The 55,857-nt window shown below is 71.2% G+C and carries 58 protein-coding genes, 2 tRNA genes and 1 pseudogene (1 of these 61 only partly in view); 28 read left to right on the forward strand and 33 right to left on the reverse strand.

From position 1 onward, the window contains the following. Positions 1–44: 44 nt before the first annotated feature. The 4 genes from AMY39116_RS0304735 to AMY39116_RS0304750 all read right to left on the reverse strand — a co-directional run bounded on the left by AMY39116_RS0304735 (position 45) and on the right by AMY39116_RS0304750 (position 4,143). Positions 45–1,463, reverse strand: a complete 1,419-nt coding sequence (locus AMY39116_RS0304735; protein WP_020416554.1) for an amino acid permease — start codon at positions 1,461–1,463, stop codon at positions 45–47. A gap of 97 nt (positions 1,464–1,560) precedes the next feature. Next, positions 1,561–2,034: a carboxymuconolactone decarboxylase family protein gene (locus AMY39116_RS0304740; RefSeq protein ID WP_020416555.1), complete on the reverse strand. Its 474-nt coding sequence runs from the start codon at positions 2,032–2,034 to the stop codon at positions 1,561–1,563. A gap of 67 nt (positions 2,035–2,101) precedes the next feature. Next, entirely contained in the window at positions 2,102–3,073 is a 972-nt protein-coding gene (locus tag AMY39116_RS0304745) for an alpha/beta fold hydrolase (RefSeq protein ID WP_020416556.1), read from the reverse strand. 104 nt (positions 3,074–3,177) lie between these two features. Next, positions 3,178–4,143: a zinc-binding dehydrogenase gene (locus tag AMY39116_RS0304750; protein ID WP_020416557.1), complete on the reverse strand. Its 966-nt coding sequence runs from the start codon at positions 4,141–4,143 to the stop codon at positions 3,178–3,180. A gap of 44 nt (positions 4,144–4,187) precedes the next feature. Here AMY39116_RS0304750 and AMY39116_RS0304755 point away from each other — a divergent pair, with 44 nt between their 5' ends. Genes AMY39116_RS0304755 through AMY39116_RS0304765 form a run of 3 tightly spaced genes read left to right on the forward strand, consistent with a single transcriptional unit; the run spans position 4,188 to position 5,149 of the window. After that, entirely contained in the window at positions 4,188–4,388 is a 201-nt protein-coding gene (locus AMY39116_RS0304755) for a hypothetical protein (RefSeq protein ID WP_017981180.1), read from the forward strand. A 10-nt stretch (positions 4,389–4,398) separates the two neighbouring features. Beyond that, positions 4,399–4,782 carry a ribonuclease domain-containing protein gene (locus AMY39116_RS0304760; protein WP_027935639.1) on the forward strand — a complete coding sequence of 128 codons (384 nt, stop codon included), beginning with the start codon at positions 4,399–4,401 and terminating at the stop codon, positions 4,780–4,782. A gap of 10 nt (positions 4,783–4,792) precedes the next feature. Beyond that, on the forward strand, positions 4,793–5,149 hold the full coding sequence (locus AMY39116_RS0304765; protein WP_017981182.1) for a barstar family protein: 357 nt from the start codon (positions 4,793–4,795) through the stop codon (positions 5,147–5,149). Here the strand turns inward: AMY39116_RS0304765 and AMY39116_RS0304770 are convergent. Then, complete coding sequence (locus AMY39116_RS0304770; protein ID WP_027935640.1) at positions 5,146–5,919, reverse strand: enoyl-CoA hydratase-related protein; 774 nt, start codon at positions 5,917–5,919, stop codon at positions 5,146–5,148. The two genes, AMY39116_RS0304765 and AMY39116_RS0304770, sit on opposite strands and share 4 nt — an antisense overlap. A 124-nt stretch (positions 5,920–6,043) precedes the next feature. On the opposite strand from AMY39116_RS0304770, the gene AMY39116_RS0304775 reads away from it, so the two are divergent. Next, positions 6,044–6,490: a hypothetical protein gene (locus tag AMY39116_RS0304775; protein ID WP_020416560.1), complete on the forward strand. Its 447-nt coding sequence runs from the start codon at positions 6,044–6,046 to the stop codon at positions 6,488–6,490. Beyond that, positions 6,487–7,005, forward strand: coding sequence for a DUF3558 family protein (locus tag AMY39116_RS42215; RefSeq protein WP_039791210.1), 519 nt, complete (start codon positions 6,487–6,489; stop codon positions 7,003–7,005). Before AMY39116_RS0304775 ends, AMY39116_RS42215 begins: the two co-directional genes overlap by 4 nt. Before the next feature lie 3 nt (positions 7,006–7,008). On the opposite strand, the gene AMY39116_RS45960 is transcribed toward AMY39116_RS42215, so the two are convergent. Continuing rightward, positions 7,009–7,161 (reverse strand): hypothetical protein, encoded by a 153-nt coding sequence (locus tag AMY39116_RS45960; RefSeq protein ID WP_235716060.1) that lies wholly within the window; start codon positions 7,159–7,161, stop codon positions 7,009–7,011. Between the two features lie 132 nt (positions 7,162–7,293). On the opposite strand from AMY39116_RS45960, the gene AMY39116_RS0304790 reads away from it, so the two are divergent. After that, entirely contained in the window at positions 7,294–7,809 is a 516-nt protein-coding gene (locus AMY39116_RS0304790; RefSeq protein WP_020416563.1) for a DUF3558 family protein, read from the forward strand. Between the two features lie 3 nt (positions 7,810–7,812). On the opposite strand, the gene AMY39116_RS0304795 is transcribed toward AMY39116_RS0304790, so the two are convergent. The 11 genes from AMY39116_RS0304795 to AMY39116_RS48040 all read right to left on the reverse strand — a co-directional run bounded on the left by AMY39116_RS0304795 (position 7,813) and on the right by AMY39116_RS48040 (position 17,251). Then, complete coding sequence (locus AMY39116_RS0304795; RefSeq protein WP_020416564.1) at positions 7,813–8,691, reverse strand: TIGR03854 family LLM class F420-dependent oxidoreductase; 879 nt, start codon at positions 8,689–8,691, stop codon at positions 7,813–7,815. 17 nt (positions 8,692–8,708) lie between these two features. Then, complete coding sequence (locus AMY39116_RS0304800; protein ID WP_020416565.1) at positions 8,709–9,428, reverse strand: sirohydrochlorin chelatase; 720 nt, start codon at positions 9,426–9,428, stop codon at positions 8,709–8,711. Then, the gene (locus tag AMY39116_RS0304805; RefSeq protein WP_020416566.1) at positions 9,425–10,312 is read right to left on the reverse strand and encodes an ABC transporter permease; all 888 of its coding nucleotides are present in this window, start codon (positions 10,310–10,312) and stop codon (positions 9,425–9,427) included. The genes AMY39116_RS0304800 and AMY39116_RS0304805 overlap by 4 nt, the downstream gene beginning before the upstream one ends. Next, complete coding sequence (locus AMY39116_RS0304810) at positions 10,299–11,099, reverse strand: ABC transporter ATP-binding protein (protein WP_020416567.1); 801 nt, start codon at positions 11,097–11,099, stop codon at positions 10,299–10,301. The genes AMY39116_RS0304805 and AMY39116_RS0304810 overlap by 14 nt, the downstream gene beginning before the upstream one ends. Positions 11,100–11,109: 10 nt before the next feature. Further along, on the reverse strand, positions 11,110–12,114 hold the full coding sequence (locus AMY39116_RS0304815) for an ABC transporter substrate-binding protein (protein ID WP_020416568.1): 1,005 nt from the start codon (positions 12,112–12,114) through the stop codon (positions 11,110–11,112). 81 nt (positions 12,115–12,195) lie between these two features. Next, positions 12,196–13,497, reverse strand: coding sequence for a sulfate adenylyltransferase subunit 1 (locus AMY39116_RS0304820; RefSeq protein ID WP_020416569.1), 1,302 nt, complete (start codon positions 13,495–13,497; stop codon positions 12,196–12,198). Beyond that, complete coding sequence (cysD, locus tag AMY39116_RS0304825; RefSeq protein ID WP_020416570.1) at positions 13,497–14,411, reverse strand: sulfate adenylyltransferase subunit CysD; 915 nt, start codon at positions 14,409–14,411, stop codon at positions 13,497–13,499. The genes AMY39116_RS0304820 and cysD overlap by 1 nt, the downstream gene beginning before the upstream one ends. Positions 14,412–14,421: 10 nt before the next feature. Continuing rightward, positions 14,422–15,126 carry a phosphoadenylyl-sulfate reductase gene (locus AMY39116_RS0304830; RefSeq protein ID WP_020416571.1) on the reverse strand — a complete coding sequence of 235 codons (705 nt, stop codon included), beginning with the start codon at positions 15,124–15,126 and terminating at the stop codon, positions 14,422–14,424. Continuing rightward, positions 15,123–15,335, reverse strand: a complete 213-nt coding sequence (locus tag AMY39116_RS45225) for a hypothetical protein (RefSeq protein ID WP_084506014.1) — start codon at positions 15,333–15,335, stop codon at positions 15,123–15,125. Before AMY39116_RS45225 ends, AMY39116_RS0304830 begins: the two co-directional genes overlap by 4 nt. After that, positions 15,332–17,032, reverse strand: coding sequence for a nitrite/sulfite reductase (locus AMY39116_RS0304835; RefSeq protein ID WP_020416572.1), 1,701 nt, complete (start codon positions 17,030–17,032; stop codon positions 15,332–15,334). The genes AMY39116_RS45225 and AMY39116_RS0304835 overlap by 4 nt, the downstream gene beginning before the upstream one ends. Before the next feature lie 132 nt (positions 17,033–17,164). Beyond that, a complete protein-coding gene (locus AMY39116_RS48040) occupies positions 17,165–17,251 on the reverse strand; it encodes a putative leader peptide (protein WP_369794296.1) in 87 nt (28 codons plus the stop codon). Positions 17,252–17,394: 143 nt separating this feature from the next. Here AMY39116_RS48040 and hemW point away from each other — a divergent pair, with 143 nt between their 5' ends. Together hemW and AMY39116_RS0304845 are read left to right on the forward strand one after the other, a co-directional pair. Next, positions 17,395–18,579, forward strand: a complete 1,185-nt coding sequence (hemW, locus tag AMY39116_RS0304840) for a radical SAM family heme chaperone HemW (RefSeq protein ID WP_020416573.1) — start codon at positions 17,395–17,397, stop codon at positions 18,577–18,579. 135 nt (positions 18,580–18,714) lie between these two features. Then, positions 18,715–19,176, forward strand: a complete 462-nt coding sequence (locus AMY39116_RS0304845) for a GNAT family N-acetyltransferase (protein WP_027935644.1) — start codon at positions 18,715–18,717, stop codon at positions 19,174–19,176. Positions 19,177–19,227: 51 nt separating this feature from the next. Here AMY39116_RS0304845 and AMY39116_RS0304850 read toward each other — a convergent pair whose 3' ends face one another. Continuing rightward, positions 19,228–19,698, reverse strand: coding sequence for a MarR family winged helix-turn-helix transcriptional regulator (locus AMY39116_RS0304850; RefSeq protein ID WP_027935645.1), 471 nt, complete (start codon positions 19,696–19,698; stop codon positions 19,228–19,230). Between the two features lie 86 nt (positions 19,699–19,784). On the opposite strand from AMY39116_RS0304850, the gene AMY39116_RS0304855 reads away from it, so the two are divergent. From AMY39116_RS0304855 to AMY39116_RS42220, 3 genes are all read left to right on the forward strand, one after another. Next, positions 19,785–20,426, forward strand: coding sequence for an FMN-dependent NADH-azoreductase (locus tag AMY39116_RS0304855; protein WP_020416576.1), 642 nt, complete (start codon positions 19,785–19,787; stop codon positions 20,424–20,426). An 80-nt stretch (positions 20,427–20,506) separates the two neighbouring features. Next, positions 20,507–21,001, forward strand: a complete 495-nt coding sequence (locus tag AMY39116_RS0304860; protein ID WP_027935646.1) for a SigE family RNA polymerase sigma factor — start codon at positions 20,507–20,509, stop codon at positions 20,999–21,001. 2 nt (positions 21,002–21,003) lie between these two features. Then, on the forward strand, positions 21,004–21,900 hold the full coding sequence (locus AMY39116_RS42220) for a hypothetical protein (RefSeq protein WP_020416578.1): 897 nt from the start codon (positions 21,004–21,006) through the stop codon (positions 21,898–21,900). Between the two features lie 12 nt (positions 21,901–21,912). Here AMY39116_RS42220 and AMY39116_RS0304870 read toward each other — a convergent pair whose 3' ends face one another. Next, entirely contained in the window at positions 21,913–22,848 is a 936-nt protein-coding gene (locus AMY39116_RS0304870) for a LysR family transcriptional regulator (protein WP_020416579.1), read from the reverse strand. A 115-nt stretch (positions 22,849–22,963) separates the two neighbouring features. Here AMY39116_RS0304870 and AMY39116_RS0304875 point away from each other — a divergent pair, with 115 nt between their 5' ends. The 11 genes and pseudogenes from AMY39116_RS0304875 to AMY39116_RS0304920 all read left to right on the forward strand — a co-directional run bounded on the left by AMY39116_RS0304875 (position 22,964) and on the right by AMY39116_RS0304920 (position 32,917). Further along, positions 22,964–23,845, forward strand: coding sequence for a xanthine dehydrogenase family protein subunit M (locus tag AMY39116_RS0304875; RefSeq protein ID WP_027935647.1), 882 nt, complete (start codon positions 22,964–22,966; stop codon positions 23,843–23,845). 4 nt (positions 23,846–23,849) lie between these two features. Beyond that, positions 23,850–24,365 (forward strand): (2Fe-2S)-binding protein, encoded by a 516-nt coding sequence (locus AMY39116_RS0304880; protein ID WP_020416581.1) that lies wholly within the window; start codon positions 23,850–23,852, stop codon positions 24,363–24,365. Between the two features lie 23 nt (positions 24,366–24,388). Continuing rightward, a pseudogene (locus AMY39116_RS42225) lies at positions 24,389–26,744 on the forward strand (aerobic carbon-monoxide dehydrogenase large subunit). Next, entirely contained in the window at positions 26,744–27,625 is an 882-nt protein-coding gene (locus tag AMY39116_RS0304890; protein WP_027935648.1) for an XdhC family protein, read from the forward strand. The pseudogene AMY39116_RS42225 and the gene AMY39116_RS0304890 overlap by 1 nt, the downstream one beginning before the upstream one ends. Further along, the gene (locus AMY39116_RS0304895) at positions 27,615–28,484 is read left to right on the forward strand and encodes a MoxR family ATPase (protein ID WP_020416582.1); all 870 of its coding nucleotides are present in this window, start codon (positions 27,615–27,617) and stop codon (positions 28,482–28,484) included. Before AMY39116_RS0304890 ends, AMY39116_RS0304895 begins: the two co-directional genes overlap by 11 nt. Before the next feature lie 319 nt (positions 28,485–28,803). Then, a complete protein-coding gene (locus tag AMY39116_RS47785; RefSeq protein ID WP_255346832.1) occupies positions 28,804–29,433 on the forward strand; it encodes a VWA domain-containing protein in 630 nt (209 codons plus the stop codon). After that, a complete protein-coding gene (locus AMY39116_RS47340; RefSeq protein ID WP_255346833.1) occupies positions 29,400–29,828 on the forward strand; it encodes a VWA domain-containing protein in 429 nt (142 codons plus the stop codon). The genes AMY39116_RS47785 and AMY39116_RS47340 overlap by 34 nt, the downstream gene beginning before the upstream one ends. 43 nt (positions 29,829–29,871) lie before the next feature. After that, a complete protein-coding gene (locus tag AMY39116_RS0304905) occupies positions 29,872–30,687 on the forward strand; it encodes a siderophore-interacting protein (RefSeq protein WP_020416584.1) in 816 nt (271 codons plus the stop codon). A gap of 596 nt (positions 30,688–31,283) precedes the next feature. Then, positions 31,284–31,359: transfer RNA gene (locus AMY39116_RS0304910), tRNA-Gly, on the forward strand. A 1-nt stretch (position 31,360) separates the two neighbouring features. Next, a tRNA-Val gene (locus AMY39116_RS0304915) sits at positions 31,361–31,435 on the forward strand. Between the two features lie 291 nt (positions 31,436–31,726). Then, the gene (locus AMY39116_RS0304920) at positions 31,727–32,917 is read left to right on the forward strand and encodes a cytochrome P450 (RefSeq protein ID WP_020416585.1); all 1,191 of its coding nucleotides are present in this window, start codon (positions 31,727–31,729) and stop codon (positions 32,915–32,917) included. 145 nt (positions 32,918–33,062) lie between these two features. Here the strand turns inward: AMY39116_RS0304920 and AMY39116_RS0304925 are convergent, their stop codons facing one another. Further along, positions 33,063–34,631 carry a GMC oxidoreductase gene (locus tag AMY39116_RS0304925; RefSeq protein ID WP_020416586.1) on the reverse strand — a complete coding sequence of 523 codons (1,569 nt, stop codon included), beginning with the start codon at positions 34,629–34,631 and terminating at the stop codon, positions 33,063–33,065. Between the two features lie 128 nt (positions 34,632–34,759). Between AMY39116_RS0304925 and AMY39116_RS0304930 the strand changes: the two genes are divergently transcribed. Further along, the gene (locus tag AMY39116_RS0304930) at positions 34,760–35,320 is read left to right on the forward strand and encodes a TetR/AcrR family transcriptional regulator (RefSeq protein WP_020416587.1); all 561 of its coding nucleotides are present in this window, start codon (positions 34,760–34,762) and stop codon (positions 35,318–35,320) included. A 169-nt stretch (positions 35,321–35,489) separates the two neighbouring features. On the opposite strand, the gene AMY39116_RS0304935 is transcribed toward AMY39116_RS0304930, so the two are convergent. The 5 genes from AMY39116_RS0304935 to AMY39116_RS0304955 are packed head-to-tail and all read right to left on the reverse strand — an operon-like array spanning position 35,490 to position 41,057. Continuing rightward, complete coding sequence (locus tag AMY39116_RS0304935; RefSeq protein WP_020416588.1) at positions 35,490–37,031, reverse strand: FAD-dependent oxidoreductase; 1,542 nt, start codon at positions 37,029–37,031, stop codon at positions 35,490–35,492. Between the two features lie 11 nt (positions 37,032–37,042). After that, positions 37,043–37,864 carry a carbohydrate ABC transporter permease gene (locus tag AMY39116_RS0304940; protein ID WP_020416589.1) on the reverse strand — a complete coding sequence of 274 codons (822 nt, stop codon included), beginning with the start codon at positions 37,862–37,864 and terminating at the stop codon, positions 37,043–37,045. After that, positions 37,857–38,744 (reverse strand): carbohydrate ABC transporter permease, encoded by an 888-nt coding sequence (locus AMY39116_RS42235; RefSeq protein WP_020416590.1) that lies wholly within the window; start codon positions 38,742–38,744, stop codon positions 37,857–37,859. Before AMY39116_RS42235 ends, AMY39116_RS0304940 begins: the two co-directional genes overlap by 8 nt. A gap of 9 nt (positions 38,745–38,753) precedes the next feature. Then, entirely contained in the window at positions 38,754–40,037 is a 1,284-nt protein-coding gene (locus AMY39116_RS0304950; protein ID WP_063710134.1) for an ABC transporter substrate-binding protein, read from the reverse strand. A gap of 27 nt (positions 40,038–40,064) precedes the next feature. Next, positions 40,065–41,057 (reverse strand): LacI family DNA-binding transcriptional regulator, encoded by a 993-nt coding sequence (locus tag AMY39116_RS0304955; protein ID WP_027935650.1) that lies wholly within the window; start codon positions 41,055–41,057, stop codon positions 40,065–40,067. A 60-nt stretch (positions 41,058–41,117) separates the two neighbouring features. On the opposite strand from AMY39116_RS0304955, the gene AMY39116_RS0304960 reads away from it, so the two are divergent. Then, positions 41,118–42,350, forward strand: coding sequence for a serine hydrolase (locus AMY39116_RS0304960; protein ID WP_020416593.1), 1,233 nt, complete (start codon positions 41,118–41,120; stop codon positions 42,348–42,350). Here AMY39116_RS0304960 and AMY39116_RS0304965 read toward each other — a convergent pair. The 8 genes from AMY39116_RS0304965 to AMY39116_RS0305000 form a co-directional block, all read right to left on the reverse strand. Next, entirely contained in the window at positions 42,332–43,267 is a 936-nt protein-coding gene (locus tag AMY39116_RS0304965; RefSeq protein ID WP_020416594.1) for a helix-turn-helix domain-containing protein, read from the reverse strand. The two genes, AMY39116_RS0304960 and AMY39116_RS0304965, sit on opposite strands and share 19 nt — an antisense overlap. A 12-nt stretch (positions 43,268–43,279) precedes the next feature. Then, the gene (locus AMY39116_RS0304970) at positions 43,280–44,248 is read right to left on the reverse strand and encodes an alpha/beta hydrolase (protein ID WP_020416595.1); all 969 of its coding nucleotides are present in this window, start codon (positions 44,246–44,248) and stop codon (positions 43,280–43,282) included. Positions 44,249–44,338: 90 nt separating this feature from the next. After that, the gene (locus tag AMY39116_RS0304975) at positions 44,339–45,334 is read right to left on the reverse strand and encodes a TIGR03842 family LLM class F420-dependent oxidoreductase (protein ID WP_020416596.1); all 996 of its coding nucleotides are present in this window, start codon (positions 45,332–45,334) and stop codon (positions 44,339–44,341) included. A 9-nt stretch (positions 45,335–45,343) separates the two neighbouring features. After that, entirely contained in the window at positions 45,344–46,729 is a 1,386-nt protein-coding gene (gene hydA / locus AMY39116_RS0304980) for a dihydropyrimidinase (RefSeq protein WP_020416597.1), read from the reverse strand. A 10-nt stretch (positions 46,730–46,739) separates the two neighbouring features. After that, a complete protein-coding gene (locus AMY39116_RS0304985; protein WP_027935651.1) occupies positions 46,740–47,582 on the reverse strand; it encodes a nitrilase-related carbon-nitrogen hydrolase in 843 nt (280 codons plus the stop codon). Beyond that, a complete protein-coding gene (locus AMY39116_RS0304990; protein WP_020416599.1) occupies positions 47,533–49,098 on the reverse strand; it encodes an NCS1 family nucleobase:cation symporter-1 in 1,566 nt (521 codons plus the stop codon). The genes AMY39116_RS0304985 and AMY39116_RS0304990 overlap by 50 nt, the downstream gene beginning before the upstream one ends. A gap of 162 nt (positions 49,099–49,260) precedes the next feature. Further along, positions 49,261–49,629, reverse strand: a complete 369-nt coding sequence (locus tag AMY39116_RS0304995; protein WP_017981223.1) for an SSI family serine proteinase inhibitor — start codon at positions 49,627–49,629, stop codon at positions 49,261–49,263. Positions 49,630–49,664: 35 nt separating this feature from the next. Next, positions 49,665–51,281, reverse strand: a complete 1,617-nt coding sequence (locus AMY39116_RS0305000) for a PucR family transcriptional regulator ligand-binding domain-containing protein (protein WP_020416600.1) — start codon at positions 51,279–51,281, stop codon at positions 49,665–49,667. Positions 51,282–51,382: 101 nt separating this feature from the next. On the opposite strand from AMY39116_RS0305000, the gene AMY39116_RS0305005 reads away from it, so the two are divergent. From AMY39116_RS0305005 to dnaJ, 4 genes are all read left to right on the forward strand, one after another. Beyond that, entirely contained in the window at positions 51,383–52,681 is a 1,299-nt protein-coding gene (locus AMY39116_RS0305005) for an aspartate aminotransferase family protein (protein ID WP_020416601.1), read from the forward strand. Then, complete coding sequence (locus tag AMY39116_RS0305010; protein WP_020416602.1) at positions 52,678–54,168, forward strand: CoA-acylating methylmalonate-semialdehyde dehydrogenase; 1,491 nt, start codon at positions 52,678–52,680, stop codon at positions 54,166–54,168. Before AMY39116_RS0305005 ends, AMY39116_RS0305010 begins: the two co-directional genes overlap by 4 nt. A gap of 87 nt (positions 54,169–54,255) precedes the next feature. After that, positions 54,256–55,281: a heat-inducible transcriptional repressor HrcA gene (gene hrcA / locus AMY39116_RS0305015; RefSeq protein ID WP_017981227.1), complete on the forward strand. Its 1,026-nt coding sequence runs from the start codon at positions 54,256–54,258 to the stop codon at positions 55,279–55,281. A gap of 36 nt (positions 55,282–55,317) precedes the next feature. Beyond that, positions 55,318–55,857: the 5' end (the start) of a molecular chaperone DnaJ gene (gene dnaJ / locus AMY39116_RS0305020; protein WP_020416603.1), read on the forward strand. The gene runs 624 nt beyond the window's last position; only the first 540 of its 1,164 coding nucleotides appear in the window; it begins with the start codon at positions 55,318–55,320; its stop codon lies beyond the right edge, outside the window.

A 55,857-nucleotide genomic window follows, 5' to 3' on the forward strand; every position in this document is an offset into this window, starting at 1 on the left:
GGCGCAGGCGGCGCGGCCGGGATGCCCGGCGCGCCCGGGTACGCCTACTTCTGGTGGTGATCCGCCAGCTTCGAATGCCGCCTGCTGTAGGCGAAGTACACCACCAGGCCGATGGCGAACCAGACCGCGAACCGCAGCCACGTCTCCGGCTGCAGGAACGTGATCAGCCAGATCGAGAACGCCACCCCGATCGCAGGCACCACCGGCATTCCCGGGCAGCGGAACGTGCGCGGCAGGTCCGGGCGGCGGTACCGCAGCACCACGACCGCCACGCACACCACCACGAACGCCAGCAGGATCCCGATGTTCGTCAGCTCCGCGGCCTCGCCGATCGGCAGCAGCCCGGCGATCACCGCCGCCGCCACGCCGAGGATCCACGTCATCCGGCTCGGCACCTTCTTCACCGGGTGCGTGCCGGAGAACCACTTGGGCAGCAACCCGTCGCGGCTCATCGCGAACCCGACCCGGGTCGCGCCCAGCAGGAACGTGAACAGCACCGTGAGGATGCCGAGGATCGCGCCGACCGCGATCACGCCGCCGAGCCAGCGCAGCCCGACCGATTCGAAGGCGCTGGAGAACGCGGCTTCGGAGTCGATGTCGGTGAAGGGCACCATCCCGGTCAGCACCAGGCACGCCAGCACGTACAGCACCATCGAGATCCCCAGCGAGTACAGGATCGCCTTGGGCATGTGCTTCTGCGAGTCGCGCGACTCCTCGGCCGCGGTGGACATCGCGTCGTAGCCGAACACCGCGAAGAACACCGTCGCCGCTCCGGTGAACGCGCCGCTGACACCGAACGGGAAGAAGTCCGACCAGTTGCCGGTGTTGACGTGGAACGCGCCGACCACGATCACCAGCACCACGAGCGCGACCTTGAGGTACACCAGCAGCGTCTCGAACCGCGCCGCCGAGCGCATGCCCTGGTTCAGGACGAACGCGATCAGCAGGCACAGCAGCGCCGCGAACAGGTTCACCTTGTACGAACCCGATGCGACGCCCTCCGGTTCGGTGCCCGGCGCGCCGGACATCCACAGTGGCAGGTGGATGTCCAGGAAACCCAGCAGGTCGTTGAAGTAGCCGGAGATGCCGATCGCGACCACCGCGACGATCGCGGTGTACTCCAGCAGCAGGTCCCAGCCGATCAGCCAGCCGACGAGCTCGCCGAGGACCGCGTAACCGTAGGTGTAGGCCGATCCGGCGCGCGGGATCAGCCCGGCGAACTCGGCGTAGGAGAACGCCGCCGCCGCGCTCGCGATCCCGGCCACCAGGAACGAAATCAGCACGGCAGGCCCGGCGGTTTCGTTCGCCACCGCGCCCGCGAGCGAGAAGATGCCCGCGCCGATGATCCCGCCGACGCCGATCGCGGTCAGCTGCCACAGGCCCAGGGTCCGCTGGAGCCCGCCGCCTTCCACGGCCTCGATCTGCTCGACGGGTTTGCGCCGGAACAGCTCGCGTACGGCCACCGATCCTCCCAATCACTCGTCCGGGTGTGACCGGATCACGTTACTAGGGAGGGGCGCGCCCCGGGACCTACGAAGGTCCCGGGGCTTTTCCGGCGAGTCAGCCGAACTGGCCCGGCTGGTAGTCGCCGGCCGGGTTCCGGATGATGACGTTGATGCGGTTCCACGTGTTGATCAGCGCGATCGCGGCGACCAGCGCGGCGAGCTGCTCCTCGTCGTAGTGCTTGGCCGCGTTGGCCCACACCTCGTCGCTGACACCGCCCGCGGCGTCGGCGAGGCGGGTGCCCTCCTCGGTCACCTCCAGTGCGGCGCGCTCGGCCTCGGTGAACACGGTGGCTTCCCGCCACGCCGCGACCAGGTTGAGCCGCGTCGGCTCCTCGCCCGCCGCCACGGCGTCCTTGAAGTGCATGTCCGTGCAGTACCCGCAGCCGTTGATCTGACTGGCCCGCAGCTTCACCAGTTCCTGTGTACGGGCGGGCAACGTCGACTCGGCGAGCACCTTGCCTGCCCCGAAGAGGTGCTTGACGAACTTGCCCGCGGTGGGGCTGGTGAAGATGTTCAGACGAGCGTCCACGGTGAACTCCTGTTCCGTTCGGGGTTTCTGCCTCCTTGACGGAACAGCGCGCCGGAATGTGACAGCCTCAGCCCGCGGCGGCTTTCTGCGTGAGCGCGGCCGAGCGGCGGCGCGGCTTCTTGTGCAGCACACCGGCGCGGAAGTAGCTCAGCAGGTCGGCGATCGCGACCGGGTCGTCCAGCTGCGGGCAGTGGCCCCACTCCTCGCGCAGCATCAGCCTGCTGTGCGGCACCAGCGCGTGCAGGCGCCGTCCGGCGGCGGCGGTCACCAGGCGGTCCTTGCCGCACGCGACGACCAGCAGCGGGACCTCGATGCCGTCCAGTCCCTCGTACGCCTCGGCCAGCTCGGCGACCAGCTGGCGCGCCTGGTCCAGACGAGTGGTGGTCGAGCGGAAGTCCGGGAACAGCCCGGTGAACCGGGCGACGTGAGCGACGTCGGCGGCGGCGCGGTCGGCGTAGAGCAGCCGCGGCACCACGAACTCCGCGATGGTCCGCACCACGAACCCGGGCACCGGCAACGGCAGCGACGCGGCCAGCCGCAGTGGCAGCGGGTACTTCCCGACGGTCCGGACCAGCCAGGAGTCGACGAAACCGGGCGCGGCGATCGACACCACACCCGCGATCGGCAACTCCTCGCGGCAGGCCGCGCGCAGGCTCATGGTGCCGCCGAGCGAGTTGCCGCCGAGGACGACCTTGCCGCGGTCCGAATAGAACCGCACCACCTCGGCCACGAACGCGTCGAGCTGCGCCAGCATCGCGCCGGGGCGCAGGGGATCGGCCTCACCGAAACCGGGGAGGTCGACCGCGACCGCGGGGATCCCGGCGGCGGCGAGTTCCGCCAGCGCCGGGCGCCAGGTGTCAGCGCTGTCGCAGTAACCGTGCAGGAGGACGAGTCTTCCGGTGCCGCGCTTCGGTTTGGGACCGACTTCGAGCACCCTGGTGCGCACGCCGGCGAAGCTCCGGTGGCCGGCCCGGACGACTTCCGGGCCGGCGAGCCGTGAGCCCGGCGCCGCCTCGACTTCCCGCTGCACTGCGGTCATGTACCCAGATTAGCGAGTAAATCTCGGGTTCCGCTCAGTAGACGTGGGTCACAAACCGGTATCGGCACTATGTCAACAAGGCGTCTGCGCAGGTCAGGGCGTTATCAGCGGGTGAAAACGACCTTGCCCGCGGTCTCCCCCTCCTGCATCAGCCGGAACCCTTCGGCGGCTTCCGACAGCGGGAGCTCCTTGCCGATCTGCGGCTTGATGCCGGTCAGGTCCAGGTAGCGGAGCAGGTCCTCCAGCTCGTCCCGGGTGCCCATCGTGGACCCGACGACCCGCAGCTGCAGGAAGAACACCCGCTGCAGGTCCGCGCTCGGGTCCGGACCACTGGTCGAACCGGACACCACGACGATCCCGCCCGGCTTCAGCGACTTGAGCGAGTGGCCCCAGGTCGCCTTGCCGACGGTCTCGAACACGCCGTCCACCCGCTCCGGCAGCCGCGCGCCGGACTCGAACGTCTGGTGCGCGCCCAGCTGCTCGGCCAGGGCCCGCTTCTCCTCGGACCGGCCGGTCACCCACACCCGCAGGCCCGCGGCGCGGCCGAGCTGGATCAGCGCGGTCGAGACGCCACCGGAGGCGCCCTGCACGAGCATCGTCTGCCCGGGGCGCAGGCCCGACTTCACGAACAGCATCCGGTACGCGGTCAGCCACGCCGTGCCCATCGTGGCGGCCTCGGCGAAGGACAGCCCGGCCGGCTTCGGCACGGCGTTGCGGGCGGGCACGACCACGTAGTCGGCGAAGGTGCCCTGGTGCTTCTCGGTGAGCAGGGTGCGCTTCGGGTCGAGGGTGTCGTCACCCTGCCAGCCGGGGGCGTTGATCACCGAGTGCAGGACGACCTCCGTCCCGTCCTCCAGCACGCCCGCCCCGTCGCAGCCGAGGATCATCGGGAACTGGTCCGGCTTGATCCCGACCCCGCGCAGGGTCCAGATGTCGTGCATGTTGAGGCTGGCGGCCTTCACGGCGACCTTCACCCAGCCGGACGGCACCTCCGGCTCCGGTCGCTTGCCGACGGTGAGGGCGTCGAGCGGGTTTTCGGGGTTCGGTTCACTGGCGTAGACGGCGAACATGCCTGCAACGTACCTCGCCGGGCCCCCTGGCGTACCCTGGTCAGGTGTTCGACGGCCTGGCGACCTGGTGGGACAACGCCGAGCTGTGGCTTGCGCAGCTGTGGTTCCCGTTGCAGTTCCTGCTGGTCATCGCCGTGCTGGCGCCGCTGTGCGTCGGCGCCGCGTGGCTGATCGACCGGATCGTCGACCGGGTGGCCGCGTGGTTGCGGCCGGGCCGCGACGAGGACGTTTCGAGCCGGTCCTAAGGTGTCGCTGGTGTCAAGCAGGAGGCGGATCACCGTCGCGCTCGTCGGGCTCATCGTGCTCGTGTTCGGTGGCTGGATCGTGCGCGAAACCACCACGTCGACCGAGCCGGCGAGTGGGCTCACGGCGTTGTCCAGCCTGCCGGCCGAGGCGGGCCAGACGTGGCGTCTCATCCAGGCCGGCGGGCCGTTCCCGTACCGCAGCGACGGAACGGTGTTCGAGAACCGGGAAAAGCGGCTCCCCGTCAAGGAGAGCGGCTACTACCGGGAATACACGGTGCCCACGCCGGGCAGCGCGGACCGCGGGGCCCGGCGGCTGATCACCGGGGCGCAGACCGAGCTGTACTACACCGGTGATCACTACGCTTCCTTCGTCCAGGTCGACCCGTCGAAGTAGCGAGAACCCCATGTCCTCTTCCCAGACGATCGTCGAGCAGGCCCGCGCGCGCGGCGCCTACTCGCACATCATCGGCAGCAGGCCCGCGGACAAGATGTCCGCCCTCGACGCGATCGCGTCCGCTTTGTCCTTTCCGGACTGGTTCGGCCGCAACCTGGACGCGCTGTACGACTGCCTGACCGATTTGTCGTGGCTGCCCTACGGCGAGCACGTCCTGGTGTGGGCCGGATCGGACCTGCTCAAGGACGCCGACCCGAAGGCGTACCTGGCGATCCGCAGCGTCCTGTCGGACGCCGAGCGAGCCTTGGCGCCGGGTGGCGACCGCGCCGACAGCCGCCGGCTGACGGTCGCCCTCACCGACGACTAGTCCTGCGGGACCCAGTTCGGCTTGCGCTTCTCGCCGAACGCGCGGATGCCCTCCTGGCCCTCTTCGCTGGCGAAGAACTGCGCGGACAGCTTGAGCATGTCCGGGAAGCCGTCGGCCGGGGTGGCCGGGCGCGGGCTGGCGAGCAGTTCCTTGGTCGCGGCGAGCGCGGCCGGGCCGCCCAGTGTGAGGGAGCGGACGTAGGCGTCGGTCGCCTCGTCCAGCCGGTCGGCGTCGACGGCCTTGTTGATGAGGCCGATCTCGGCGGCGCGCTCGGCGTCGAACACGTCCCCGGTGAGGAACAGCTCCTGCGCGGCGCGCGGGTTGACGCGCGGCAGGACGGTGAGCGAGATGACGGCGGGCACGACGCCGATGCGGACCTCGGAGAAGGCGAAGGTGACCTCCTTGGCGGCGACCACGAGGTCCGCGGCCGCGACCATGCCCACGCCGCCGGCGCGCGCGAGACCGGACAGCTTGGCGACGACCGGCTTCGGGCTCGTCCAGATCTGCTCGAGGATGCGGGGGAACTCGTTGACGCCCTGGTCACCCGCCCCGGCGCCGCGGGCTTCCTTGAGGTCCATCCCGGCGCAGAACACCTTGCCGGTGTGGGTGAGAACGATCACCCGGACGGCGTCGTCGTCCTTCGCCTTGGCCAGCGAGGCGGACAACTCGCGGCGCAGCTGGGCCGACAGGGCGTTCCGGTTGTGCGGCGAGTCGAGGGTGATCGTCGCGACACCACTCGCCACTGAGTAATGCACCAGTTCATCAGTCACGGGCTCACTGTAGTTCGGGCGGCGCGGCGGGGGAGCGCGGTTGTGAGCGGCTGCGCATCGGGACGATCCGGTGACAGCGCGTCAGCGGGCACGCTACGGTGCAACGGAACGGGGAGGGACGGCAGTGGCTGAGAATGGTGCGACGACGGGGGCCGCACAGCTGGCAGGCGTGTTCGGCGGCGAGGAGAACCTGAACGCCATGCACGCCGACGCGAAGCGCATGCTGGCGGACGCGAAGGCAGGCAAGTGGGCGGTCGACGAGGAGACGGGGACGCATCTGCGGCGCGCGGTGACGCAGATGCAGGACCGGATGATGGACGTCAGTCGACGGCTCTATCTTCTGCAGCAGGCACCGAAGCTGGGAAACGACCAGTACGCCACGCAGGTCGCCAAGCACTTTCTCGCGGCGATGGACTCTGACGAGCGGTCGCTTGTCAGGGTGTTCCTCGCGGCGCAGGAAATGCTCGGTAGCCTCAGTCAGGCGATCGAGATCGCGATCAGCAAGTACGACGCCTCGGAAGAGGCTGCGACCGAAGCGCTCAACACGTTCAAGAACCAGGACGGCCAGTGACCCTCAACGCTCGTATCGCCCAGGCCCTTGCTGGTGTCGGGTGTCTCGCGGTGATCACGACCGGTTGCACCAGCACTGTGCCGGGAACGGCTTCGCCGGCGCCCACTGCCACCGAAGCGAATTCGGACATCTTCGCCGGCATGAACGCCTGTCAGGTTCTAGATCAGCTCAACGCAGGTCAGGGATACAATCCGGGCGAAAAAAAGACGCGGCGCAATGAGTGCAATGCGTCAAAGCCCGGGGTAGCCGGCAACAGCCTCGCGCTCGATCCCGTACAGGGGCTCAGCGAGTTCGCCCAGGCGAATGCAGGCGTGACGGATCTTTCCATCAACGGACGGCCTGCCATGCAGGCGGATATCCCGACCGGCGGGTGCGCTGTGGCGGTCGAGGTTGCGGAGCATGCACGCGCACTGGTTCTGGTTACGCTGATCAGCAGCCCGCGCGATCCGCAGGCTTGCGTGGACGCTCAAGCCCTCGCTGAGAAGCTCGAACCCCTGCTCCCCAAGGTCCAGTAGACCTCAGTTCTGCCGCGGCAGCAGTTCCTCCACGAACCGCTCCAGGAAGGCCTCCCGCGAAGAACCGCCCCGGTGGCAGACCACGAACTTCGTCAAGCCCGCTTCCAGGTGGCCGTCCAGCAGGCGGTGCTGCGACGGCCAATCGGTAGCGATCATGTCGAAGTCTTGCAGGCGGCGAAGGAATGCTCGGTAGCTTCGTGAAGCCATCGAGATCGCGATCAGCAAGTACGACGCCTCGGACGAGGCGGCGGTCCAGGCATTGACCACGTTCAAGGATCAGGAAGCCCAGTGACGAACATCGTTCGCATCGCCCAGCTCGTCTCGGGTGCGTGTCTGTTGCTGGCCGCGGGCGCTTGCACCAGCACGGTCGTGGGTACGGCGTCGCCGGCACCGACGTCAGCCACCGCGAGCGCTGATGTCTTCGCCGGCCTCAACGCCTGTCAGGTCCTGGAGCAACTCACAGCTGGGGAAGGATTCGGGCCCGGGGAGAACATCAGCCGTCGCAACGAATGCGACGTTTCGAAGTCCGGATTCGGCACCTACGGGCTTGCCCTGGATCCCGTGCAGGGGCTCCGCGAGTACCGCGAGACGAACGACGCCGTGACGGAGGTTTCGGTCAACGGGCGGAACGCCTTGCAGGCTGACATTCCCACCGGCGGGTGCGCGATCGCCATCGAGGTTGGGGAGCACGCCCGCGCCTTGGTGCAGGTCGCACTGGTCACTAGCCCTCGCGATCCGCAGGCTTGCGTGGACGCCCAAGCCCTCGCTGAGAAGCTCGAACCCCTGCTCCCCAAGGTCCCGTAGACCTCAGTTCTGCCGCGGCAGCAGCTCTTCCACGAACCGCTCCAGGAACGCCTCGAACGGCGACCCACCCCGGTGGTAGACCACGAACTTCGTCAGGCCCGCTTCCAGGTGGCCGTCCAGCAGGCGGTGCAGCGACGCCCAGTCCGTGGCGATCACGTCCGCCGGGTCGGTGTCCGGGCGTCGGGAGCGCACCGTGGCGGCCAGGGCGTCCGGGATGCCGTCCTCGGCGAGCATCAGGCTCATCCCGTAGTGGTCGGCCTCGATCGAGCGGCCCGCGGCAGCCGCGGCGGTCTCGATGGCCTCGCGGGCCCGTCGCGCTTCCGCAGGGGACAGGAAGCTTCCCAGCCATCCGTCGGCGTACTCGCCGATTCGCCGGTACGCCGCGGGCGCACTCCCGCCGAGCCAGATGTCCACCGGGCGCTCCAGCCGCGGGCCCAGCGAGACGTCCTCCAGCTTCCAGAACTCGCCCGCGAAATCGCCCGCACCGGCCAGCGCCGCCCGCAGCAACCTCAGCGACTCGTCGAACACCGCGGCCCTCGCGCCCGCCGGGACGTCGAACAGCGGCCACTCGCTGCGACGCGCCGGGCGCAGGCCGAACACCGGCAGCACCCGCTTCGGCGCCAGCGCCGCCAGCGACGCGATCTGCTTCGCCACCAGCACCGGGTGCCGCCCCGGCAGCACCGCCACCGAACTGCCCGCCTTCAACGACGAAGTCCGCGCCAGCGCGTGCGCCATCCCGACGAACGGGTCCACCGCGTCCGAGTACACCTGCTCGGAAAACCACACCGAGTCGACCCCGGCGGCCTCCAGCCGGTCGACGATCCCCGGCAACTCCACGGGCGAGGTCTCAGCCCCCAGCCCAACCCCGATCCGGATCTTCACGCCACCCACGTTACGGGTCAGGCCGACCGGGCGGCACCTGCCAACGCGGTGGCGTACCGCTCCAACACCAGCGACGCCACCCGTGGATCACCGGCCAGGCAGTCCGCCAGCACCACCGACGGCTCGGCCTCCCGCGCCAGCGCGGCGATCCGGTCGGGCAGCAACCCGGGCGCGAGGAACCACGACGCCACCGCGATCCGCGACGCCCCACGGGCCCGCAACTTCGCCACCGCCGCGGGCACGTCCGGCTTCGCGGCGCTCGCGAACGCCGCCACCGCCCGGAAACCGTGCCGCGACTGCCACCGCCGGGCCAGCGCCGCGACCGCCTCGTTCGCCGCGGCGCGCGACGAACCCACCGCGGCCAGCACCACGCCCAGCCCGGGATCGGTCACGTCCGCCACCGCGGCCAGCCGGTCGAACGCCACCGGCTCCAGGTCCGCGCCCAGCACGTCGGCGATCGTCACCCGCAGCGCGGGCACCTCCGCCACCAGCGCGGGCAGGTCGACCCGCGCGTGGAAGGCACTGCCCAGCAGCAACGGCACCACGACCGCCTCCCGGTGGCCCGCGCGCACCAGGTCCCGCAGCACGTCCGTCACCAGCGGCTCGGACAGGTCCAGGAACGACACCCGCACGTCCAGCTCCCGCGCCGCCGCGGCGATCCGGTCCACCAGCGCCCGCACGGTCGCCGCGGACCGCGGGTCCCGGCTCCCGTGCGCGACGGCGACCAGCGGGATCACAGCGACCCCAGCCCACGCGCCCGCAACACGGCACGCTCCAGCGGCCGGAACACCAGCAGCTCGATGCCGACGCCGACCAGCAGGATCAGGAAGATCGCCGCGATCACGGTCGACATGTCGTTGAGGAACCGGCCGTCGTCGAGGTAGGCGCCAAGGCCCTTGCCCAGCAGCGGCGACGTCGCGATGATCTCCGCCGCCATCAGCGACCGCCACGAGAACGCCCAGCCCTGCTTCAACCCGGCGAGGTACCCGGGCAGCGCCGCGGGCAGCAGGATGTGCCGGGCCGTCGCCAGCCGTCCCGCGCCCATCACCTTGCCGACGCGCGGCAGGATCGGCGGGATCTGGTCGATGCCCGCCACCAGGCCGTTCGCGATCGACGGCACGCTGCCCAGCAGCAGCACCACGTACATCGCGGCCGGCTCGACACCGAACCACAGCACCGCGGCGGGCACCCAGGCCACCGACGGCAGGCTCTGCAGACCGGACAGGAACGGCCCGATCCCGGCCCGCACCAGCTTCACCTTCGCGACCAGCAACCCGAGCGGCGTCGCGATCAGGATGGCGACGAGGAACCCGAGCACCGCGCGGTGCACCGACGTCCACACGAACCCGAACGCGTCCCCGCTGGTGAACCGGCCCCACAGCTCGTCCCACACCGCGAGCGGCGCCGGCAGCTGGTACTCCGGCCAGAACGCGGCCGCCCACAACGCCTGCCAGACCGCGATCACCAGGACCAGGAACACCACCGGCGGCAGCACCGACCGGACGAACCGGCCCCAGCCGCCCTTCTTCGCGGCAGGCTGGACCGGCGTGTCGAGCGCGTCCAGACCCGCTTCGACCGCCGCGGCGTCCGGTTCGGCGGTCGAGCCCTCAAGCGGCGGCATGGCTGCTGATCACCTCACGCAGGCGGCGGTTGATCACGTCCACCGCGTTCACCTCGTCCTGCCCGGCCAGCCCGTCGACGCGCCACTGCTGCACGACCTTGCCCGGCCGCGACGACAGCAGCACCACCCGCTGCCCGAGCCGCACCGCTTCGCGCACGTCGTGGGTCACGAACACCACCGCGGTGCCGGTCGCTTCCCAGATGCGCAGCAGCTCGGCCTGCAGCACGTCGCGCGTGATGGCGTCGAGCGCGGAGAACGGCTCGTCCATCAGCAGCAGCGACGGGCGCTCCTCGCCGTCTTCGGTGTGGGTGGCCGACGCCAGCGCGCGGGCCAGTGCCACGCGCTGGCGCATGCCGCCGGACAGTTCGTGCGGGCGCTTGGCGCCCGCGCCGGACAGCCGCACGAGCTCCAGCAGCTCGCCGGTGCGGGTCTTGCGCTCGGCGCGGCCCATGCCGGCCAGCTTCAGCGGCAGCTCGACGTTCGCCGCCGCGGTCAGCCACGGCATGAGCGCCGCCTCCTGGAACATGACCGCCGGCCGGGACGTGGTCAGCTCGATCTCACCCGCGCTCGGCTGATCCAGGTTCGCGATCAGGTTCAGCAGGGTGGTCTTGCCGCAGCCCGAGGCGCCGAGCAGGCAGACGAACTCGCCCGGCGCGACGTCGAGGTCGACCCCGGCGAGCGCGGTCACGGCGTCGCGACCCTGCCCGAAGCTCTTGTGCACCCCGGACAACCGCACGGCGTGCCCGGTCGCGGGCTCCACCGGCGGGCGTCCCAGCGTGGCGGTCATGAACAGCCTCCTACTTCTTGTCCAGGCCGGACGCGCTGACGGCCGGCTTCCCGGCCTGGGCGAGCACGGTGTTGAGCAGGGTGAGGTCGGCGAACCCGGCGACGTCCGGGGCCTTGTCCTTCACCCCTGCGGTCACCTGGTCCTGGGCCAGCTGCGGGAACTGCCCGGCCAGCGGGTCGGTGGTGAGCTGGATGCCCTGCCAGGCGCGGTCCAGCGTGGCGGTCGCGAGCGCCTTGCCGGTGAGCTGCTGCAGCTGGTTGTTCACCGCGGCCTTCGCCTTCGCCGGGTCGGACGCGGCGAGCGTGTTCGCGTCGAGCAGGCCCTGCAGGATCGCGGTGACGGTCGCCGGGTGCTCCTTGAGGAACTGGGTGCGCACGATCAGCACGGTGGTCGGGAACTGCCCGCCCGGCCACAGGTCCTTCTCGTCGACCAGGACCTTCGCGCCGGCCTCCAGCACCAGCCGCGACGCCCACGGCTCGGGCAGCCACGCGGCCTGGATCGCGCCGGACTTGAACTGGTCGAGCGTCAGCGCGTTGTCGATGTTCTGGACCTTGACGTCGCTGAGCTTCTGGTCGGCGATCCACTTCTTCAGCGACACGTCCTGCGTGTTGCCCAGCTGCGGCGACGCCACGGTCTTGCCCTGCAGGTCCTGCGGCGTGTTGATCGACGGCTGCACGACCAGCTGCGCGCCGCCCGAGGTGGCGCCCGCGATCAGCCGCACGGCCTCGCCGCCGGACTGGGCGTAGGCGTTGATCGCCGGGCCGGAGCCGATGAACCCGATGTCCAGCGAACCGCCGAGGAGGGCGTTGACCTCCTCGGGGCCGGCGTTGAACTTGGTCGGCACCAGCTTGGTGTTCCCGAGGTGCTGCGCGAACAGGTTCTGGTCCAGCCCGATCAGCGCGGACGCGTGCGTGACGTTCGGGAAGTACCCGAGCCGCACCTCGGCCGCCGGGCCCTGATCGGTCGCCGTCGCCGAGTCCTCCGATCGGTCCGCCCGTGAACACCCGGTCACCACTGCCAATGCGGACAACGCCACTGCTGCCAGAGCCAGAACACGAGTTTTCACGGACGGACCTTTCGGTTGGGGGATGGGGAGTTACGGGCCGGGGGAGACCACGTCCCGGTCGCTGCGCAGCACGGGAAGCGGCGCACCGACCATCCCGGCCGCCAGCGTGGTGCCGTCGGCCGGGTCGATCACCAGGAAGGCGCCGGTGCGCCTGCTGACCTCGTACTCGTCGACCGGCAGCGGTTCCGCGACGCGGACCTTCGCGCGGCCGATCTCGTTGAGCTGCAGCGTCTCCGGGTAGTCCACAGTGGACAGCTTCTGCTCGTCGAAGCGGGAGAGCAGCTCGTCGACGAACGCCTGCACCGTGCGCGCGCCGTGCTTGACCAGCACGCGGGCGCCCGGCCGCAGCGGTTTCTCCGACAGCCAGGCCAGCGTGGCGTCCAGCTCGTCGGTCGCCACCGGGGCCGAACCCGCCGCCGCGATGACGTCACCGCGCGCGATGTCCAGGTCGTCGGCCAGCACCAGCGTCACCGAGCGGCCCGCGGCCGCCTCGGCCAGCTCGCCGTCCGGCGTGTCGATCCGCTCGACCGTCGTGCGCAGGCCCGCGGGCAGCACCACGACCTCGTCGCCGGGGCGCACCGTGCCCGCCGCGACCTGGCCCGCATAGCCGCGGTAGTCCGGGTACTCGGGCGTGCGCGGCCGGATGACGTACTGCACCGGGAAGCGGAACGGCGCGTCGTGTGGGTCGGGCGCGACCGGGACGGTCTCCAGGTGCTCCAGCAGCGTCGGGCCGGAGTACCACGGGGTGTGCGCCGAGCGCTCCACCACGTTGTCACCCACCAGTGCGGACACCGGGATCGCCAGCACCGATCCTTCGGCGTAACCCAGTGACGTGGCGTGGTCGGTGAACTCCTTCGCGATGACCCGGAAGGTCTCCTCGTCGTAGTCCACCAGGTCGATCTTGTTCACCGCGAGCACCAGGCGCGGCACGCCGAGCAGCGCGAGCACCGCGGCGTGGCGGCGGGTCTGCTCGATGACGCCCTTGCGCGCGTCGACCAGCAGCACGGCCAGCTGCGCCGTGGAGGCGCCGGTGACGGTGTTGCGGGTGTACTGCACGTGGCCGGGGGTGTCGGCGAGCACGAACGACCGCTTCGGGGTCGCGAAGTAGCGGTAGGCCACGTCGATCGTGATGCCCTGCTCCCGCTCCGAGCGCAGGCCGTCGACGAGCAGCGACAGGTCCGGAGTGGACAGACCCCGGTCGACGCTGGCGCGGGTGACCGCGTCCAGCTGGTCGGCCAGCACCGACTTGGTGTCGTAGAGCAGACGGCCGACGAGCGTCGACTTGCCGTCGTCGACGCTCCCGGCTGTGGCGAGCCGCAGCAACGAGCTCATCAGAAGTACCCCTCCCGCTTGCGGTCCTCCATGGCGGCCTCCGACAGGCGGTCGTCGGCCCGGGTGGCGCCGCGCTCGGTGAGCCGGCTCGCCATCACCTCGGCGATCACTTCGTTGACGGTCGAGGCCGTCGACTCCACCGCGCCGGTGCAGGAGCCGTCACCGACCGTGCGGTAGCGCACCGTCAGCTCCTTCACCTCTTCGCCGTCACGCGGACCGCCCCACGGTCCCTCGGTCAGCCACATGCCGTCGCGCTTGTAGACCTTGCGCTGGTGGGCGTAGTAGATCGAGGGCAGCTCCACCTTCTCGCGCGCGATGTAGTTCCACACATCGGCTTCGGTCCAGTTGGAGAGCGGGAACACCCGCACATGTTCCCCCGGACGGTGCCGTCCGTTGTACAGGTTCCACAATTCGGGACGCTGCCGTCGCGGGTCCCACTGGCCGAACGCGTTGCGCAGGCTGAAGATCCGCTCCTTGGCCCGCGCGCGTTCCTCGTCGCGGCGCCCGCCGCCGAACACCGCGTCGAACTTGTGCTCGGTGATGGTGTCCAGGAGCGGCTGGGTCTGCAACGGGTTGCGGGTGCCGTCGGGACGCTCGGTGAGGCGGCCGTCGTCGATCCAGTCCTGCACGTTCGCGACGATCAGCCGCAGGCCGTACTTCTCCACGACGTGGTCGCGGAACGCGATGACCTCGTCGAAGTTGTGCCCGGTGTCCACGTGCAGCAGCGGGAACGGCACCGGCGCCGGCCAGAACGCCTTGATCGCCAGGTGCAGCAGCAGGGTCGAGTCCTTGCCGCCGGAGAACAGGATCACCGGCCGGTCGAACTCGCCGGCCACCTCCCGGAAGATGTGGATGGCTTCGGATTCCAGCGCCGCCAGGTTGTCGGTCGCGGCGTCGGTCGCGGCTGTGGTCACTTCCCTCTCCCTACGCGTGCAGGCCGCACTCGGTCTTGGACTTGCCTGCCCAGCGGCCGCTGCGCGGATCGGCGCCCGGCGCCACCTTCGCGGTGCACGGCGCGCAGCCGATCGACAGGTAGCCCTCGCCGACCAGCGGGTTCTGCAGGATGCCGTGCTCGTCGATGTAGGCGTTGAACTCGTCGTCGGTCCACGGCGCGATCGGGTTGACCTTGACGAGGCCGTTGCGGTCGTCCCAGGTGACGATCGGGGTGTTCGCCCGCGTCGGGGCGTCCACGCGGCGCACGCCGGTGACCCACGCGGAGTAGTTCGACAGCGTCTTCCGCAGCGGCACCACCTTGCGCAGGTGGCAGCACAGGTTCGGGTCCCGCTCGTGCAGCTTTGGGCCGTACTCGGCGTCCTGCTGCGCCACGGTCTGCTCGGCGGCCGCGTTGACGATCTTCACGTCCGGGTACACGGTCGCGACCGCGTCCCTGGTGCCGATCGTCTCCGCGAAGTGGTAGCCGGTCTCCAGGAACAGGATGTCCACATCGGACTTCACCTTGGTGGCGAGGTCGATGAGCACCGCGTCCTGCATGTTGGAGGCGACGATGAAGTCGTCGCCGAAGGTCTCCGCGGTCCAGCGCAGGGCCTCCAGCGCGGTGGCGTCGGCCAGTTCGGCGGACGCCTTCTCCGCCAGTGCCTTCAGTTCTTCGGTCCTCGTCGCGGTGGTCACTTGCTCGCTCCTTCCGGAAAGCGCAGCCCGATGAACTTGACGGTGAAGACGCGGCGGCACGCGCCGCAAAGCCAGGCTCCGTCGCCCTCCCGTCGCCCACCGCCACCCTCAACGGTGGCGCTGCGCGCCGCTGCGTCTTCCTGAGGACGGAGGTCCTCGTCGCCGCAGTACGGGCAGTGGAACGGCGTCGCTCGTTCCTGTGCCGTCATCGGAGATCGGCCTCGTCGGCGCGGGCCACCCACTGCGGGAAGCGCTCGCCCTCTTCCCGCTGGCCCAGGTAGTTGCGCACGACCCGCTCGACGTAGCCGATCAGCTCGTCGCCGGTCACCTTGTGGCCGCGCAACTTCCGGCCGAACCCGGCGTCCAGGCCCAGCCCGCCGCCCAGGTGCACCTGGAAGCCCTCGACCTGGTTGCCGTCGTCGTCGGTCACGATCTGGCCCTTGAGGCCGATGTCCGCGGTCTGGATGCGGGCGCACGAGTTCGGGCAGCCGTTGATGTGCACCGTGACCGGGTTCTCCACCTGGTCCTGGATGTCGGCCAGCCGCTCCTCGAGCGCGGTCACCAGGTCCTTCGCGCGCTGCTTGGTCTCGACGATCGCCAGCTTGCAGAACTCGATGCCGGTGCAGGCCATCACGCCGCGCCGCCACGGGCTCGGGTTCGTGGGCAGGCCCAGCTCGGCCAGCTCCGCCTGCAGGCCGGGCACGTCCTCCTCGGCGACGTCGAGCACCAGCAGCTTCTGCAGCGGGGTGAGCCGCACGCGGTTCGAGCCGGCGCGCTCGGCCGCCTTCGCGACCTTGATCAGCGTCGAGCCGGACACCCGGCCGCCGATCGGCGCGGCGCCGACGTAGAACTTGCCGTCCTTCTGCCGGTGCACGCCGACGTGGTCGTGCTGCACGGCGGGCGCCTCCGGCGCGGGGCCGTCGATCAGCTTGCGCTTCAGGTACTCGTCCTCCAGCACCTGGCGGAACTTCTCCGCTCCCCAGTCCTTGACCAGGAACTTCAGCCGCGCGCGCGAGCGCAGGCGGCGGTAGCCGTAGTCGCGGAAGATGCTGATGACGCCTTCCCAGACCTCAGGCACCTCGTCGAGCGGCACCCAGGCGCCCAGCCGCTGGGCGATCATCGGGTTGGTGGACAGGCCGCCGCCGACCTGCACGTCGAAACCGGGACCGTGCTCGGGGTGACGCACGCCGACGAACGCGACGTCGTGGATCTCGTGGGCCACGTCCGGCAGCCCGGACACCGCGGTCTTGAACTTGCGCGGCAGGTTCGCGTACTCCGGCTTGCCCAGGTAGCGGCGCTTGATCTCGTCGATCGCCGGGGTGCCGTCGATGATCTCGTCCGCGGCGATTCCCGCGACCGGGGAGCCGAGGATGACGCGCGGGCTGTCGCCGCACGCGGTCATGGTGGTCAGGCCGGCGCCTTCCAGCTTCTCCCAGATCGTCGGCATGTCCTCGATCCGGATCCAGTGGTACTGGACGTTCTGCCGGTCGGTGATGTCCGCGCTGTCGCGCGCGTAGGTCTGCGAGATCTCACCGACGATCGCGAGCTGCTCGGTCGTCAGCGCGCCACCGTCGATGCGGACGCGGAGCATGAAGTACTCGTCGTCCAGCTCCTCCGGCTCCAGCGTCGCGGTGCGGCCGCCGTCGATCCCGGGCTTGCGCTGGGTGTAGAGGCCGTACCAGCGGAACCGGCCACGGAGGTCGCCCGGATCGATCGAGTCGAAGCCGCCACGCGCGTAGATGTTTTCGATCCGCGATCGAACGTTGAGCGGGTGGTCGTCCTTCTTCGAGCGCTCGTTCGGGTTCAGCGGCTCCCGGTAGCCGAGGGCCCACTGGCCCTCACCACGACGCTGCCGGGCGCGCGGGGTTCGGGCGGCGGCAGGGTTGTCGCGCGTCGGCGAAGCCATGTTCGAGTCCTTCCGGGGCTCTCGCGAAGGCGCCGCGCGCACGGAAATGCCCTGGTCAAAGCCCGTGGTGGGGGTTTGGCAGTCCGCGGCGTGACGGCGCCCGCTGGTCCTAGCTGGGTGGCGGTGGCGGCGTCAGTTCGTTTCGCGGCACAGGGCGCTGGCGACACGCCGGAAGTCGACGTGGCGACGCACCACGAGGAGCACTCCGGCATAAGTCACGGGATCAGCGTGCCACGCTGCTCACGATGTGGTCCAGCCCGCTCCGCATGCTGGGATACGCATCACGCTGAAAAAATCTCCGGCAGACTGGCGCGCGAGTTGGATCAGGGACACTGGGAACCGTGAGTGATACTTCCGCCCCGGTGGCGTTCGCACTGCCGGAGCACGCGCTGGCCGGGCTCGGGACGCGGCCCTTCGGCGTGTACGTGCACGTGCCCTTCTGCGCGACGCGCTGCGGCTACTGCGACTTCAACACCTACACCGCCGGTGAGCTGGGCACGAGCGCGTCGCCCGAGTCGTGGCTGGAGGGGTTGCGGCGCGAGCTGGACCTGGGCGCGCGGGCGCTGGGCAACGCGCCGGCGGCCGAGACGGTGTTCGTCGGCGGCGGCACCCCGTCGCTGCTGGGCGCTTCGGGGCTGGCCGACGTGCTCGACGCGGTGCGCGACTCCTTCGGGCTGGCGCCCGGGGCCGAGGTGACCACGGAGTCCAACCCGGAGTCGACGTCGCCGGAGTTCTTTTCCGGGCTTCGCGAGGCCGGGTACACGCGGATTTCGCTGGGGATGCAGTCGGCGGCCTCCCACGTGCTGAAGATCCTGGACCGCACGCACACACCGGGCCGCCCGGTGGCCGCCGCGAAGGAGGCGAGGGTCGCGGGCTTCGAGCACGTGAACCTCGACGTCATCTACGGCACGCCAGGAGAGCGGACCGCGGATCTGCGTGCCTCGCTGGACGCCGTGCTGGAGGCTGGGGTCGACCACGTGTCGGCGTACTCGCTGATCGTCGAGGACGGCACCGCACTGGCCCGGCGGGTGCGGCGCGGTGAGCTGCCCGCCCCGGACGAGGACGTGCTGGCGGCGGACTACGAGCTGATCGACTCGGTGCTGGCGGCGGCCGGGCTGGGCTGGTACGAGGTGTCGAACTGGGCGGCCTCGGAGGCGGCCGCGTGCCGGCACAACCTGGGCTACTGGCGCGGCGGCGACTGGTGGGGCGCGGGGCCGGGGGCGCACAGCCACGTCGGCGGGGTGCGGTGGTGGAACGTGAAGCACCCGGCGCGCTACGCCGCGGCGCTGGCTTCCGGTGGTTCGGCCGAGGCCGATCGCGAAGTGCTCACGCCCGAGGAGCAGGCCTTCGAGCGGATCATGCTGGAGCTGCGGCTCGCCGAGGGGCTGCCGGTGTCCGCGCTGACCGCCGACGGGGCGCGGGAGGCCGAGGCCGCGGTCGCCGAGGGGCTGCTGGACGCCGCCGCGTTCGCCGGGAAGCAGCGGTGTGTGCTGACCTTCCGGGGGCGCCTGCTGGCCGACGGGCTCGTGCGGCGGCTCGCTCCCTGAATATTTCGCTCGCGGAGATCATCCCGGCGCTGCTAGCTTTCGCGGCACCTGGTGACTTCGGGAGGTCGAGGAATATGGCTGTCAGCGGCCGTCCTTCGCCTGCCCGTTTTCTCTCACCAGGAGTTCTCCTTGCTCTTGACCACTGATCGTCTTCTGCTGCGCCCGTGGACCGGAGCGGAGGCCGCCGCCGTCCGAGCCGGTGATCGCCGCCCGGACTGGGCTGGCGATTTCCCCGCCGAGGGCGACGTCGTGATCGCCGGGCTGCTCGCCGAGCGCCCGGACTGGCTCGCCGCGTTCGGGCACCACCTGGTCGTCGAGCGCGCCACCCGGCTCGTCGTGGGTTCGATCGGACTGTTCTGGCCGCCCGAGGACGGCGTCGTGGAGATCGGCTACGGCATCGTGCCGAGCCGCCGCGGACGGCGGTACGCCGCGGAGGCCACGGTCGCGCTGACCGGGTTCGCGCTCACCTCGCCCGAGGTGCGGAGCGTGTCGGCCCAGGTGGAGCGCGCCAACCCGGCCTCGGTGCGGGTGCTGGAAGCGGCCGGCTTCACGCTCGTCGCCGACGAGGGTGAGGTGCTCCGCTTCAGCCGGGAGTAGCGACCGGGCGGCCCGCGCGAGCAGCTCGCGCGGGCCGTCGCGGCGGGTGGGTCAGCAGTCGGGAATCGTCTCGGTGCAGATGGGCTGCTCGCCGTTGCTCGCGGTCTGCAGCAGCCGGTACAGGGTCTCGCGCTGGTCTCCGTCGAGTGCGCAGAACACTTCGTCCTCCACGGCGGCCAGCGCGAACTCCGCCTTGGCCAGCGTCTTCGCCCCGGCCTCCGTCAGCGAGACCGTGTGCCGCCTGCGGTCCTCCGGCGACCGCCGCCGCTCGACCAGCTGCTCGCGCTCCAGGTCGTTGAGCAGGCCGACGACGTTCGTCCCGTCCATCTCCAGCGTGCTCGCCAGCGTCTGCTGCGAGATCCCGTCCCGGTCGCGCACCAGGGTCAGGGCCAGCAGGTGCCGCGGCCGCAGACCCAGCGGTTCCAGCACGGTTTCCGAGCGCAGCCGCAGCCGGCGCGCCAGGTGGTCGATCAACGCGCCGACCCGGTGCGCGGGCTGGTTCACAACCGGCAGGGAGGCCACCTCGTCACTTTACCCAACCGAAGCGGCTATCGGTGTGCTATAGATAATTTGCGTAACACCAATCAATATTGAAGGGCAAACCACACATGGCACACCTACTGCACATCGACTCGAGCATCCGCGGCGAGGAGTCCGTCAGCCGAAAGCTGACCGCTCGTGCGGCGGAGGCCTGGCGCGCCGCGCACCCCGAGGGCACCGTCACCTACCGGGACCTCGCCCGGAACCCGGTTCCGCACCTCGGCGAGGCAGGCAACACGGCCCGCATGGTGCCGCCGGCGCAGCACACCGAAGCCCAGGCCGCGGCCTGGGCGCGCATGGAGGAGCTGATCGGCGAGATCAAGGCGGCCGACACCGTGCTGCTGGGCCTGCCGCTGTACAACTACGGCCCGCCGAGCGAGGTGAAGGCGTGGGTCGACCACCTGATCGTCCCCGGCCTGGCGTTCGACCCGGAGACCGCGCGGGGGCTGCTCGGCGACCGGGAGTTGATCGTGCTGGCCAGCCGCGGCGGCGGCTACGGCCCGGGCACCCCGCGCGAGGGCTGGGACCACGCCGAGCCGTGGCTGCCGCACGGGCTGTCCCTGACCGGTCTCGAACCGCGCGTGATCACCGCCGAGCTGACCCTCGCGCCGCAGAACCCGGCCATGGCCGACCTGATCCCGCTGTTCGAGCAGAGCCTCGCCACCGCGGAGAAGGAGATCGACGCCCTGTGGGTGCCCGCCGCGGCCTGATCGTGTGACCCGGACCGCACTTTCCGGGAAAAGTGCGGTCCGGCTGCAACCGCCACCCGTGGTGCGAGCATCTGCTCTTCGTGCACTTCGACGATTTCGCCCGCGAGCAGCTGCCGGGGCTGGTGCGGTTCGCGGCGGTCCTGACCGGGGATCCGGACCTGGCCCAGGACCTCGTGCAGGAGGCGCTGGTGCGGGCCCACGAGAAGTGGGCCCGGGTCGCCGAGACCGACCGGCCCGACCTGTACCTGCGGAAGATGGTCGTCAACGGGCACCTGTCGTGGCGGCGCCGCTGGTACCAGCGCGCGGTGCGGTCGGTCGCGGACCCGACGTGGTTCCGCGAGCCGCACACCGCCGACCCGGCCGGCCGGATCGCCGACGGCGCGCAGCTGAAGGAACTGCTGTCGGGGCTGAGCCGGTCGCAGCAGGCCGCCATCGTGCTCCGGTTCTACGAGGACCGCGACGACGACGAGATCGCGTCGGTACTCGGCTGCGCGGTGGGTACCGTGCGCAGTCACATCTCCCGCGGCCTGTCCGTGCTGCGGGTCCGCCTGGGCGCCGAGATGGAGGTGGCCTGACCATGTCCGAAATGCGGAATCTGCGGGAAGCGCTGAAGACCCGGGAGGCGCTCGCTCCTGATCCGGACGCGGTGCTCGCCGGGGCGCACGGCCGGATCCGGCGCAGGCGCGCCCAGCGGCGGATCGCCGGCGCGGCGGCCGCGGTGGCGGTGGTGATCGCCGGGGTCGGCGCCGGGATGACCGTGCTGCGCCCCTCGAACGAACCCGAGTCGATCGAGGCCGCCGCGGGGGCGACCGACCTCCCGGTGCCCGCGCCCGCGTTGCCGTTCACGGTCGGCGAGCTGCCGTCTGGGTTCGAGCTGAGCAGCTGGACCGTCTCCGGCAGCGCCGCGAGCGGCCGGTACAACGGCTACTACGGCAACTACCTGGAGATCAGCGTCGGCGACTTCCCGGACGCCGACGTCGGGGAGTCGGGCATCGTGACGGATCTGGCGGGCGGGGGATCGCAGGCGAAGGTCCGCATCGCGCCGGACCGGGTGGTCTCGGTGCTGACCAAGGCCTGGCAGATCCCGGACATCAACATGCTGCAGATCGCGCGGTCGGTCCGCCTCGTGCCGACGCCGGTGCACTCGATGCTGCGCAGCCTGCGCGCGCCGGCCGGGCTGACCGTCCGCCAGTGGAGCGGTGACGCGCGGTACGAGTACCTGACGCTGTGCCCGCCCGAGGTGCCGGCGCAGTCTCCGGCCCGGTCGGACGGGCGGTGCTACAGCGTCTCCGTGAACGGCCCCGTGCCTCCCACCACGACCAGGGCCACGACGACGACCGATGTGCCTGCCCCGATGGTGGGGGTCAAGACGGTGCGCCGCATCCTCGACGGCGGCAAGGTTCTGATGGTCGACACCGAGCAGGGGCAGCAGGCGGTGGTGGAGGCGATCGCGGCGTCCGCGGTCGCCGGCTGACACGGGCCGCCGTCAGCTCCAGATGGTCACGTAGACCGGTGGCCGGAAGCGGGACGGCGGCACCCCGGCGCCGGGTGCGCGCATCACCTGCATCGCCGCCGGGGTGCCGAGGAAGTGCCGCAACGAGTTCGCCGCGGTGGAACACCGGTTGTGCGGCAACGTGGTCAGGTGCCAGTACTCCGTCCGCGGGGTGACCGGCGTCGGCAGCACGACCAGTTCGTGCCTGCGCCGCTGCGGCGCCACCAGGTGCTCGAAGGCCAGCGACACCCCGCTGCCATTGGCCGCCGCCGACCACGCCGCCGTCTGGTTGGGGAAGACGCGGATGGCCGATTCCGGAACGGCCATGCGGCGCAACAGTTGTGCCGTCCCGCTGCCCGGGTCCGCGCCCGACGGGTCCACCAGCCACGGCCACTGCGCCGGGCCGCCGCGAGGCCGGAACCCAGGCGCCGCAACGGCGACGATGTTGCATCGGAACACCGGCTCGCTCTCCACGCCACCCTCCAGGCGCGGCCCGAGCGCGGCGTCGGCGAGCCGGTTTGTGACCAGCACCGGCATTTCCGCCACCTGGGCCAGCCCCGCCGACGCGTCCACCGACTGGCCCGTTCGGCGCATGAACGCTTCGAGCAACGGATCCGCGACGAACTCCGCGATCGTGCTCGTGACCACGACGTGCATCCGTTCGGCTACGCCATTGGCCTCCCGAACGGCCGCATCGGCATCCGCCCCGAGGGCTACCATCTGTGTGGCGATCGGCAGCAGGCGGCTGCCGCCCGGCGTCAGCGTCATACCGTTGGCGGTGCGCACGATCAGCTTGTCGCCGTGGTGCTGCCGCAGCGCGGCGAGCGCTTGGGACACAGCGGGTTCGCTGACACCGAGGGTCCGGGCCGCGTCGGTGACCGAGCCGAGCCGGGCCACGAGGACGAAGGCACTCAGCTGACCGAGCGTCATCTCACACCGGTCCGAATCACTTGAACAGCCTACATAAGTGATCCCTTAATCGGCCATTGTCGGTTTCCCCCACCGGGTGCACCCTGTGCCGAAAATCCATGCCCGGGGAGGGCGCATGCAAGTACCTGCGCAGTTCCAGTACGAACGAGCCACGAGCGTGGCCCACGCACTGAGTCTGCTGACGAAGTTCGGTCCGGAGAGCCGGATCGTGGCAGGCGGGCACAGTCTCATCCCGATGATGAAGCTGCGCCTGGCCCAGCCGCAGGCGCTCATCGACATCAACGACCTGTCCGAATTGGCCCGGATCAGCGTCGAGGACGGCACTTTGTGCGTCGGCGCCATGGTGCGTCACGCCGATCTGCTGTCCTCGGCGGTCGTGGGGGAGCACTTCCCGATCTTCCACGACGCCGAGCGGGTGATCGCCGATCCCGTGGTGCGCAACCGCGGAACGGTCGGCGGTTCGCTGTGCCAGGCCGATCCGTCCGAGGACCTGTCGGCCGCGTTCGCCGCCGTGCGCGGTGAGGCGGTGATCGAGGGACCCGGCGGGCGCCGGGTCGTGCCGGTTCGTGAGTTCTTCACCGGTCCTTACCAGACCGTGGTGGGGGACAACGAAATGCTCGTGCAGCTGCGCGTGCCGATCTCCTCGTCCGCGTCGGCCTACGAAAAGGTCGAGCGCAGGGCGGGGGACTGGGCGGTCGCCGCGGCCGGCGCCGAGCTGCGGATCGAAGGCACGCAACTGGTTTCGGTCGGCATCGGGCTCACCGCGCTCGGGGTGCCGAACTTCCACGCGCCGGAGGCCGAGGAGTACCTGCTCGGCGGACCGGCGGTGGACGAGCGCTTCGCCGAGGCGGGCCGGATCGCCGCGCGGCACTGCGAACCGGTTCCGGACCAGCGCGGTCCCGTCGACTACAAGCGTCACCTCGCGGAGGTCCTCACCGTCCGCGCGCTGCACCGGGCCCGCACCCGTTGGCACGGCAACCACCGCCAGGAGGCCTGAACACATGGAGATCACGGTCACCGTCAACGGGCAGCAGCACACGCGGGACGTCGAACCCCGCCTGCTGCTCGTGCACTTCCTGCGCGACGAGCTGGGCCTGACCGGCACGCACTGGGGTTGCGACACGTCCAACTGCGGCGCGTGCGTGGTGTGGCTGGACGAGGCGCCGGTCAAGTCGTGCACGGTCCTCGCGGTGATGGCCGACGGCCGCCGCGTGCGCACCGTCGAGGGGCTCGGCGACTCCGCCGGGCTGGACCCGGTGCAGCAGGGCTTCACCGAATGCCACGGCCTGCAGTGCGGGTTCTGCACGCCGGGCATGATGCTGACCGCGCGCTGGCTGCTCGACCACCATCCCGATCCGTCCGAAGAGGACATCCGCGAGGCGATTTCCGGCCAGCTGTGCCGGTGCACCGGCTACGAGAACATCGTCAAGTCCGTCCGGTGGGCCGCCGAGCACGACACCGCTGCCGCGGCGGTCCCAGAGGAGAGCACTGTGGACAGTGCGGAGGTGTCCGCGTGACCACCACCGAGAACCACACCCCGATGGGGTTCGGGCGCATGCACCGCAAGGAGGACGCCCGGTTCATCCGCGGGCACGGGCAGTACGTCGACGACGTGAACCTGCCCGGGATGCTGCACGGCGCCGTGCTGCGCAGCCCGCACGCCCACGCGCGCATCGTGTCCGTCGACACGAGCGCGGCCGAGGCGCACCCGAAGGTGAAGGCCGTCATCACCGGCCAGACGCTGGAGGGGCTGAACCTCGCCTGGATGCCGACGCTCTCGCACGACGTGCAGGCCGTGCTGGCCACCGACAAGGTCCGGTTCCAGGGCCAGGAGGTCGCCTTCGTCGTCGCCGACGACCACTACGCCGCCCGCGACGCGCTGGAGCTGATCGACGTCGAGTACGAGCCGCTGCCGCCCGTCGTCGACGCCCGCCGCGCGCTGGCGCCGGACGCGCCGGTGATCCGCACCGACATCGACGGCAAGCGGGACAACCACATCTTCGACTGGGAAGCAGGCGACGCCGCGCGCACCGACGAGGTGTTCGCCCGCGCCGACGTGGTGTCCGCGCAGGACATGCTGTACCCGCGGGTGCACCCGGCGCCGATGGAGACCTGCGGCGCGGTGGCGCACCTGGACCCGATCACCGGGAAGCTCACCGTGTGGACGACCACGCAGGCGCCGCACGCGCACCGCACGCTGTACGCGCTGGTGGCCGGGCTGCCCGAGCACAAGATCCGGGTCATCTCGCCGGACATCGGCGGCGGGTTCGGCAACAAGGTCGGCATCTACCCGGGTTACGTGTGCGCGGTGGTCGGCTCCATCGTCACCGGCAAACCGGTGAAGTGGGTGGAGGACCGCTCGGAGAACCTGATGAGCACGTCCTTCGCCCGCGACTACCACATGCACGGCGAGATCGCGGCCACCGGCGACGGGAAGATCCTCGGGGTGCGCGTCAAGGTGCTCGCAGACCACGGCGCGTTCAACGGCACCGCGCAGCCGACGAAGTTCCCCGCCGGGTTCTTCAGCGTCTTCACCGGTTCCTACGACATCGAGGCGGCGCACTGCGCGGTCACCGGCGTCTACACCAACAAGGCGCCCGGCGGCGTCGCCTACGCGTGCTCGTTCCGCATCACCGAAGCGGTCTACCTGGTCGAGCGGCTGGTCGACGTGCTGGCCTACGACCTCGGGATGGACCCGGCGGAGCTGCGGATGCGCAACCTGCTCAGGCCGGAGCAGTTCCCGTACGTCAGCAAGACCGGCTGGGAGTACGACTCCGGCGACTACCCGCGCGCGCTGAGCCAGGCGATGGACATCGCCGGCTACGCGGAACTGCGGGAGGAGCAGAAGCGGCGCGCGGCGACCGGTGATGGGCCGCTGATGGGCATCGGCATCAGCTTCTTCACCGAGGCCGTCGGCGCCGGGCCGCGCAAGCACATGGACATCCTCGGGCTGGGCATGGCCGACGGCGCCGAGCTGCGCGTGCACCCGACCGGCAAGGCCGTGCTGCGGCTGTCCTGCCAGAGCCAGGGGCAGGGCCACGAAACGACGTTCGCGCAGATCGTCGCCGAGGAGCTGGGCATCTCGCCGGACGACATCGAGGTCGTGCACGGCGACACCGACCAGACGCCGTTCGGCCTCGGCACCTACGGGTCCCGGTCGACGCCGGTGTCCGGCGGGGCGACGGCGGTGGTGGCGCGGCGGGTCCGCGAGCGGGCCAAGATCGTCGCCTCGGCGATGCTGGAGGTGAGCCCGGACGACCTGGAGTGGGAGAAGGGCCGGTGGTTCGTCCAGGGCGACCCGGACTCCGGCAAGACCATCCAGGAGATCGCGCTGGCCGCGCACTCCGACCTGGAACTGCCCGACGGCGTCGAGGGGCACCTGGACGCGACGTGCGTCTACAACCCGCCGAACCTGACCTACCCGTTCGGCGCCTACATCTGCGTCGTCGACGTCGATCCCGAGACCGGGCAGGTGAAGGTGCGCCGGTTCGTCGCGGTCGACGACTGCGGCGTGCGGATCAACCCGACGATCGTCGAGGGCCAGGTGCACGGCGGGCTGGCCGAGGGCATCGGCATGGCGCTGATGCAGGTGATGGACGTTCGACGAGGACGGCAACCACCTCGGCGGGTCGTTCATGGACTACCTGATCCCCACGGCCGTGGAGTGCCCGTCGTGGGAGCTGGGCGAGACGGTGACCCCGTCGCCGCACCACCCCATCGGGGCCAAGGGCATCGGCGAGTCCGCGACCGTCGGCTCGCCCGCGGCCGTGGTCAACGCGGTGCTCGACGCGCTCAAGCCGTACGGGGTGCGGCACGCGGACATGCCGCTCACCCCGGCGGCCGTGTGGCGCGCGTCGCAAAATCGTCCACTCCGGACAGATTTGGCGATCACGTGATGAACGGACAGGAGTTGCGGGCGCACGCGGAGTCCCTGCGGGCGGGCCGGACGCCGTTCGTGCTGGCGACGGTGGTGCGGGCGCAACGCCCCACGAGCGCGAAACCCGGCGACTGCGCGCTGGTGCTCGCCGACGGGACCATCGAGGGTTTCGTCGGCGGGTCCTGCGCGGAGTCGACCGTGCGACAGCAGGGGATCCGGCTGCTGCTGACCGGCGAGTCGGCGCTGCTGCGGATCCAGCCGGGCGCGGGCGAGCAGGTCGAGGAGGGGGTGGTGACGGTCGGGAACCCGTGCCTGTCCGGCGGCGAGCTGGAGATCTTCCTCGACGCGCAGATGCCGCCGCCGCTGGTGGCGATCCACGGTGACGGGCCGATCGCGCGGGCGCTGGCGTCGGTCGGCCGCGTGCTCGGCTACGAGACGCGGGTGGGCGCCGAGCTGTCCGACGACACGTTCGCGGTGATCGTGGCGTCGCACGGCCGGGACGAGGAACGCGTGCTGGAGGCGGCGGTGCGCGCGGACGTGGCCTACATCGGCCTGATCGCCAGCGAGAAGCGCGGTGCCGCGGTGCTGGAGCGGCTGGGGCTGCCCGAATCCGGCCGCATCCACACCCCGGCCGGCCTGCCGATCGGGGCGCGGACGCCGGCCGAGGTCGCGGTGTCGGTGTACGCGGAGCTGATCGCGACCCGCCCGCGCCCGCCGCGGCGCCCGGCCGAGGACGTCGAGGTGGCCGCCGAGGCGGTCGACCCGGTGTGCGGCATGAGCGTCGCGATCACGCCGGAGGCGGTGCAGCTGCCCTACGGCGGGCGGCGGTACTACTTCTGCGGGGCCGGGTGCCGTCACGCGTTCGCCGACGAGCCGGGCAGGTACACCGGTGACGCCTGAGACGGTCGGCGATCTCGCCGAGCGCCTCGGCGCCGCCGGGTACCTCACCGACGACGCGCTGGCCACCGCCCTGTTCCTCGCGGTCCGGATGCGGCAGCCGATCCTGCTGGAGGGCGAGCCCGGTGTGGGCAAGACGCAGGCGGTCAAGTCGCTGGCGGTCGCCATGGACACGCCGCTGATCCGGTTGCAGTGCTACGAGGGACTGTCCTCTTCGGACGCGCTGTACGAGTGGAACTACCCGCGCCAGCTGCTCGGGATCCGGCTGGCCGAGTCACGGGGCGAGTCGCTGGCGGAGGCCGACCTCTTCGCCGACGACTACCTGCTGGCGCGGCCGTTGCTGGCGGCGATCACGCACCCCGGCCCGCGCCCGGCGGTGCTGCTGATCGACGAGGTCGACCGCGCCGACGACGAGTTCGAGGCGTTCCTGCTCGAACTGCTGGCCGAGTCGGCGGTGACGATCCCGGAGCTGGGGACCCGGCGTGCGGTGGTGCCGCCGGTGGTCGTGCTGACCTCCAACCGGACCCGCGAACTGCACGACGCCCTCAAGCGGCGGTGCCTGTACCACTGGATCGCGCACCCGGAGGTGGCGCAGGTGGCGGCCATCATCCGGTTGCGGGTGCCGGGCGTGGCGGACTGGCTCGCCTCGCGTGTGGCGCGGGCGGTGGGGGGGATGCGCGGGTTCGGGCTGTACAAGCCGCCGGGGGTCGCGGAGGCGATCTCGTGGGCCTCGGCGCTGCAGGTGCTCGGTGTGCCGGTGGTCGACGGCCCGGCGGTGGAGCGGACGCTGAGCGCGGTGCTCAAGTACGAAGAGGACCGCGCGGTGGCAGTGGAGCGGCTGGCGGAGGTGGTTGGTGAGTGAGGCTGCCGGGCTGGGCCGCGGTGGTGCGGAGGTTCGGCGTGGTGTTGAGGTGCGAGGAGGACTGCGGGGGCGTTCTCGGTGCCGGTGCGGCGGCCATTTCCAGCGGGTGCGGTGGTGGATCGGCTGGTGGAGGTGGTTGGTGAGTCAGCCTGGCGGTCTGGCCCGCGTGGGGCGTTCTCCTCGGTGCCGGTGCGGCGGCCACATCCAGCGGGCGCGGTGGTGGAGCGGCCGGTGGAGGTGGTCAGGGAGTGAGCCCGCCGGCTCCGCGGTGGCGCGTCTCGTGGAGGTGGTCAGTGAGTGAGCCCGCCGGTGGTGCCGCGTGAGTGACCTGGCGGAGCTGGCGGCGCGGCTGTGCGAGCGGCTGCGGTCGGCCGGCCTTGCGGTCGGCGCGGATCGGGCCGCCCGCTTCGCCCGGGCGGTGATGCTTGTGTCGCCGCAGCGCACGCGCGAGCTGTACCTGTGCGCGCTGGCAACCCTCACCTCGTCCCCGGCCGACGAGCAGGTCCTGGCCCGGGTGTTCGCCACCGTCTTCGACATGCCCGAGATCGGCGCCGGCGGGGCCTTCAGCGGCGGGGAATCGACGGGGCCGTCGCGGGAGGTGCGGGCGCCCACCGCGGGCAGCGCGGTGGACCGGCTGGCGACCCGCGACTTCGGCACGCTCGAACCCGCGGAGCTGGCGCAGCTTCGGGCCGCGATGAGCGAGTTCCGGCTGGCGACCCCGCTGCGGCGGTCGCGGCGGAAGCGGGTTTCGCCCGGCGGGCGGCGCGCTGACCTGCGGGAGACGTTGCGCGTGGCGCGCCGCACCGGGGGCGAGCCGGTCCGGTTGCGGCGCTGGGTGTCGCGCGAGAAGCCGCGGAAGCTGGTCGTGCTGTGCGACATCTCGGGGTGTGCGCCGCGGGTGGCGCGCGGGCCGAGGTGTTCACGTTCGCGACCCGTCTCACGCGGCTGACCCGGGTGCTGCAGCGGACGCCGTCGGCGGCGCTGGCCGACGCCGGGCAGGTGGCGCCGGACTGGTCGGGCGGCACGAAGATCGGTGATTCACTCGGCGAGTTCCTGGATACCCATGGCGCGCGGGGGATGGCGCGCGGAGCGGTGGTGGTCGTCCTGTCCGACGGGTGGGAGACCGGCAGCCCCGAGCGGCTGGGCTGCGAAATGGCCCGGTTGTCGCGGCTCGCGTACCGCATCGTGTGGGCCAACCCGCGCACGGCCAGCCCGCGGTTCCGGCCGTCGACCGGCGGGATGGCGGCGGCGTGGCCGTACTGCGACGCCGTCGTCAGCGCCCACCGGCTGGATGCGATCGAAGATCTGCTGACCGCCATCGCCGGTTACTCCGGGCGGGATTAGGGTAGCCTAACCGCAGACGCTGAACGGGAGTGAGGAGCGGCGTATGGCAGGCAAGTCCCGGCCGGCGGTCCGGCTGCGGGTGCTGCGCACCCAGCGGCTGACACCGCACATGATCCGCATCGTCGCCGGTGGGCCAGGGCTGGCCGATTTCCAGCCGAACGAGTTCGCCGACGCGTATGTGAAGATGCTGTTCCCGCAGGAGGGTGTGGAGTACCCGACGCCGTTCGACATGGGCGTCATCCGCGCCGAGATGCCGCGCGAGCAGTGGCCGGTGATGCGGACCTACACCGTGCGCTACTACGACCCGCGCGCCGGCGAGCTGGCGCTGGACTTCGTGCACCACGGCGACCAGGGGCTCGGCGGCCCGTGGGCGGTGGCCGCCCAGCCGGGGGACGAGCTGCTGCTGGCCGGCCCCGGTGGCGCCTACGCCCCCGGCGAGGAGGCCGACTGGCACCTGCTGGTCGGCGACGAGAGCGCCCTGCCCGCGATCGCGGTGGCGCTGGAGATGATGCCGGCCGGCGTGCCGGTGCGGGTGTTCGTCGAGGTGGCGGACCCGGCGGAGGAACAGCCACTCGCCACCAAGGGGGACGCGCAGATCCAGTGGCTGCACCGTTCCGCCGGGGACGACCTGGTGGCCGCCGTGCGCGCGCTGGAGTTCCTGCCGGGCACGGTGCAGGCCTTCGTCCACGGCGAGGCCGGTTTCGTCCGGGAGCTGCGCCGGTACCTGCTCGGCGAGCGCGGGATGCGCAAGGACCTGCTGTCGATCTCGGGCTACTGGCGCCGGGGCAAGACGGACGAGGAGTGGCGGGCGGAGAAGGCCGCGGAGCGCGCCGCCGAGGAGGCCGCCGGCCGTTCGTGACGGTCAGCGGCGGGCGCTGGTGGCGGGTTGCACCGGCCATTCGTGGCGGGTTGCGGCGGCCGCTGGTGGCGGGTTGCGGCGGCCGCTGGTGGCGGGTTGCTGCGGGCGCTGGTGGCGGGTTGCGGCGGGCGCTGGTGGCGGGTTGCGGCGGCCGTTCGCGGCGGGCTGTGATGGCTGCTCGTGATGGGCTGCGCCGACCGTTCGTAACGGACTGTGCCTGCCGTTCGTGGCAGGTCGCGCGGGCCGTTCATGAGGGGCGGCGCCCGGCGCTTGTGGCGGACTGTGCCGACCGTTCGCGATGGCTGCGCCTGCCGTTCGTGGCGGGTAGCGCCGGCCGCTTGTGGCGGGGTTGCGGCAGCCGCTTGCGGCGGCTGTGCTGGCCCCTTGTGATGGGTTGCGGCGGCTGCTTGTGGCGGGCTGCGCTTGCCGTTCGTGATGGCTGTGCCTGCCGTTCATGGCGGGCTGCGCCTGCCGCTAGTGGCGGGGTTGCGGCGGCCGCTCGTGACGGGCTGCGCGGGCCGGTTACGCCGGGTGGTTGCGAGGCTGGCGGGCCCGTCGGCTATTCTCTTTCCCGGTGCCGGAGCCCGGCGCCACACGCGGACGTAGCGCAGCTGGTAGCGCATCACCTTGCCAAGGTGAGGGTCGCGGGTTCGAATCCCGTCGTCCGCTCCACGCGCGATTAGCTCAGCGGGAGAGCGCTACCTTGACACGGTAGAGGTCACTGGTTCAATCCCAGTATCGCGCACCACAGTCCCTTGTGGACATCGGTCTTTCCGGAAACGGCTGCCACGCTTGAGCGCGGCAGCCGTTTCTGTTTTCAGTCCTCCGGCGCGATCGCCAGGTGCACCCTGTGCAGCCGGCACAGAGCCGTGCCCACCGCGATTCGATCATCTGTCCGGTCCGGCGGGCCGGAAGCGTGTGCGGCCCGGTCACTGCAGGCCCACGGCCTCGCCGGTGCCAGGCGCTGCCGGGCCGCGTCACTTCGGCGCCGAAACCGTCCTGAAGCCGCGGTGAAACCGGCCGCCCGCACGCTGCGGTCATGGAACAGGACGAACTCACCTCGCTGCCCACCGCCCGTGCCACCGGCTGCCCCTTCGATCCGCCCGCCGAACTGGGCGAGATCCGGGCGCGGCGGCCCCTCGTGCGCATGTCATACCCCGACGGGCACCGCGGCTGGCTGGTCACCGGCCACGCCCAGGCCCGCGCCGTGCTCGGCGACTCGCGGTTCACCTCGCGGTACGAGCTCATGCACTACCCGCTGCCCGGCCTGGACGGCGACATCCCGCCGGCACCGGTCGGCGATCTCACCGGCATCGACGCGCCCGAGCACACCCGCTACCGCAAGCTGCTCGCCGGGAAGTTCACCGTCCGCCGGATGCGTCAGCTCACCGACCGGGTCGAAGAAGTCACCGCCGAGCACCTGGATGCCATGGCACAGCACGGGCCCTCAGTGGACCTGGTCCAGGCCTACGCGCGCCCAGTGCCCGCAGTGATGATCTGCGAGCTGCTCGGCGTGCCCTACGCCGACCGCGAGTTCTTCCACACCCAGGTGACGGCGCTGATGGCCCCGAAGAGCACGCCGGAGGAGCAGTTCGCCGCGTACGGCGCGCTGCAGGACTACCTGCGTGACCTGGTGCGGGACAAGCGCACCGAGCCCACCGACGACGTGCTCGGCGACCTCACCACGACTGACCTGAGCGACGAGGAACTGTCCGGCATCGGCACGTTCCTGCTGGGCGCCGGCCTGGACACCACTGCCAACATGATCGCGCTGGGCGCCTTCGCGCTGCTGCGCCACCCGGACCAGCTCGCCGTGCTCCGCGACGACCCGGCCCTGGCGGACAGCGCGGTCGAAGAGCTGCTCCGTTACCTGACCATCGCCCACACCGGTGTCCGCGCCGCGCTGGAGGACGTCGAGCTGGACGGCCAGGTGATCCGGGCCGGCGAGACGGTGACCATCGCCGCGAACGCCGCCAACCGCGACCCGGAGCGGTTCCCGGAGCCGGACACGCTCGACCTGCGCCGGCATGCCGCCGGGCACTTGGCTTTCGGCCACGGCATCCACCAGTGCCTGGGACAGCAGCTGGCCCGCGTCGAAATGCGCGTCGCCATCCCCGCGCTCTTCGCCCGCTTCCCGACGCTGCGCCTGGCCGTCCCGGCCGACGAGGTGCCGCTGCGGCACGACATGAACATCTACGGCGTGCACCGGCTGCCGGTCAGCTGGGATTGATCAGTGGCACAGTGACGGATGCGTAGCCGAGTGGGCGCCAGGTATTCAGCGCGAGCGTGGTGGTGTTGAGCTCGAGGGTGGCGTTTCCATGGGCACGGCGCTGGCGAGCATCGTCGCGGGCGGGCGGGGTGTTTCATCGGCCTCCTCAGAAGACAGTGCCCGCGTCCTGGGCGACGATCTCGTCCAGGGCTCGTTCGGCGACGGCGGCGATGGTCATGGACGGGTTGCACGCCGCGGTGTTGCCCGGCATCAGGGCGCCGTCGAGCACGTAGAGTCCGCGGTGGCCCATCACGCGGCCGGCGAGGTCGCAGACCGTGCCCATCGACGCGCCACCGAGGGGGTGCCACGTGCTCGGCACGAGCGTCGTGGTGTTGAGCTTGACCGCGGTGGCTCCGCCGATGTCGGTGATCCGCTCGTGGATGCGCTGCGCCACCTTGGCGTCCGCGTGGCCCGGCCACTGCAGCACCGCGTCGTCCTTGGCCGGGTCGTAGACGAAGTGGCCGCGCCCCGCGCTCACGCCATAACCGACGAGCATCGTGGTGCGCAGGTTCGGCAGCGGCGGGATGGACGCCTGGATGACCGTGTTGGCCAGTGCCGGGTCGTCCCACTCCTTGCTGCCGTAGATGACCGGACCGCCCTGCGGGGAGCCGAAGTCGTCGGCGAGGCTGGTCCACGTGTAGATCTGGTCGCCGTTGGAGCCCCAGTTGGTGCCGAGGCCGTCCGGCAGGTCCGGGATCCCGCCGGTGGCCCCCGCGCGCATCAGCAGCTTGGTGGTGTTCGCCGTGCCGGCCGCCATCACGAGCGCGTTCGCGGTGAGGACCTTCTTCTCGAGCACCACGCCGCCCGTGTTGATCCGGTCGACGTGGATCAGCCAGCGCCCGTCGGGAGCCATCGCCACATCTGTGACGTTGTGCAGGGTCGCGACGGTGCAGCGGCCGGTGGCCTCGGCCGCCGCGAGGTAGGTGACGTCGACCGAGTGCTTGCCGCCATTGTTGACGCCGAACGCGCAGTCGCCGTTGGTGTAGGACGGTTTCATCTCGCCCTTCAGCTCGCGGAGGGCGTAGCTCCAGTCGATCGGCATCGGGATCTTCTCGACCGAGTGGCCCGCCACCCGGGCGTTGCGGGCGAAGATCCGCGCCGCCGCGTAGGTCGGGCTGGCGATCAGCTCGTCCGGTGCGGTGGCGATGCGCAGCATGCTCGCCACCCGCGGGTAGTACACCTGGGCCATGCGCGCGTAGTCGAGCTGCTCGGGGAAGTTGGCGTTGAACACCTCCTCCGTCGGCTGGAGCGTCATGCCCTGGTAGACCAGTGATCCACCGCCGACGCCGGCCGCGCACATGATGTCCATGCCGTTGCCCGGCACGCGTTCCAGCAGTCCGGTGTAGCGCTCGAACGGGAACGACACGAGCCCGAACAGGTTGGGCTCGGAGCCGAGCCAGAAGATCCGCTTGTCCGGCGCGGTCGGGTGGGGGAAGGTCTCGGCGTTCGGTCCGGTTGGCCAGCGGATGCCGCGTTCGAGGACGTGCACGGGCACCCCGGCCTGCGCCAGCCGCAGGGCGGTCACGCCGCCGCCGAAGCCGGAGCCGATGACCACCACCCGGTGCTCCTCGCGGGTGACCGGCACGCGGCTCGCGGACGCGGCGCTCGGCAGGAGGGTCAGGCCCGTGGCGGCGGCCGCCCCCTTGATCACGGTGCGGCGGCTCAGAGCGGGCATGGGTCCTCCGTTGCGGTCGGTGCGGGTTCGGTGACGGGCGGGACTTTAGGGAGGTGAACCGAGACATGGAACGATTTGCGGATCTCACTACTCGCCAGTAGCATCCGGCTGATGCGAGGTCGCCGGAGTTGAGCCCGCACCGCAGCGACGCCCTGCGCAACCGCGAGACGATCCTGCGCGTGGCCGACGAGGCGTTCGCGGAGGGCGTGGACGTCGTCCCGCTCGCGGAGATCGCCCGCCGGGCGCGCCTGGGCCGCGCGACGGTCTACCGGCACTTCCCCGACCGCCGCGCGCTCGGCTTGGCGGTCGCGGCGCAGCAACTGCGGGCGCTGCGCCGGATGGTGAAGCAGCAGGAGGCCGCGCCCCGTCCGTTCCGCGAACTGCTGGCGATGGTGCTGGCCATGCAGGTGTCCCGGCGTCCGCTGGTCCGCCTGTTCCGGGAGCTGCCGGTGCGCTACCAGCAGCAGAAGGCGGACGCGTTGATCACGATCCTGACCCCGGCTTTCCGGCGCGCGCAAGCCGATGGGCAGCTGCGCGCGGACGTGCAGCCGACGGACCTGTTGCTGGTGTTCGAAATGGTGGAAGCGGCGGTCGCGGCGGGATCGGCCGCTGTGCACGGGGACGGCGCCGTGCGGCGGGTGGTGGATGTCGTGCTGGATGGGTTCTTCGCGGTGGCGCCGGTGCGTTGAGCGGCGCAGGTCGCACGCCGTTGCCAAGATCGCCGGTGCGGCACGGAATGATCGTGGACTGCTGCGAGGCCATGGTCTTCCTTCTGTCCTTTGTGGCTTCGGTTCCGCTGATCAGTTTAGGAGGGCGCAAACCGTCGCACATCTACCGAAAGACAGATCTTTGCGGCTCTTACCGCACCACGCCGCGCACCCCTTCCGGCCACTCCAGCGGCACTCCGAGCTTCGCCAGGCGGGCCTGGAAGTCCGCCAGCAGACCGGGCTGCGCGCGCACCGCCCGCGGAGGCACTCCGTTCTCCAGCGCGAACGCCGCCAGCGCCCCGGCCGCCTCGCCGGTGTTCCACTCCACCGGGTGCAGCCGGTAGCACCCGTTCGTCACGTGCGTCACCCCGAGGCACTTTCCACCCGCCAGGAGGTTTTCCACCCGCACCGGCAGCAGCGCGCCGAGCGGGATCTGGAACGGGTGGCAGGCGATGTCGAGGTACCCGCGGCCCCCGGTGCTCGGGTGCAGGTCGATCCGGTAGCAACCGATCCCCACGCTGTCGGCGAACTGCTCGGCCTGCCCGATCCCGGCACGCGCCTCCACGCCGACGTGCTGCTCCAGCACCGTGAACTCGGCCCGGATGCGGCGGCTCTCCCGGACGTACGGGGCGAGCGCCAACCCATCCGCGGTGCCCAGCGGCTCCCCGGCCAGGCGCAGCCCGGGATACCCCGCCTCGGTCTGCAGCCAGTGCACGAACGACAACGTCAGCGACCGCGCCTGCGCCAGCCGCGCCGCCCGCTCCTCCGGCGCCACCCCGGTCACCGGCGCCAGCCAGTAGTCGATCTGCGGCCAGTTCACCAGCGTCACGTCCGGCCGCGGCGGGTCCCACAACCGTCCACTCCGGATCCGCCGGAACCGCCACAGGTCCTGTCCCTCGCCGAACAACGGGCGGCTCAACGGCTCGCCCGTCTCCGGCTCCTGCGTTGCCCACCCCAGCTGCGGGCCGGGCCAGAACGGCGCCCGGTAACCGCGCCAGAAGTCGTAGTCGTCGGGGCGCGGCACGACGTGCGAGCCGTCCGGGTCCCACTCCAGCGCGGCGCACCAGGTGAGCGCCTGCTGGTCGAACGGATCGGCCGGCCCGTCCAGCGCGTGCGGCTCGCCCGTCTCGTCCGCGCTCTCCGACCCGAGCACGTGCTCACACCCCGCCAGCGGCAGGACATCGCCCTCTTCGGTCGCGTCGATCACGTACGACGCGCTCAGCGACACCACACCCTCCGGCGACGCGAACTCCACCGCGTCCACCCGGTCGCCCGTCGTCACCGCGCCGACCGGCGTGTGGTGGCACCGGATCTCCAGGTTCCCCGCGCGCACCAGCGGCGCGAGCAGCTCGTCCAGCACCTCGCCCACGACCACCGGCTCCGCGCACAGCGCGCTCACCCAGCCCTCGCCCGGGTTCAGCTCCCGCACCGCGCGCGCCTCGGCGCCCAGCCGGGGGTCCGCCCGGTACCGGTCCCGCACCCGGGACCGCATCAGCCGGTACGACTGGGTGGCCCCGAACGTCTCCACCCACGCGTTCTCGTCAGGCGGCACCGCCTGCGTGGTCAGCTGGCCGCCGAGCCGCCCGGTCGCCTCGGTCAGCACCACCCGCCTGCCGAGCATCGCCGCCGCCAGGGCCGCGGCCACCCCGCCGCAACCGCCACCGACGACCAGCACCTCGCAGTCGGAACGCATTGCCCTCCCTCTCACTTCACGCCCGTCTGGGCGAGGCTTTCGGTGATCTGCCGCCGCGCCACCAGGTAGGCGATCACCAGCGGCACGGTCGAGATCGCCGTCGCCGCCATCTGCGGCCCCCACAACGGGTTTCCGCTGGTGTCGGTGAGCGCGGTCAGCGCGAGCGGCACCGTGTACAGCTCGCTGCGGTTGACGAACACCAGTGGTTCCAGGAACGAGTTCCAGCTGTACAGGAACGCGATGATGCCGATCGTGCCGAGCATCGGGCGGGTCAGCGGCAGGATCAGGTGCCAGAGGATCCGCGCCCGGCCCATCCCGTCGATCATCGCCGCCTCCTCCAGCTCGACCGGGACCGACTGGATGAACTGGCGCATCAGGAAGATCCCGGTCACCCCGGTCGCGCCGAACACCGGCAGCGCCAGCAGCGGCACGTGCGTGTCGGCCAGCCCGAGGTCCTTCATCAGGGTGAAGTTCGGGATCAGCGTGACCTCGACCGGCAGCATCAGCGCGCTCAGGAACAGGAAGAAGATCACGTTGCGGCCGGGGAAGCGCAGCCGCGCGAAGGCGTAGCCGGACAGCAGCGACAGCGCGCACGTGAACAACGCGACCAGCACGGCGATGTACAGGCTGTTGTAGATCTGCCGGGCGAACGGCTGGAACGCGAAGACGTCCCGGATGTTGTCCAGCGTGATGTCGCGAGGGATGAGCTGCGGCGGCGACGCGAGCACGTCCCCGGGCGGCTTCAGCGCGCTGGTGATCATCCACAGGAACGGGAACACCAGCGGCACGCACAGCACCACGAGGAAGGCGTACCGCAGTACCCGGCTACTCACTGTGCACCCACTTCCTGCGCGCCCACCACTGCGCCGCCACCAGGAGCAGCGTCAGTCCGAAGAGGACGACGGCGATCGCGCTCGCGTAACCGGTCCGGAACAGCTGGAACGCCTGCTCGTACAGGTAGTAGGCGAGCACCGACGTCGCGTGCGCCGGCCCGCCGTGCGTCATCAGCTGGATGTAGTCGAACACCTGGAACGACCCGATGAACGTGATCAGCACGACCACCAGCGTGGTGGGCGCGATCAGCGGCAGCACGATGTGCCTGGTCACCCGCCACTCGCTCGCGCCGTCCAGCCGTGCCGCCTCCAAGGTCTCCGACGGCATGTTGCGCAGGGCGGCGAGGAAGATCACGGCCTTCAGCCCGACCGTCTTCAGCGCCGCCACCACGGTCACCGCCACCAGCGACGGCTGGGCCTCGAACAGCCAGTTCGGGCCGGTGATGCCGAAGACCGAGAGGAACTCGTTGACCCCGCCGCCCTTGCCCTGCAACAGGAACCGCCACACCAGCGCCCACGCCGCCTGCGAGGTGATGACGGACAGGAAGGCGAGCGTGAGGAACACCTCGGCTCCCGGCGGGCGCCGGTGGAGCACGAGCGCGAGGCCGAGCGACAACCCCACGTTGATCACCACGAGCCCGAGCGCGAACACCCCGGTGACCGCCAGCGAGTGCCAGAACGTGGCGTCCCCGGTGAGCAGTTCCCGGTAGTTCTCCCAGCCTGCTGGTTTCGACACGCCCGAACGCAGGTCCGTGTGGGTGAACGACAGGACCACGACGGACACCAGCGGGACCAGCACGAACAGCGTGAACCCGATCATCTGCGGGGTGATGAGCAGGTAACCGGTCAGCGTCTCGCGGACGCGTCGCCGTGCGACCACGATCCCTCCCTAACTCTTCTCGCGCAGCAGCGGGCCGACCTCGCCGCACAGCTCGGACAGCGCCTGAGGCACGTTCGCGCCTGGTGACCACAGCTCGTCGAACACCGGCTGCGCCGCGGTCTTGATCTCCGGCCACGTCGGCGGGTACTGGAACGCCTGCCCCTCGGTGATGCCGGGCACGAGGATGCTCGTGATCGCGTCCGGCGGCAGTGCGCTCCCGGCGTAGACCTGCGTGGCGTCGGCGAGCACGGACTGGCGCGGCGGCGGGAAGAACCGGGCGAGCTCACGCATCGAGCGTTCGCTGGTGAGGAACTTGAGGAACTCGATCGCCAGGTCCCGGTGCGGCGCCTGCTGGAACACCACCAGCCCGGCCTGCCCGGTCACCTGTGGCTGACCACCGGGGCCGGCGGGGAGCGGGGCGAAGCCGTACTGGAACTTCGCGCCCTTCAGCTGGGACAGCCGGGAGAGCTGGGTGATCGTCAGTGCCGCGTTCCCGGCGTAGAAGTCCGCCTGCGCGCCGGGCGGCACCGCAGTGCTGTCGGTGAACGCCATGCGGTGCAGGGTGTCGATGGCCCGCACGGCTTCCGGCGAGTCCATTGTGCACTGATCGCCCGAAGAGAAGCGCGCGCCGTAAGCCCGTAGCAGCGGGTCCAGCGTCGGCCACGACACCGGCAGCGGCCCGTACAAGCTGCCTTCGTTGCTCTGGAACACATAGCTGCCGCCCGGCAACGTCGGCTGCAGCTCGCGCGCGAGGGCGGCCAGCCGGTCCCACGTCCACTCGCCACGCGCGGCCAGCTCGGCGGGTTCGGGCAGACCTGCGCGGGCGAAGAAGTCCCGGTTGTAGACCACGAAGAACGGGCTGGTGGAGAACGGCACCCCGTACACCGCGTCGCCGTTCCGCCAGTTCGTGAACGCGCTCGGCACGAAGTCGCCCAGCCGGTAGGCGGGGTCGGCGCGCAGGGCGGGCCCGACGTCGGCGAGCACCTCGGTGGCGGCCATGCCGACCGCGTCCGGCGCGCCGAGCCAGCCCAGGTCCGGCGGGTCGCCACCGGCCAGCCGGACGGACACCTTCGTCGTGTAGTCGGCCTGCGGCACCGTCTGGATCCGCACCGGCGTACCGCCGTGCTGGGCCGAGAACTCCCCGGCGAGCCGGTTGAGCAGGCCGAGCTGCTCCTGGTTGGACGTCCAGACCGTCATGGTGACGGTGTCGGCGCCGGCTCGGTCGCCGATCCCGCAGGCCGCGGTCAACGCGACCGCGGACACGGCGAACAGGCGCCCCCATCGCTTTCTCATGCAACCTCTCCGTTGGGGTCGGCAGTGTCAGGCGCGGGTGAGCGTGGTCCCCTCGCGCTGCGGGCAGTCGACGGTGCTGATCGCAGTGCCGCCACCGTCCAGCGCGGCGAGCAGTTGTTCGAGCGCGCGGCGGCCGACCAGCCGGCCGGGGATGCCGTAGCCGGACCAGAAGTCGTCTTCGCTCTCCTCGGAGATCCCGGCGACCGCGATCGGCAGGTCCGCGGCCACCGCGCGCACCGCCTCGGCGTAGCCGACGTTCTCCGCGACCACGACGGTGACCCCGCTTTCGCGCAGTTCCCGCACGAAGGCGGGGGAGATCTCGTCGAGCTTCGGGAAGGACTCCGACACCGTGAGGTCGCCGTCGCGCAGTCCGGCGAGCCGGTCGGCGGTGGCGGGCAGACCGAAATTCGCGCCCACGTAACGGATTTCCCGGTGCCCGAGCGCGGCGATCCGGCCGGCCAGCACCCGCCCCGCGCCCCGGTAGTCCGGCGACACGTTGGGCACCTCGCGCCCGTCGTCGAGGAACCGCCGCCCGATGAACACGAACGGGTACTCCTCGGCGACCAGCTGCTCCAGGTCGGCGGGGATCTCGTCCCGCCCGAGCAGCACGGCGCCGTCCACCAGGCGGAGCTTGTTCTCGCCGCCGGCGTAGATGCTGCGCACCGGCCCGGACATCGCGGCGCTGGTGAACAGCAGCAGGTCGTTCCCGGACTCCTCGGCGGCTTCCTCGATGCCCAGCAGGAACGGGTGGTAGAGGCTGCGCTGCGCGGTGCCGAACACGCGCTCGTAGGTGAAGATCCCGAGCAGCTGGCTGCGCCCCTTGGCCAGGCGCCGCGCGAGCGGATCGGCGCGGTAGCCCATCTCCCTGGCGATGGCGAGCACCCGCTGCCGGGTCTCCTCCGGGATCGTCGTCGCCTTGTCGCGCAGGATCAGCGACACCGCCGCCTGGGTGACCCCGGCGCGGCGCGCGATGTCCGCCTGTGAGACACGGCGTGGCCTGCCTTGGCCAGTTATGCGCATAACTAAACGATGTCAGCCGCAGATCTGGTCTGTCAAGCCCGGCTGGAGTAGAACGAGATCATGGCGACGGAGCTGAAGGTGGACACCGACCCCGCCGAGGTGGGGTTCGACGCGCGGCGGCTGGACCGGATCGACGGGCACTTCGCCAGGTACGTCGACGACGGGTTGCTCCCCGGGTACCTGGCCGTGGTCGCGCGGCGGGGCAAGATCGCCTACGTCGCCCGGCGCGGGCACCGGGACGTCGAAGCGGGCCTTCCGGTCGAAGTGGACACCCGCTGGCGCATCTTCTCGATGACCAAGCCGGTCACGTCCGTCGCCGCGATGGTGCTCTACGAGGAGGGCGCCTTCGAACTCACCGATCCGATCGCCCGCTGGCTGCCCGAGTTCGCCGAGCCGCGGGTGTACGTCAAGGGCTCCGCGCTCAAACCTTTCACCGAACCGGCCACCGAGCCGATCCGCGTGTGGCACCTGCTCACCCACACCGCCGGGCTCACCTACGGCTTCCACCACGCGCACCCGGTCGACGCGATCTACCGCGCCAACGGCTTCGAGTGGGGGACCCCGCCCGGCGCCGACCTGGCCGAGTGCACGCGGCGGTGGGCTGAGCTGCCGCTGGTCTTCCAGCCCGGTGCGGAGTGGAACTACTCGGTCGCCACCGACGTCCTCGGCCGGCTCGTCGAGGTGGTGTCCGGGCAGCCGCTCGACGAGTTCTTCGCACAGCGCGTCTTCGAGCCCCTCGGCATGGGCAACACCGGTTTCGCCACCGATTCCACGGACAAGTTCGCCGCGCTGTACGTGCCGGATCCCGGTACCGGCAAGGCTGTCCGCAACGACTCGTTCGGGCGGTCCGGGCTGGAGAAGGCCGCCTGTCTGTCGGGCGGTGGCGGGCTCGTGTCCACGGCCGCCGACTACCACCGGTTCACCCAGTTCCTGCTGAACCGCGGTGAACTCGACGGCGTCCGGCTGCTCGGCCCGCGCACCGTCGACCTGATGACGAGCAACCACCTGCCCGGCGGTGTGGACCTGGAGGCCTACGGCAGGCCGCTGTTCGCCGAAATGCCGTTCCACGGCTTCGGGTTCGGGCTCGGGTTCTCCGTCCTGACCGACCGGGTGAAGGCGAAAACCCTGTCCAGCGAGGGCGAGTTCGCCTGGGGCGGCGCGGCGAGCACCGCGTTCTGGGTCGATCCGGCCGCGGAGATCACCGCGTTGTTCTTCACGCAGCTGCTGCCGTCCAGCACCCACCCGATCCGGCAGCACCTGCGGCAGCTGGTGTATCAGGCGGTCGTCGACTGACGGTGCAGCCGCCGCAGCGCCAGCGCGAGCTGCAGGCGCAGGCGACCGGACGGATCGTGCACCGACCAGCCCAGCAGGGTTTCCGCGTGGGCCAGCCGGTCCTGCAACGTCGAGTGGTGCACGGTGAGTGCGGCGGCCGCCGCGCGCAGGCTGGCGCTGGTGGCCACGGCGTCGAGCGTGGCGAGCATCCACGGCGCCGAGGCGGCCGCACGCTCCAGGGACCGCACGTCCGGCACCGGTTCGCTACCTGGCCCGACCGCCTCGGCGAGCACCGCCAGCCCGCCCAGTTCGTCCGCGCGGACCACCCGCGGCCCCGGGTCCTCGGTGGTGCCCTCGGCGGTGAACCGCACCGCCGTCCTGGCCGCGGCCAGTGACGACGGCAGGTCGAGCACGGGCACCAGGGGACCGATGCCCGCGCGCGCCCCGGCAGGCGGAGTGATCATCACCCCGGCCGTGCCGTCCGCGTAGGCGATGGCTCGTGCGGTCGCCCCCAACCCCAGCCGCCGCGCCGCCTTCTCCCTGGCCTGCGGGGACGCGGTGCCGTCCAGCACGACCTCGACGGGCTCCGGCACCCGGTCCCGCTCCAGCACGAGCCGGATCGCGGCGGCAGCGCGTTCGAGGACCATCGCGTCCACCGCCGAGGGCGGGCCCGGCCGCTCCAGCCACAGCCCGTCCACACCGGGCCAAGCCGGATCGACCGGGGTGTCCAGGTCCGAGCGCCGCCCGTCGGCCGAGACCCGGACCCGCTTGCCGGGCACCTCCAGCCGGGCGGCGCAGCCGGCGAGGGTGGCCGCCCCGCGGACCAGCGCTTCCAGCCCGGCGTGCCCGTCGACGAGGCGGTCGAAGTAGGCGATCACCTTGACCGCGGCGCCCGCCTCCGGGTCGAGCGCGGCCAGCCGCCCTGCCAGCTCTCTCACCGGTCCATGGTGTCACTCGGCGAGGATCCGGCGCAGCCACCGCACCCGCGCGGCCTTCGCGGCACGGGAGATCTCCGCCTGCGGCGCAAACGAGTCGAACCCGTGGTAGCCGCCCGGCCACACGTGCAGCTCGGCCGACCCGCCCGCGAGCCAGATCCGCCGCGCGTAGTCGACGTCCTCGTCGCGGAAGGACTCCGCCGAGCCGACGTCGATGAACGCCGGCGGCAGCCCGGACAGGTCGGTGGCCCGCGCCGGGGCGGCGTAGGGGGAGACGTCCGGGCCGCCGCGCGCGGAGCCGAGCAGCGCCGTCCAGCCGGTGTCGTTCGACGTGCGGTCCCACACGCCGAGCCCCTTCATCTGGTGCGTCGACGGGGTCTCGTTGCGGTCGTCCAGCATGGGCGCGACCAGCAGCTGCCCCTTCAGCCGCGGACCGCCCCGGTCCCGGGCCATCAGGGCGACGGCCGCGCTCAGCCCACCGCCCGCGCTGCCCCCGGCCACGACCAGCCGGGACGGGTCGATGCCCAGCTCGGCGGCGTGCTCGCGGGTCCACAGCAGCCCGGCGTAGCAGTCCTCGACCGGCACCGGGTGCGGGTGCTCGGGCGCCAGCCGGTACTCCACCGACACCACGACCAGCCCGAGCTCCAGCGCCCAGGCCAGCGGCTCGTCGAGCCCGACGCGGTTGGTGCCCACGACCATGCCGCCACCGTGGATCCAGTAGATCGCGGGCGCGGGTGTGTGCAGCCCGGTGGGTCGGCCGACGACCACGGACACCTCGTCCGACACCCGACGGTCCACCAGCTCGATGCGGCCGTCCTGGCTCAGCTCGTCGTCGGAGAGCAGGCGTGCGCCCATGCCCTCGCGCATCGCGGGGATCATGTCCGGCAGGATCGCGGGCGGGACCTGCTCGGCGATGACGTCGAGCATGGCCGCGGCTTCGGGGTCGAACGCCGGTGGCGGGCCGTACGGGGCGCTGGTGGTCATCGGGCCTCCTGGTCACGACGGTGGGGAACACCATCCTGACCCGGCCGGCACGCGCCGGGTGGCGGGTGTTGCCCGCCACCCGGCGGGTGCCTAGCCCAGCTTGCCGATGATCTGCTCGCCGTAGGCGTGCAGCGTCTGTTCGCGCTGGTCGTGCATCAGGTACACGGCGAACTGGTCGACCCCCAGGGCGGCCAGTTCCTGCAGCCGCGCCACGTGCGCCCCCGCGGGGCCGGTCAGGCAGAACCGGTCGACGATCTCGTCCGGGACGAAGTCGGTCGACGGGTTGCCCGCCTTGCCGTGGTGGGCGTAGTCGTAGTCCTGCCGCTCGCGGATGTAGTCGGTCAGCTCGTGCGGCACCGGGCCGGACTCGCCGTAGCGGGCGACCAGGTCGGCGACGTGGTTGCCGACCATCCCGCCGAACCACCGCAGCTGGTCGCGCTGGTGCGGCAGGTCGTCCCCGACGTACGCGGGCGCCGCGACGCAGATCGTGATGCCTGCCGGGTCCCGCCCCGCCGCCCTGGCCGCCTCGCGGACCGAGCCGATGGTCCACTCCGCGATCGCCGGGTCGGCGCACTGCAGGATGAACCCGTCCGCGTGCTCACCGGCCAGCTGCAGCGCCTTCGGCCCGTAACCGGCCATCCACATCTCCAGCCGCCCGCCGCGCACCCACGGGATCCGCACCGGGGTGTCGCCGAGCACCACCTCCCTGCCCTCGGCCAGCTCCTTGATCGCGTGCATCGCGTCCCGGACCGTGGCCAATGTGGACGGTCGCTTGCCGATCACCCGGTGCGCCGAGTCGCCGCGGCCGATCCCGCACACCGTGCGGTTGCCGAACATGTCGTTGAGCGTGGCGAACAACGACGCGAGCACCGACCAGTCCCGCGTGCCCGGGCTGGTGACCATCGGCCCGACCGTCATCGCCGACGTGGCGGCCAGGATCTGCGAGTAGATGACGAACGGCTCCTGCCACAGCACCACGGAGTCGAACGTCCAGCCATAGCCGAACCCGCAGTCCTCCGCCGCCTTCATCAGCCGGATCACCTCACGCGCGGGCGGATCCGTCTGCAGCACCACACCGAAGTCCATGACGGCTCCCTAGTCCAGGTACTGGCACAGGTCCCGGGACAGGAACTTCCCGTGCCCGGCGCTGCCGGAGAACCCGGACGGCGACACGATCACCCGGCCACGCGAGAGCACGGTCTCGACCTTCCCGGTGATCTCGAAGCCCTCGTACGCCGAGTAGTCCACGTTCATGTGGTGCGTCTCGGCGGACAACGTCTGCTTCGCCGCCGGGTCGTAGACCACGATGTCGGCGTCCGACCCGGGCGCGATCACGCCCTTGCGCGGGTACAGGCCGAACATGCGCGCGGGGGTGGTCGAGCACGCCTCGACCCAGCGGCCCAGCGAGATCTCGCCGGCCACCACGCCCTGGTGCAGCAGGTCCATCCGGTGCTCGACACCCGGCATGCCGTTCGGGATCTTCGAGAAGTCCCCGCGGCCGAGCTCCTTCTGGTCCTTGAAGCAGAACGGGCAGTGGTCGGTCGACACCACGCTCAGGTCGTTCGTGCGCAGCCCGCGCCACAGGTCGCCCTGGTGCCACTTCTCCCGCAACGGAGGGGAAGCGACGTACTTCGCGCCCTCGAAGTCCGGCTTGGCCAGGTCCTCGATGGACAGGTACAGGTACTGCGGGCAGGTTTCGGCGAACACGTTCTGCCCGGTGTTCCGCGCTTCCGCGACAGCCGCAAGCGCTTGCGACGCCGACAGGTGCACGATGTAGAGCGGCGCACCGGTCACCTGCGCGAGCCGGATCGCCCGCGACGTCGCCTCGCCCTCCAGCTCCGGCGGCCGGGTCAGCCCGTGCTGCACCGGATCGCCCTTGCCGTCGGCGAGCGCCTGCGCGACCAGCTGGTCGATCGCGATGCCGTTCTCCGCGTGCATCATGATCGTGGCGCCGGTTTCGGTCGCCTGCTGCATCGCGCGCAGGATCTCGCCGTCGGTGGAGTAGAACACGCCCGGGTAGGCCATGAACATCTTGAAGCTGGACACCCCGGCGTCGATGCAGGCCTGCATCTCCTTGAGAGTGGTGTCGTTGACGTCGGACAGGATCATGTGGAACCCGTAGTCGACGGCGCAGTTTCCGTCGGCCTTCTCGTGCCACTTGTCCAGCGTCGGCTGCAGCGTGGAACCCTTGGGCTGCACCGCGAAGTCGATGATCGTGGTGGTGCCGCCCCAAGCCGCCGCGGTGGTGCCGGTCTCGAACGTGTCGTGCGAGAACGTGCCGCCGAACGGCATTTCCATGTGGGTGTGGGCGTCGATCCCGCCGGGCAGCACGTACTTCCCGGTCGCGTCGATCACCTCGTCGGCGGTGTCGAACAGCCCGGGCGCGGCGACCGCGGCGATCGTCTCGCCCTCGACGAGCACGTCCGCGCGGCTCGCCCCGGTGGTGGACAGCACGGTGCCGCCCTTGATCAGCGTGCGCATGCGTTCTCCCTCAGGGCGCCACGAGCGGGTCGTAGGAGTCCGGGCGGCGGTCCCGGTAGAACTGCCAGAGGTTGCGGACCTCGGACAGCTTGTCCATGTCCAGGTCCCGCACCACGACCTCGTCCTCGGTGTCCGATGCGGCGTCGCCGACCAGCTCGCCGCGCGGGTCGACGAAGTAGGTCTGGCCGTAGAAGTCGTTGTCGCCCAGCGGTTCCACGCCGACCCGGTTGATCGCGCCGACGTAGTACTCGTTCGCCACGGCCGCGGCGGGCTGCTCCAGCCGCCACAGGTACTGCGACAGGCCGCGGCTGGTCGCCGACGGGTTGAACACGATCTTCGCCCCGGCCAGGCCCAGCGCGCGCCAGCCCTCCGGGAAGTGCCGGTCGTAGCAGATGTAGACGCCGATGCGGCCGACCGCGGTGTCGAACACCGGGTAGCCGGTGTTGCCGGGCCGGAAGTAGAACTTCTCCCAGAAGCCCTTGACCTGCGGGATGTGGTTCTTCCGGTACTTGCCCAGGTACTTGCCGTCGGCGTCGATCACGGCGGCGGTGTTGTAGTAGACGCCGGCCTGCTCCTCCTCGTACATCGGCGCCACGATCACGATGCCGTGCCGCTCGGCGACCTCCTGCAGCAGCTCCGTCGTGGGGCCGTCCGGGATGCCCTCGGTGTAGGAGTAGTAGTCGGCGTCCTGCACCTGGCAGAAGTACGGACCGTAGAACAGTTCCTGCAGGCACACGACCTGCGCGCCCTGCGAGGCGGCGGTGCCGATCGCGTCGACCGCGCCGGCGATCATCGAGTCCTTGTCACCCGTCCACCGCTGCTGTACCAACGCGGCTCGGACCAGATTGCTCACGGGTTTCCTCCTTCGGTTGACGGTGCGCCCAGGACAGGGCGAGGTAGACGACGAAGGCGCCGGCCAGACCGGCGACCCAGCTGTAGTCGTAGACGGGCTTGAGGAACGGGATCAGCCCGTCGGCGGGGAACGGCCCCTGCGAACCCGGCGCGGTGTAGGCGCCGCCGACCGCGAGCACCCCGCCGACGGCCGTGGCCACCAGCGCGCGCCAGTTCCAGCCGGCGCGGAACCAGTACCGCCCGCCCTCGGCGTAGAGCCCGGCCAGGTCCAGGTTGGTGCGCTTGACGACCCAGTACCCGGCCACCAGCACCCCGGCGACCGCGCCGAGCACGCCGCCGTAGAAGCCCAGCCAGGCGAAGATGTAGATGTCGGGGTCGGAGTAGAGCTTCCACGGCATGATCACCACGCCGATCACGCCGGTGATCAGGCCGCCGACGGCGAAGGTGATCCGCTTGGGGAAGGCGTTGGAGAAGTCGTAGGACGGGCTGACCACGTTCGCCGCCAGGTTCGCCGAGATCGTGGCGAGCACCAGCGCGATCAGCGCCACCACCACCAGCGCCGGGCTGGAGAACCGGTCGGCCAGCTGCGCCGGGTCCCAGATCGCCTCGCCGTAGAGCACCTGGCCGCCGGAGGTGGTCAGGATCGCCACGATCGCTATGAACGTCATCGTGGTCGGCAGGCCGAGCACCTGGCCGCGGGCCTGTTTGCGCTGGCTGCCGCCGAAGCGGGTGAAGTCCGGCATGTTCAGCGACAGCGTCGACCAGAACGCGATCATCGCCATCAGCGACGGCGCGAAGATCTTCCAGAAGTCGGCGCCCCAGCCGAGCTGCGCCGGTTCGGACAGGATCGGACCGAGGCCGCCCGCCTTGATCAGCACGTAGGCGAGCAGGATCAGGAACCCGACCGACACCAGCGGCGCGGTCCAGTTCTCGAACCGCCGCACCGCCTCCATCCCGCGCCAGATGATCAGCATCTGGACCACCCAGAAGATGCCGAACGACAGCCACAGCGTCCACGGCTGGCCGCCCACCTCGGCCGCATTGCGCCACCCCGACCCGGTCAGCTTGCCGACCAGGATGTAGATCGCCTCACCACCGACCCAGGTCTGGATGCCGAACCAGCCGCACGCGATGAACGCCCGCAGCAGCGCGGCCAGGTTCGCTCCCCGTATTCCGTAGAAGGCACGCGCGAACACCGGGAACGGGATTCCGTACTTGGTGCCTGCGTGGCTGTTGAGCAACATCGGGATCAGCACGATCAGGTTGCCCAGGGTGATCGTGATGAGCGCCTGGAGCCAGTTCATCCCCAGCGCGATCAACGACGCGGCGAGCGCGTAGCTGGGAATGTTGTGCGCCATTCCCATCCACAGGGCGAAATAGTTGTAGGTGCTCCAGGTGCGTTTTTCGACGGGCACCGGAGCGAGCTCGTCGTTGAAGAACCGGCTACCCCGGATCGGCGCGGTGTCGCTGAGATCCACCCGGCCGTCCGGTCGCGTGATCTGCGAGGTGGGTTCCATTGCGGAATCCTGCTCGTCCCCGCGGCGGGGGAGGCACTGTCAGAGTGTTCACCGTTGCCCGCGTCGGAACGCATTGTGTCGATTGCGCCCGGCGCGGGCCGGTGCATCACCCGGATGTGAAAGCCGGTTGTGACAGCCGGTCAACCTACGCGAAACACGGGCTCAGAATTCGAAGACCCCGCCGGACTCGGCGGCCGCGGCGCACTTGTTGCCGAAGGTGTGGGTGTAGACCACCGGCTTGCCGCGCCAGTGGCCCTTGGCGGTGGCCGTGGTCGGGCTGTAGATCATCGGGCACACCGTCGCCTCGCCGGGGATGCGCTCGATGTCGCCGTCCACAGTGGTCAGCGTGGCGCAGGCCTTGGTCTTGCCGGGGTGGCTGCCGCCCGCCGGGTGGCAGTCCAGGCTCACGGTGACGACCCGGCCCGCGCCGTCCTGCAGGGAGAGCATCAGGCTGGCCGCGGGGGTCTGGGCGGGCGGGGCGGCCAGGGCCAGCACCGACGCCGCGGCGGGGAGTAGGGCGGAAAAAGGCATATCGGGGCTATCGGCTGGTCCAGCCCGGATCTGTGTTACCGGTTCGGGTGATCGTCGGAAAGATCATGGGCCAGCAGCGCGAGGTAGAGCGACAGCATCGATTCAGGGTCCTCCAGCGGCACGCCGAGCACCTGCTCGATTCGCGCGAGCTGCTGGTAGTAGGCGGTGCGGGAGGTGTGCGCGGCCGCGGCCGCCGCGGACTTGTTGCCGCCGTGCTCGCAGTAGTGCCGCAGGGCCTGGACCAGCCGGGTGCCCGACGCCGCGTCGCGCGACAGCAGCGGGCCCAGCTCGCGCTCGGCGAAGGCCCGGACACGCTCGTCGTCGGCGAGCAGGTGCAGCAGGCCGCGCAACCGGACGTCCTGCAGCCGGTGCACCTCGCGGTCGGTGTCCGAGCGCAGCGCCGCCGCGGCGACGTGGGCGGCCTCGACCAGGCTGCGGCGGGCGTCGGCGGCGCTGTCCACGACCGTGCCGACCGCCAGCACCGTGGGCACCGACGTCGGCCGCGCCCGCAGCTCGGCGGACAGCCGCCGCAGCACCGCGTCGACGTTTGCCTGCGGCGAGAGCGACAACAACGCGCGCACGCTGACGTCGTCGACGACCGCCACGAGCGCGGACACCTTCGCACGGCGGGTGGCCAGGGAGACGGTCTCGGCGAGGTCCCGCAACACCGTCGGCGCGGACGCCGCATGCCGTTGCGACGCGGTCATCCGGGGCCGGACCGCGACGCCCACCAGCCGCCCGGACAACGGCGAGCCCAGCGCGGCCGCACGCGCGAGCAGCTCGGTGGACGGGGCGGGCGAGGTCATCAGCTCGGCGAGCACGGCCCGGTGCGCCTGTCGCTCCAGGCTGTCCGCCTCGCGAGCGACCAGCCGGTGCACGGCGAGCGCGGACGCCGCCCGCTCGGCGACCACGACGTGCCGGTCCGGCGGCGGCTCGTCGCACACGACCACCAGCCGTCCCCAGTCGTGCCCGCGGGCGCCGACGACGGTGACCAGCCAGCCCGCGTCGGCGTGGTAGCCGGTCCGCTCGCCCAGGTGCACGGTGCGGGAGCGGGACGGCCAGCCGGTCAGCAGCTCGGCCGGATCGGTGCCCGCGGAGTCGTAGGCGAGCACCTCGTGGGCCAGGGTCTCCAGCACGACCGGCGACTCGGTCATGTGCGCGACCTCGCGCAGCACCTCGGCCGGCTCCGCGCCCGCGACGGTGAGCTGCGTGAACACCTGGTGCACGTGCTCGGCCGCGCGCAGCTCGGCGACCTGGGCGTCCACGATCAGCCCGTTCACCGCCTCGGTGACCGCGACGTACCGCGTCTCGCGGGACAGGGTGATCAACGGCAGCTCGTGCCGCGCGGCCGCGTCGACCAGAGCCCGCGGCAGCGCGTCGCTCCAGTGCCGGACCAGCTCGACCACCAGCCCGGCGACCCCGGCCTCGGCGAGCCCGTCCACGTACTTCGCCAGCTGCGCGGCGTCGTCCGGCAGCGCGATCCCGGTGGTCAGGACCAGCTCGCCGCCCTTGAGCAGGTGCCCGATGTCGGCGACCTCGGCGACGTGCACCCACCGCACCCGGGTGTCCAGCTTCTGCCCGCCGGCCACGACCTTCGGGCGGCCGTGCCGCAGCACCGGCAGGGCCAGCACGTCCGCGACCGTCGGGTACAAGCGCCACCACCTCCGCAGAAAGCAGACTGTACGGCCGATCGGGCCATTGGGTACATGTTGTGTGTGGTGGCCGGGCGCGGCGGCCACCGAGACTGGCGGGCATGAGCGAATCGGAGCTGCTGGCCCGGCACCGGGCGGTCCTGCCGAACTGGCTGGCCCTGTACTACGACGAGCCCCTGGAGATCGTGCGAGCGCAGGGGAGGCGGGTCACCGATTCCTCCGGAACCACCTATCTGGACTTCTTCGCCGGCATCCTCACCAACGCCATCGGCTACGACGTCGCCGAGATCTCCGACGCGATCCGCGCCCAGGTCGACTCCGGCGTCCTGCACACCTCGACGCTGTACCTGATCCGCAAGCAGGTCGAGCTCGCCGAGCAGATCGCGGAGCTGTCCGGCATCCCGGACGCGAAGGTGTTCTTCACCAACTCCGGCACCGAGGCCAACGAGACCGCGCTGATGCTCGCGACCCAGTACCGCCGCTCCAACCAGGTGCTCGCGATGCGCAACAGCTACCACGGCCGGGCGTTCGCCACGATCGGCATCACCGGCAACCGCGGCTGGTCGGCCAGCTCGCTCTCGCCCGTGAAGGTCTCCTACGTCCAGGGCGGCTACCGCTACCGGGACGCCTTCCGCGACCTGTCCGACGCCGACTACGTGCGTGCCTGCACCGACGACCTGCGGGACGTCCTGGAGACCACCACGTCGGGCGACGTGGCCGCGTTGATCGCCGAGCCGATCCAGGGCGTCGGCGGGTTCAACGTACCGCCGGACGGGCTGTTCGCCGCCTTCAAGGAGGTCCTCGACGAGTACGGCATCCTGCTGATCTCCGACGAGGTCCAGACCGGCTGGGGCCGCACCGGCGAGCACTTCTGGGGCATCCAGGCGCACGGCGTCACCCCGGACGCGATGACGTTCGCCAAGGGCCTCGGCAACGGGCTGGCGATCGGCGGCGTCGTGGCGCGCGGCGACCTGATGGACTCCATCACCGCGAACTCGATCTCGACCTTCGGCGGCAACCCCGTGTCCACCGCGGGCGCGAAGGCGACGCTGGACTACCTGCTCAGCCACGACCTCCAGGGCAACGCCGCGAAGCAGGGCGCGCGGCTGCTGACCGGGCTGCGCGACATCGCCGAGCGCTACGACGTCGTCGGCGACGTGCGCGGCAAGGGACTGATGATCGGCGTCGAGCTGGTCGAGCCGGACGGCGCGCCGAGCCCGGAGGCCGCGCGGCTGGTGCTGGAGGAGACCCGCGCCCGTGGTCTGCTGGTCGGCAAGGGCGGGCTGCACGGCAACGTGATCCGGCTGGCGCCGCCGATGACCCTGACCGACGACGAGACCGGCGAAGCGCTCGAAATCCTGCGGGAGTCGATCGCCGCCGTGCAGGAGGCGCGGAAGTGACGCAGCGGATCAGCCACTGGATCGACGGCAAGAGCTGGGCTGGGGTCGCGGACCGGACCGGGGAGGTGTTCGACCCCGCCACCGGTGAAGTGCGCGCTCGCGTGGACTTCGCCGGTGGCGGGCAGGTGGACGAGGCCGTCGCGGCGGCCGCGCGCGCCTTCCCCGGCTGGCGGGACACCTCGCTCGCGGCCCGGTCGCGGGTGCTGTTCCGGTTCCGCGAGCTGCTCACCGAGCGCAAGGACGAGCTGGCCGCGATCATCACCGCCGAGCACGGCAAGGTGCTCTCCGACGCGGCCGGTGAGATCGCCCGCGCCATCGAGAACGTCGAGTACGCCTGCGGCGCGCCGCAGATGCTCAAGGGCGGGTTCAGCGAGAACGCCTCCACCGGGGTGGACGTGTACTCGATCGCGCAGCCGCTCGGCGTGGTGGGCGTGATCTCGCCGTTCAACTTCCCGGCGATGGTGCCGCTGTGGTTCGTGCCCAACGCGCTGGCCTGCGGCAACACGGTCGTGCTGAAGCCGAGCGAGAAGGACCCGTCGGCGTCGCTGTTCATCGCCGAGCTGTTCGCCGAAGCCGGGTTGCCGGACGGGGCGCTCAACGTGCTGCACGGGGACAAGGTCGCGGTCGACGGGCTGCTGACGCACCCGGTGGTGAAGGCGATCTCGTTCGTCGGCTCGACGCCGATCGCGCGGTACGTCTACGAGACCGCCACCGCGCACGGCAAGCGGGTGCAGGCGCTGGGCGGGGCGAAGAACCACATGGTCGTGCTGCCTGACGCCGACCTCGACCTGGCCGCGGACGCCGCCGTGTCGGCCGGGTTCGGGTCGGCGGGGGAGCGGTGCATGGCGGTGTCCGTGGTGGTCGCCGTCGACCCGGTCGGCGACGAGCTGGTGTCGAAGATCGCCTCGCGGATGGGTTCGCTGACGGTCGGCGACGGGCGGTCGCCGGACTCGGAGATGGGCCCGCTGGTGACCGCGGCGCACCGCGACCGGGTGCAGTCCTATGTGGAGGCCGGCGTGTCCGCGGGTGCGTCGCTCGTGGTGGACGGCCGGTCGGTTTCCGTGCCCGGCGGCGGGTTCTGGCTCGGGCCGACGCTGTTCGACCGGGTGCGCGCCGACATGGCGATCTACACGGACGAGATCTTCGGCCCGGTGCTGTCGGTCGTCCGCGCCGGCAGCTACGACGACGCGCTGGCGCTGGTGAACGCCAACGCCTACGGCAACGGAACGGCGATCTTCACCAACGACGGCCGCGCCGCGCGGCGGTTCCAGAACGAGGTCGAGGTCGGGATGGTCGGGCTCAACGTGCCCATCCCGGTGCCCGTCGGGTACTACTCGTTCGGCGGCTGGAAGGACTCCCTCTTCGGCGACAGCCACGCCTACGGGCCGGAGGGGTTCCACTTCTTCACCCGGACCAAGGTCGTCACGTCGCGCTGGCCGGACCCCTCGCAGGGCGGGGTGAACCTGGGCTTCCCGCGCAACTCCTGAGCGCCCGCTCACCGAGCTGGGACACGCCGCCCGCGCCTTCCGTAAACTCGTGGTGAGATACCCGCCGTAGGAGTTCGGAGGTGAGGCGTGCCCAGCTCGGAGGAGCGTCGCTTCGAGGTCCTGCGCGCCATCGTCGCGGACTACGTGTCCACCCACGAGCCGGTCGGCTCCAAGGCCCTCGTGGACCGGCACAGTCTCGGCGTGTCCAGCGCGACGGTGCGCAACGACATGGCGGTGCTGGAGGAGGAGGGGTACATCACCCAGCCCCACACCAGCGCCGGCCGCATTCCCACCGACAAGGGCTACCGGCTCTTCGTCGACAAGTTGTCCGAGGTCAAGCCGTTGAGCCCGGCCGAGCGGCGGGCGATCATCAGCTTCCTCGACGGGGCGCTGGACCTGGACGACGTCCTGCGCCGCTCGGTGCGGCTGCTCGCGCAGCTGACCAGGCAGGTCGCGGTCATCCAGTACCCGACGATGTCGAACTCGTCGCTGCGCCACCTGGAAGTGGTGCCGCTCACACCGGCCCGCCTGATGCTGGTGATCATCACCGACTCCGGGCGCGTCGACCAGCGCACCGTCGACCTCGGCGACGTGATGACCGAGGAGAACGTCGCCCGCATCCGCGAGATGCTCAACGCGGCGCTGGCCGGCCGCCGCCTCACCGACGCGGCCACCCGGGTCACCGAACTGCCCGACCAGGCGCCCGGCGAGCTGCGCGACGCCCTCGTGCGGATCTGCACGTTGCTGGTCGAGCACCTGGTGGAGCACCCCGAGGAACGGCTGGTCCTCGGCGGCACGGCGAACCTCACCCGCAGCGTCGCCGACTTCCCCGGGTCGCTGCGCCAGGTGCTCGAGGCGCTCGAAGAACAGGTCGTGGTGCTCAAGCTGCTCGCCGCGGCGCGCAACCCCGGTGCGGTCACCGTTCGCATCGGTGAAGAGAATGAAGACGAGCAGATGCGCAGCACCTCGGTCGTGTCGATCGGCTACGGCAAGAACGACATGCTGCTCGGCGGTATGGGTGTGGTCGGTCCGACCCGGATGGACTACCCCGGCACGATCGCCGCGGTGCGCGCGGTGGCCAACTACGTGGGGCAGATCCTGGCCGGCGGCTAGCCAGGGCGATGCTTGTCTAGGAGGACGGTTCAGAAGGTGGCCAGGGACTACTACGGCATCCTCGGGGTGCCCAAGAACGCGAGTGATCAGGAGATCAAGCGCGCCTACCGCAAGCTCGCCCGCGAGCTGCACCCCGACGTCAACCCGTCCGAGGACGCCCAGCACAAGTTCAGCGAGGTCACCACGGCGTACGAGGTCCTGTCGGACCCGCAGAAGCGCAAGATCGTGGACCTCGGCGGCGATCCGCTGGACAACGGGGCCCGCGCCGGTGGTGGCGGCGGCGACCCGTTCGGCGGGTTCGGCGGTCTCGGCGACATCATGGACGCCTTCTTCGGCGCGGCCACCGGCGGCGGCCGCGGGCGCGGTCCGCGCAGCCGCGTCCAGCCCGGCTCGGACGCGCTGATCCGGATCAGCCTCAGCCTCGAAGAGTGCGCGACCGGGGTCGACAAGGAGATCACCGTCGACACCGCGGTGCTGTGCGACCAGTGCCACGGCAACGGCACCGCCCCCGGCGGCACCGTCAAGACCTGCGACACGTGTGGCGGGCAGGGTGAGATCCAGTCCGTGCAGCGGTCC

Source organism: Amycolatopsis sp. ATCC 39116 (assembly GCF_000231075.2).
Taxonomy (GTDB): Bacteria; Actinomycetota; Actinomycetes; order Mycobacteriales; family Pseudonocardiaceae; genus Amycolatopsis_E; species Amycolatopsis_E tucumanensis.

Coding starts and splice junctions, on each gene's coding strand:
- AMY39116_RS0304745 (WP_020416556.1), bottom strand. CDS start 3,073: ATGACCGCAGTGCAGCGGGAAGTCGAGGCGGCGCCGGGCTCACGGCTC.
- AMY39116_RS0304750 (WP_020416557.1), bottom strand. CDS start 4,143: ATGTTCGCCGTCTACGCCAGTGAACCGAACCCCGAAAACCCGCTCGAC.
- AMY39116_RS0304765 (WP_017981182.1), top strand. CDS start 4,793: ATGTCCTCTTCCCAGACGATCGTCGAGCAGGCCCGCGCGCGCGGCGCC.
- AMY39116_RS45960 (WP_235716060.1), bottom strand. CDS start 7,161: ATGATCGCTACCGATTGGCCGTCGCAGCACCGCCTGCTGGACGGCCAC.
- AMY39116_RS0304805 (WP_020416566.1), bottom strand. CDS start 10,312: ATGCCGCCGCTTGAGGGCTCGACCGCCGAACCGGACGCCGCGGCGGTC.
- AMY39116_RS0304810 (WP_020416567.1), bottom strand. CDS start 11,099: ATGACCGCCACGCTGGGACGCCCGCCGGTGGAGCCCGCGACCGGGCAC.
- AMY39116_RS0304820 (WP_020416569.1), bottom strand. CDS start 13,497: ATGAGCTCGTTGCTGCGGCTCGCCACAGCCGGGAGCGTCGACGACGGC.
- AMY39116_RS45225 (WP_084506014.1), bottom strand. CDS start 15,335: ATGACGGCACAGGAACGAGCGACGCCGTTCCACTGCCCGTACTGCGGC.
- AMY39116_RS0304835 (WP_020416572.1), bottom strand. CDS start 17,032: ATGGCTTCGCCGACGCGCGACAACCCTGCCGCCGCCCGAACCCCGCGC.
- AMY39116_RS0304855 (WP_020416576.1), top strand. CDS start 19,785: ATGGCACACCTACTGCACATCGACTCGAGCATCCGCGGCGAGGAGTCC.
- AMY39116_RS42220 (WP_020416578.1), top strand. CDS start 21,004: ATGTCCGAAATGCGGAATCTGCGGGAAGCGCTGAAGACCCGGGAGGCG.
- AMY39116_RS0304870 (WP_020416579.1), bottom strand. CDS start 22,848: ATGACGCTCGGTCAGCTGAGTGCCTTCGTCCTCGTGGCCCGGCTCGGC.
- AMY39116_RS0304875 (WP_027935647.1), top strand. CDS start 22,964: ATGCAAGTACCTGCGCAGTTCCAGTACGAACGAGCCACGAGCGTGGCC.
- AMY39116_RS0304880 (WP_020416581.1), top strand. CDS start 23,850: ATGGAGATCACGGTCACCGTCAACGGGCAGCAGCACACGCGGGACGTC.
- AMY39116_RS0304890 (WP_027935648.1), top strand. CDS start 26,744: ATGAACGGACAGGAGTTGCGGGCGCACGCGGAGTCCCTGCGGGCGGGC.
- AMY39116_RS0304905 (WP_020416584.1), top strand. CDS start 29,872: ATGGCAGGCAAGTCCCGGCCGGCGGTCCGGCTGCGGGTGCTGCGCACC.
- AMY39116_RS0304920 (WP_020416585.1), top strand. CDS start 31,727: ATGGAACAGGACGAACTCACCTCGCTGCCCACCGCCCGTGCCACCGGC.
- AMY39116_RS0304925 (WP_020416586.1), bottom strand. CDS start 34,631: ATGCCCGCTCTGAGCCGCCGCACCGTGATCAAGGGGGCGGCCGCCGCC.
- AMY39116_RS0304935 (WP_020416588.1), bottom strand. CDS start 37,031: ATGCGTTCCGACTGCGAGGTGCTGGTCGTCGGTGGCGGTTGCGGCGGG.
- AMY39116_RS0304950 (WP_063710134.1), bottom strand. CDS start 40,037: ATGAGAAAGCGATGGGGGCGCCTGTTCGCCGTGTCCGCGGTCGCGTTG.
- AMY39116_RS0304955 (WP_027935650.1), bottom strand. CDS start 41,057: ATGCGCATAACTGGCCAAGGCAGGCCACGCCGTGTCTCACAGGCGGAC.
- AMY39116_RS0304960 (WP_020416593.1), top strand. CDS start 41,118: ATGGCGACGGAGCTGAAGGTGGACACCGACCCCGCCGAGGTGGGGTTC.
- AMY39116_RS0304970 (WP_020416595.1), bottom strand. CDS start 44,248: ATGACCACCAGCGCCCCGTACGGCCCGCCACCGGCGTTCGACCCCGAA.
- AMY39116_RS0304975 (WP_020416596.1), bottom strand. CDS start 45,334: ATGGACTTCGGTGTGGTGCTGCAGACGGATCCGCCCGCGCGTGAGGTG.
- hydA (WP_020416597.1), bottom strand. CDS start 46,729: ATGCGCACGCTGATCAAGGGCGGCACCGTGCTGTCCACCACCGGGGCG.
- AMY39116_RS0304990 (WP_020416599.1), bottom strand. CDS start 49,098: ATGGAACCCACCTCGCAGATCACGCGACCGGACGGCCGGGTGGATCTC.
- AMY39116_RS0304995 (WP_017981223.1), bottom strand. CDS start 49,629: ATGCCTTTTTCCGCCCTACTCCCCGCCGCGGCGTCGGTGCTGGCCCTG.
- AMY39116_RS0305005 (WP_020416601.1), top strand. CDS start 51,383: ATGAGCGAATCGGAGCTGCTGGCCCGGCACCGGGCGGTCCTGCCGAAC.